50 protein-coding genes and 1 pseudogene (2 of these 51 only partly in view) are annotated in these 55914 nt (G+C 64.4%); 30 read left to right on the top strand and 21 right to left on the bottom strand.

Annotated elements, in window-relative coordinates; all coding sequences use genetic code 11:
• Together ACVWWJ_RS08580 and ACVWWJ_RS08585 are read left to right on the top strand one after the other, a co-directional pair.
• Positions 1 to 16, top strand: the end of a protein-coding gene (locus tag ACVWWJ_RS08580; protein WP_159891187.1) for a hypothetical protein. 164 nt of this gene lie to the left of the window's left edge; only the last 16 of its 180 coding nucleotides appear in the window; its start codon lies beyond the left edge, outside the window; it ends in the stop codon at positions 14 to 16.
• 115 nt (positions 17 to 131) lie between these two features.
• Positions 132 to 1337: pseudogene (locus tag ACVWWJ_RS08585) on the top strand (ISL3 family transposase); the annotation flags it as partial.
• A gap of 64 nt (positions 1338 to 1401) precedes the next feature.
• Here ACVWWJ_RS08585 and purB read toward each other — a convergent pair.
• Positions 1402 to 2769, bottom strand: a complete 1368-nt coding sequence (gene purB, locus ACVWWJ_RS08590; RefSeq protein WP_456967410.1) for an adenylosuccinate lyase — start codon at positions 2767 to 2769, stop codon at positions 1402 to 1404.
• Positions 2770 to 2908: 139 nt separating this feature from the next.
• On the opposite strand from purB, the gene ACVWWJ_RS08595 reads away from it, so the two are divergent.
• On the top strand, positions 2909 to 4309 hold the full coding sequence (locus ACVWWJ_RS08595; RefSeq protein WP_456967411.1) for a class II fumarate hydratase: 1401 nt from the start codon (positions 2909 to 2911) through the stop codon (positions 4307 to 4309).
• A gap of 12 nt (positions 4310 to 4321) precedes the next feature.
• On the opposite strand, the gene ACVWWJ_RS08600 is transcribed toward ACVWWJ_RS08595, so the two are convergent.
• From ACVWWJ_RS08600 to ACVWWJ_RS08630, 7 genes are all read right to left on the bottom strand, one after another.
• Positions 4322 to 7789 (bottom strand): patatin-like phospholipase family protein, encoded by a 3468-nt coding sequence (locus ACVWWJ_RS08600; protein WP_456967412.1) that lies wholly within the window; start codon positions 7787 to 7789, stop codon positions 4322 to 4324.
• Between the two features lie 171 nt (positions 7790 to 7960).
• A complete protein-coding gene (locus ACVWWJ_RS08605; protein ID WP_456967413.1) occupies positions 7961 to 8923 on the bottom strand; it encodes a hypothetical protein in 963 nt (320 codons plus the stop codon).
• Complete coding sequence (locus ACVWWJ_RS08610; RefSeq protein WP_159891177.1) at positions 8920 to 9777, bottom strand: ABC transporter ATP-binding protein; 858 nt, start codon at positions 9775 to 9777, stop codon at positions 8920 to 8922. Before ACVWWJ_RS08610 ends, ACVWWJ_RS08605 begins: the two co-directional genes overlap by 4 nt.
• The gene (locus ACVWWJ_RS08615) at positions 9774 to 10148 is read right to left on the bottom strand and encodes a GntR family transcriptional regulator (RefSeq protein WP_046969113.1); all 375 of its coding nucleotides are present in this window, start codon (positions 10146 to 10148) and stop codon (positions 9774 to 9776) included. Before ACVWWJ_RS08615 ends, ACVWWJ_RS08610 begins: the two co-directional genes overlap by 4 nt.
• Before the next feature lie 4 nt (positions 10149 to 10152).
• Positions 10153 to 10488: a hypothetical protein gene (locus ACVWWJ_RS08620; protein ID WP_159891175.1), complete on the bottom strand. Its 336-nt coding sequence runs from the start codon at positions 10486 to 10488 to the stop codon at positions 10153 to 10155.
• Between the two features lie 40 nt (positions 10489 to 10528).
• Positions 10529 to 10711, bottom strand: a complete 183-nt coding sequence (locus ACVWWJ_RS08625; protein ID WP_159891173.1) for a hypothetical protein — start codon at positions 10709 to 10711, stop codon at positions 10529 to 10531.
• Positions 10712 to 11018: 307 nt separating this feature from the next.
• Positions 11019 to 13277, bottom strand: a complete 2259-nt coding sequence (locus tag ACVWWJ_RS08630) for a TonB-dependent receptor domain-containing protein (RefSeq protein ID WP_159891171.1) — start codon at positions 13275 to 13277, stop codon at positions 11019 to 11021.
• A 305-nt stretch (positions 13278 to 13582) separates the two neighbouring features.
• On the opposite strand from ACVWWJ_RS08630, the gene ACVWWJ_RS08635 reads away from it, so the two are divergent.
• A complete protein-coding gene (locus ACVWWJ_RS08635) occupies positions 13583 to 14959 on the top strand; it encodes a porin (protein WP_456967414.1) in 1377 nt (458 codons plus the stop codon).
• Between the two features lie 180 nt (positions 14960 to 15139).
• Here ACVWWJ_RS08635 and ACVWWJ_RS08640 read toward each other — a convergent pair whose 3' ends face one another.
• On the bottom strand, positions 15140 to 16885 hold the full coding sequence (locus tag ACVWWJ_RS08640; RefSeq protein ID WP_456967415.1) for a M28 family metallopeptidase: 1746 nt from the start codon (positions 16883 to 16885) through the stop codon (positions 15140 to 15142).
• 121 nt (positions 16886 to 17006) lie between these two features.
• On the opposite strand from ACVWWJ_RS08640, the gene ACVWWJ_RS08645 reads away from it, so the two are divergent.
• The 3 genes from ACVWWJ_RS08645 to ACVWWJ_RS08655 all read left to right on the top strand — a co-directional run bounded on the left by ACVWWJ_RS08645 (position 17007) and on the right by ACVWWJ_RS08655 (position 20807).
• Complete coding sequence (locus tag ACVWWJ_RS08645; RefSeq protein WP_456967416.1) at positions 17007 to 18395, top strand: Hsp70 family protein; 1389 nt, start codon at positions 17007 to 17009, stop codon at positions 18393 to 18395.
• Between the two features lie 193 nt (positions 18396 to 18588).
• The gene (locus tag ACVWWJ_RS08650; RefSeq protein ID WP_159891163.1) at positions 18589 to 19569 is read left to right on the top strand and encodes a helix-turn-helix domain-containing protein; all 981 of its coding nucleotides are present in this window, start codon (positions 18589 to 18591) and stop codon (positions 19567 to 19569) included.
• A gap of 308 nt (positions 19570 to 19877) precedes the next feature.
• A complete protein-coding gene (locus tag ACVWWJ_RS08655) occupies positions 19878 to 20807 on the top strand; it encodes an LD-carboxypeptidase (RefSeq protein WP_456967417.1) in 930 nt (309 codons plus the stop codon).
• A 41-nt stretch (positions 20808 to 20848) separates the two neighbouring features.
• Here the strand turns inward: ACVWWJ_RS08655 and ACVWWJ_RS08660 are convergent, their stop codons facing one another.
• A complete protein-coding gene (locus ACVWWJ_RS08660) occupies positions 20849 to 21190 on the bottom strand; it encodes a hypothetical protein (protein WP_159891159.1) in 342 nt (113 codons plus the stop codon).
• Between the two features lie 203 nt (positions 21191 to 21393).
• Between ACVWWJ_RS08660 and ACVWWJ_RS08665 the strand changes: the two genes are divergently transcribed.
• Genes ACVWWJ_RS08665 through ACVWWJ_RS08675 form a run of 3 tightly spaced genes read left to right on the top strand, consistent with a single transcriptional unit; the run spans position 21394 to position 23736 of the window.
• Positions 21394 to 22632, top strand: coding sequence for a sensor histidine kinase (locus ACVWWJ_RS08665; RefSeq protein ID WP_456967418.1), 1239 nt, complete (start codon positions 21394 to 21396; stop codon positions 22630 to 22632).
• Positions 22625 to 23392 carry a LytR/AlgR family response regulator transcription factor gene (locus tag ACVWWJ_RS08670; protein ID WP_456967419.1) on the top strand — a complete coding sequence of 256 codons (768 nt, stop codon included), beginning with the start codon at positions 22625 to 22627 and terminating at the stop codon, positions 23390 to 23392. Before ACVWWJ_RS08665 ends, ACVWWJ_RS08670 begins: the two co-directional genes overlap by 8 nt.
• A gap of 14 nt (positions 23393 to 23406) precedes the next feature.
• A complete protein-coding gene (locus tag ACVWWJ_RS08675; protein ID WP_159891153.1) occupies positions 23407 to 23736 on the top strand; it encodes a hypothetical protein in 330 nt (109 codons plus the stop codon).
• Between the two features lie 100 nt (positions 23737 to 23836).
• On the opposite strand, the gene ACVWWJ_RS08680 is transcribed toward ACVWWJ_RS08675, so the two are convergent.
• Together ACVWWJ_RS08680 and ACVWWJ_RS08685 are read right to left on the bottom strand one after the other, a co-directional pair.
• Positions 23837 to 25828: a CocE/NonD family hydrolase gene (locus ACVWWJ_RS08680; protein ID WP_456967421.1), complete on the bottom strand. Its 1992-nt coding sequence runs from the start codon at positions 25826 to 25828 to the stop codon at positions 23837 to 23839.
• 124 nt (positions 25829 to 25952) lie between these two features.
• Positions 25953 to 26144 carry a hypothetical protein gene (locus ACVWWJ_RS08685; RefSeq protein ID WP_046969577.1) on the bottom strand — a complete coding sequence of 64 codons (192 nt, stop codon included), beginning with the start codon at positions 26142 to 26144 and terminating at the stop codon, positions 25953 to 25955.
• A gap of 134 nt (positions 26145 to 26278) precedes the next feature.
• On the opposite strand from ACVWWJ_RS08685, the gene ACVWWJ_RS08690 reads away from it, so the two are divergent.
• From ACVWWJ_RS08690 to ACVWWJ_RS08710, 5 genes are all read left to right on the top strand, one after another.
• Positions 26279 to 27001 (top strand): VOC family protein, encoded by a 723-nt coding sequence (locus ACVWWJ_RS08690; RefSeq protein WP_456967422.1) that lies wholly within the window; start codon positions 26279 to 26281, stop codon positions 26999 to 27001.
• Between the two features lie 40 nt (positions 27002 to 27041).
• The gene (locus ACVWWJ_RS08695) at positions 27042 to 27830 is read left to right on the top strand and encodes a helix-turn-helix domain-containing protein (RefSeq protein WP_456967423.1); all 789 of its coding nucleotides are present in this window, start codon (positions 27042 to 27044) and stop codon (positions 27828 to 27830) included.
• A 67-nt stretch (positions 27831 to 27897) separates the two neighbouring features.
• Positions 27898 to 28287 carry a VOC family protein gene (locus tag ACVWWJ_RS08700; protein ID WP_456967424.1) on the top strand — a complete coding sequence of 130 codons (390 nt, stop codon included), beginning with the start codon at positions 27898 to 27900 and terminating at the stop codon, positions 28285 to 28287.
• Between the two features lie 75 nt (positions 28288 to 28362).
• Positions 28363 to 29604, top strand: a complete 1242-nt coding sequence (locus ACVWWJ_RS08705; RefSeq protein WP_456967425.1) for a hypothetical protein — start codon at positions 28363 to 28365, stop codon at positions 29602 to 29604.
• A complete protein-coding gene (locus ACVWWJ_RS08710; protein ID WP_456967426.1) occupies positions 29588 to 31192 on the top strand; it encodes a GMC oxidoreductase in 1605 nt (534 codons plus the stop codon). Before ACVWWJ_RS08705 ends, ACVWWJ_RS08710 begins: the two co-directional genes overlap by 17 nt.
• Here ACVWWJ_RS08710 and ACVWWJ_RS08715 read toward each other — a convergent pair.
• On the bottom strand, positions 31134 to 31622 hold the full coding sequence (locus ACVWWJ_RS08715; protein WP_456967427.1) for a heme-degrading domain-containing protein: 489 nt from the start codon (positions 31620 to 31622) through the stop codon (positions 31134 to 31136). The two genes, ACVWWJ_RS08710 and ACVWWJ_RS08715, sit on opposite strands and share 59 nt — an antisense overlap.
• Before the next feature lie 108 nt (positions 31623 to 31730).
• Between ACVWWJ_RS08715 and ACVWWJ_RS08720 the strand changes: the two genes are divergently transcribed.
• From ACVWWJ_RS08720 to ACVWWJ_RS08730, 3 genes are all read left to right on the top strand, one after another.
• Positions 31731 to 32669 (top strand): enoyl-CoA hydratase/isomerase family protein, encoded by a 939-nt coding sequence (locus ACVWWJ_RS08720; protein ID WP_159891138.1) that lies wholly within the window; start codon positions 31731 to 31733, stop codon positions 32667 to 32669.
• 126 nt (positions 32670 to 32795) lie between these two features.
• Positions 32796 to 33506 (top strand): SDR family NAD(P)-dependent oxidoreductase, encoded by a 711-nt coding sequence (locus ACVWWJ_RS08725; RefSeq protein WP_456967428.1) that lies wholly within the window; start codon positions 32796 to 32798, stop codon positions 33504 to 33506.
• A 1-nt stretch (position 33507) separates the two neighbouring features.
• Positions 33508 to 34170, top strand: coding sequence for a DsbA family oxidoreductase (locus tag ACVWWJ_RS08730; protein WP_456967429.1), 663 nt, complete (start codon positions 33508 to 33510; stop codon positions 34168 to 34170).
• A 15-nt stretch (positions 34171 to 34185) separates the two neighbouring features.
• On the opposite strand, the gene ACVWWJ_RS08735 is transcribed toward ACVWWJ_RS08730, so the two are convergent.
• Positions 34186 to 35106, bottom strand: a complete 921-nt coding sequence (locus ACVWWJ_RS08735) for a LysR substrate-binding domain-containing protein (RefSeq protein ID WP_456967430.1) — start codon at positions 35104 to 35106, stop codon at positions 34186 to 34188.
• An 87-nt stretch (positions 35107 to 35193) separates the two neighbouring features.
• Here ACVWWJ_RS08735 and ACVWWJ_RS08740 point away from each other — a divergent pair, with 87 nt between their 5' ends.
• Positions 35194 to 36786, top strand: a complete 1593-nt coding sequence (locus ACVWWJ_RS08740; RefSeq protein WP_456967431.1) for a Na+/H+ antiporter — start codon at positions 35194 to 35196, stop codon at positions 36784 to 36786.
• Positions 36787 to 36795: 9 nt separating this feature from the next.
• Here the strand turns inward: ACVWWJ_RS08740 and ACVWWJ_RS08745 are convergent, their stop codons facing one another.
• Positions 36796 to 37875: an NAD(P)-dependent alcohol dehydrogenase gene (locus ACVWWJ_RS08745; protein ID WP_456967432.1), complete on the bottom strand. Its 1080-nt coding sequence runs from the start codon at positions 37873 to 37875 to the stop codon at positions 36796 to 36798.
• A 259-nt stretch (positions 37876 to 38134) separates the two neighbouring features.
• On the opposite strand from ACVWWJ_RS08745, the gene ACVWWJ_RS08750 reads away from it, so the two are divergent.
• From ACVWWJ_RS08750 to ACVWWJ_RS08775, 6 genes are all read left to right on the top strand, one after another.
• The gene (locus tag ACVWWJ_RS08750) at positions 38135 to 39247 is read left to right on the top strand and encodes an alkene reductase (protein ID WP_456967433.1); all 1113 of its coding nucleotides are present in this window, start codon (positions 38135 to 38137) and stop codon (positions 39245 to 39247) included.
• Between the two features lie 64 nt (positions 39248 to 39311).
• Positions 39312 to 40208: a LysR family transcriptional regulator gene (locus tag ACVWWJ_RS08755; RefSeq protein WP_456967434.1), complete on the top strand. Its 897-nt coding sequence runs from the start codon at positions 39312 to 39314 to the stop codon at positions 40206 to 40208.
• Between the two features lie 110 nt (positions 40209 to 40318).
• On the top strand, positions 40319 to 41176 hold the full coding sequence (locus ACVWWJ_RS08760; protein ID WP_456967435.1) for a helix-turn-helix domain-containing protein: 858 nt from the start codon (positions 40319 to 40321) through the stop codon (positions 41174 to 41176).
• Positions 41177 to 41255: 79 nt separating this feature from the next.
• A complete protein-coding gene (locus ACVWWJ_RS08765; protein WP_456967436.1) occupies positions 41256 to 42356 on the top strand; it encodes an alkene reductase in 1101 nt (366 codons plus the stop codon).
• 112 nt (positions 42357 to 42468) lie between these two features.
• The gene (locus ACVWWJ_RS08770; RefSeq protein WP_456967438.1) at positions 42469 to 43584 is read left to right on the top strand and encodes a Gfo/Idh/MocA family protein; all 1116 of its coding nucleotides are present in this window, start codon (positions 42469 to 42471) and stop codon (positions 43582 to 43584) included.
• Positions 43585 to 43658: 74 nt separating this feature from the next.
• Positions 43659 to 44417, top strand: coding sequence for an alpha/beta fold hydrolase (locus ACVWWJ_RS08775; protein WP_456967439.1), 759 nt, complete (start codon positions 43659 to 43661; stop codon positions 44415 to 44417).
• 129 nt (positions 44418 to 44546) lie between these two features.
• Here ACVWWJ_RS08775 and ACVWWJ_RS08780 read toward each other — a convergent pair whose 3' ends face one another.
• Both ACVWWJ_RS08780 and ACVWWJ_RS08785 read right to left on the bottom strand, forming a co-directional pair.
• Positions 44547 to 45473: a helix-turn-helix domain-containing protein gene (locus ACVWWJ_RS08780; protein WP_159891114.1), complete on the bottom strand. Its 927-nt coding sequence runs from the start codon at positions 45471 to 45473 to the stop codon at positions 44547 to 44549.
• 1 nt (position 45474) lies between these two features.
• Positions 45475 to 46347: a helix-turn-helix domain-containing protein gene (locus ACVWWJ_RS08785; protein WP_456967440.1), complete on the bottom strand. Its 873-nt coding sequence runs from the start codon at positions 46345 to 46347 to the stop codon at positions 45475 to 45477.
• 211 nt (positions 46348 to 46558) lie between these two features.
• On the opposite strand from ACVWWJ_RS08785, the gene ACVWWJ_RS08790 reads away from it, so the two are divergent.
• The 4 genes from ACVWWJ_RS08790 to ACVWWJ_RS08805 all read left to right on the top strand — a co-directional run bounded on the left by ACVWWJ_RS08790 (position 46559) and on the right by ACVWWJ_RS08805 (position 49727).
• Complete coding sequence (locus tag ACVWWJ_RS08790; protein WP_456967441.1) at positions 46559 to 47191, top strand: response regulator; 633 nt, start codon at positions 46559 to 46561, stop codon at positions 47189 to 47191.
• A gap of 121 nt (positions 47192 to 47312) precedes the next feature.
• Complete coding sequence (locus ACVWWJ_RS08795) at positions 47313 to 48425, top strand: NADH:flavin oxidoreductase/NADH oxidase (protein WP_456967442.1); 1113 nt, start codon at positions 47313 to 47315, stop codon at positions 48423 to 48425.
• Between the two features lie 121 nt (positions 48426 to 48546).
• Positions 48547 to 49164 (top strand): helix-turn-helix domain-containing protein, encoded by a 618-nt coding sequence (locus tag ACVWWJ_RS08800; RefSeq protein ID WP_456967443.1) that lies wholly within the window; start codon positions 48547 to 48549, stop codon positions 49162 to 49164.
• Positions 49161 to 49727: a helix-turn-helix domain-containing protein gene (locus ACVWWJ_RS08805; protein WP_456967444.1), complete on the top strand. Its 567-nt coding sequence runs from the start codon at positions 49161 to 49163 to the stop codon at positions 49725 to 49727. The genes ACVWWJ_RS08800 and ACVWWJ_RS08805 overlap by 4 nt, the downstream gene beginning before the upstream one ends.
• Here ACVWWJ_RS08805 and ACVWWJ_RS08810 read toward each other — a convergent pair.
• The 3 genes from ACVWWJ_RS08810 to ACVWWJ_RS08820 all read right to left on the bottom strand — a co-directional run bounded on the left by ACVWWJ_RS08810 (position 49717) and on the right by ACVWWJ_RS08820 (position 54339).
• Positions 49717 to 52755, bottom strand: a complete 3039-nt coding sequence (locus ACVWWJ_RS08810) for a sensor histidine kinase (protein ID WP_456967445.1) — start codon at positions 52753 to 52755, stop codon at positions 49717 to 49719. The two genes, ACVWWJ_RS08805 and ACVWWJ_RS08810, sit on opposite strands and share 11 nt — an antisense overlap.
• A gap of 32 nt (positions 52756 to 52787) precedes the next feature.
• Complete coding sequence (locus ACVWWJ_RS08815; RefSeq protein ID WP_456967446.1) at positions 52788 to 53042, bottom strand: hypothetical protein; 255 nt, start codon at positions 53040 to 53042, stop codon at positions 52788 to 52790.
• A gap of 178 nt (positions 53043 to 53220) precedes the next feature.
• On the bottom strand, positions 53221 to 54339 hold the full coding sequence (locus tag ACVWWJ_RS08820) for an FAD binding domain-containing protein (RefSeq protein ID WP_456967447.1): 1119 nt from the start codon (positions 54337 to 54339) through the stop codon (positions 53221 to 53223).
• Between the two features lie 273 nt (positions 54340 to 54612).
• Between ACVWWJ_RS08820 and ACVWWJ_RS08825 the strand changes: the two genes are divergently transcribed.
• Complete coding sequence (locus ACVWWJ_RS08825) at positions 54613 to 55419, top strand: alpha/beta fold hydrolase (protein WP_456969685.1); 807 nt, start codon at positions 54613 to 54615, stop codon at positions 55417 to 55419.
• 127 nt (positions 55420 to 55546) lie between these two features.
• Here ACVWWJ_RS08825 and ACVWWJ_RS08830 read toward each other — a convergent pair whose 3' ends face one another.
• Positions 55547 to 55914: the 3' portion of a TraR/DksA C4-type zinc finger protein gene (locus ACVWWJ_RS08830; protein WP_159891096.1), read on the bottom strand. It continues 19 nt past the right edge of the window; only the last 368 of its 387 coding nucleotides appear in the window; its start codon lies beyond the right edge, outside the window; its stop codon occupies positions 55547 to 55549.

Below are 55914 nucleotides of genomic sequence, written 5' to 3' on the forward strand. Positions count from 1 at the left end.
TCACGACCATCACTGATCGCTGAACACAAAAAAAAGGTTCTTCACGGAAGTCCGGGGAGCGGGCATAAAAAAGGAGCGGTAACTCCGGCAAGATGTTTGTGCGACCAAACAATCTTCAGAGAACCGCTCCCATGGACGATCTTACCGGCTTGCTCCCGTTTTGGGAGGGGTTTGTTGTTGACGAGTTGAAGCTGGTGGACGGTCAGATGAGGGTGCGACTGACCCCCGATGGCCGTGAGCCGGCGCGATGCGCGGGTTGTTCCGCGGCTGGCTTACCCGTTCACGAGTACGTCGAGCGTCGGATCCGCGACCTGCCGATGGTGGGACATCCGGTCACGCTTGAGGTCACCTTGCGGCGGCTGCTTTGCCCCGATTGTGGCCAGCGGCTGGAAGCGGTGAGCTGGCTGGATCGTCATGCCCGCATCACCCGGCGGCTGGCTCAACAGGCGGCATATTGGTGCGCAAAGCTGCCCACGGCGCATGTTGCAGCGATGTTTGATCTGCACTGGAGCACGGTGCGTCGACTCGATGAGCAACGCCTGGAAGAGACCTTGGCGGCCTTGCCGCCAGCGTCGCCGCGACGTCTGGTGATGGACGAGTTCGCCCTGCACAAGGGCCATCGCTACGCCAGCGTGGTGCTCGATGCCGATACTCGCCAGGTGTTATGGATCGGCGAAGGTCGCAGCAGAGCGGCCGTAAGACCCTTCTTCGAGGCCTTGGGCGCCAACGGCTGCGCCCGCATCGAAGCGGTGGCGATGGACATGAATACTGCCTTCGACCTGGAAGTGCGCAAGCATTGTCGCCACGCCCGCATCGTCTACGACCTGTTCCATGTCATCGCCAAATACGGCCGCGAAGTCATCAGTCGAGTGCGCGTGGATACGGCCAACAAACTCCGGCACGACAAGCCCGCACGGCGGGTCGTCAAGCGATCGCACTGGCTCTTGTTGCGCAATCCCGAGCACATCCGCGCCGCTAGCCAGCAACTCCAACTCAAGGAAGTGCTCGAGGCCAACACGGCCCTAATGACGGTCTACGTCATGAAAGCCCAGCTCAAAGATCTATGGAATGCGCCCTCGGCATGGGCGTGGCGCCGATCCTGGAAGCAGTGGCATCGCCACGCGGCGGAAAGCGGCATTCCAGCCATGATCCACTTTGCCAAAAGCCTTCGCGGCTACTGGCGCGGCATCCTCGCGCGGGTCCGCTGGCCGATGCATACCGGCCAGCTCGAAGGCATCAACAACCGCATCAAGGTTATGAAGCGGATGGCCTACGGCTACCGCGACAGCGCGTACTTCTTTATGAAGATCCGCGCCGCCTTCCCCGGTAATCCGCGAAGAACCAAAAAAAAGCCCGGCATGCGAATGCCGGGCTTTTTTTGTGCGCGATGGTTTCGCGCGATCAGATCGCTTTCGCGAGCTTGTCCGCAAGGCCGATGTACGACGCAGGCGTCAACTCAGCCAGTGCCTGCTTCGCATCGGCAGGCAGGTCGAGGCCAGCGATGAACGCACGCATCGAGTCCTTCGTGATGCCCTGGCCGCGCGTGAGTGCCTTGAGCTGTTCATACGGTTCCGGCAGGCCGAAGCGACGCATGACGGTCTGCACGGCTTCGGCGAGGACTTCCCAGCTGTTGTCGAGGTCGGCGGCGACGCGCTCGGCGTTGACGTTGAGCTTGCCGAGGCCCTTGAGCAGCGACTCGATGGCCACCAGTGAGTGGCCGTACGCCGTGCCCAGCGCGCGCAGCACGGTGGAATCGGTGAGGTCGCGCTGCCAGCGGCTGATCGGCAGCTTCTCGGCGAAGTGGCCGAGCAGGGCGTTGGCGAGACCGAAGTTACCTTCGGCGTTCTCGAAGTCGATCGGGTTGACCTTGTGCGGCATCGTGGACGAACCGACTTCGCCAGCCTTGAGTGCCTGGCGGAAATAACCCAGCGAGATGTAACCCCAGATGTCGCGCGCGAGGTCGATCAGGATGATGTTGATCCGGCGCAGCACGTCGGCGAACTCGGCGATACCGTCGTGCGGTTCGATCTGCGTCGTGTACGGATTGAACGTGAGGCCGAGGCCGTCGACGAAGTTCGACGCCAGCCCGGGCCAGTCGATCGCCGGATAGGCGATGACGTGCGCGTTGTAGTTACCGACGGCACCGTTGATCTTGCCCGGGATTTCGATGGCCACGAGCTGGCGACGCTGGCGCTCGAGGCGCGCGACGACGTTGGCGATCTCCTTGCCCATGGTGGTCGGCGAGGCGGTCTGGCCGTGCGTGCGCGCGAGCAGAGAGAGGCCGGCGTGCTCGTGCGCGAGACCGCGCAGTGTCGCGATGACCTGGTCCAGTGCCGGCAGCAGCACCGACTCGCGTGCGTCACGCAGCATCAGCGAGTAGGCAAGGTTGTTGATGTCTTCGCTGGTGCAGGCGAAGTGCACGAACTCCTTGGCCTGGACCAGGGCGGGATCGTTGCCGATCTTTTCCTTGATCAGGTACTCGACGGCTTTGACGTCGTGGTTGGTGGTCGCCTCGATCGCCTTGATCCGCTCGCCGTCTTCGATGGAGAAGTCGTCGGCGATGGCGAGCAGGCGGGTCACGGCGTCGGCCGGGAAGGCGGGTAGCTCGACGATGCCCGGGTGCGCGGCGAGGGCCAGCAGCCAGTGGATCTCCACGTGCACGCGGCGATGCATGAGGCCGAATTCGCTGAAGATCGGGCGCAGCGGCTCCACTTTGGAGGCGTAGCGGCCGTCCAGCGGCGAGAGGGCGGTCAGCGTGGCGTGGGACATGGGGCGTTCCTGGAGGCTAGGCGGGAGCAGCCGGCGATTATACCGCGAGACGGCCGGGAAGCCCTGTGCGGGAGCCGGCTCCTACAAAAGCGTCGCCATCGGCCTTACTGTATGGGAATCCCCCACCGAGGTTCCCCGCATGAGCAAGTTCCGCACCGAACGCGACAGCATGGGCGAGTTGAAGGTACCCGCCAAGGCCCTCTACGGCGCCCAGACCCAGCGGGCGGTGGACAACTTCCCGGTGTCGGGCCTGACCATGCCTCGCGAGTTCATCCGCGCGCTGGGGCTGATCAAATCGGCGGCGGCGGAGGCGAACGTCAAGCTCGGGCATCTCGACAAGGCGTCGGCCAGGGCGATTCGCACGGCGGCTGAACAGGTGGCCGCCGGTGGTGTGGACGAACACTTCCCGATCGACGTCTTCCAGACCGGGTCGGGCACGAGCTCGAACATGAATGCCAACGAGGTGATCGCCCATCTCGCCGGGGCTGCCGGCACGACCGTGCACCCGAACGACCATGTCAACGCCGGCCAGAGCTCCAACGATGTCATTCCCACGGCGATCCTGGTCAGCGCCACGCTTGCGACCACTGAGAAACTGCTGCCGGCGCTGAAGCACCTGCGCAAGACCATCGACACGCGCGGGAAGGAGCTGAAGAAGGTCGTCAAGACCGGTCGCACGCATCTGATGGATGCCATGCCGATCACCTTCGGCCAGGAGCTCTCGGGATGGTCGGCTCAGATCGCCGACGCGTCCGAACGCATCACTGACACGCTCAAGCGTATGCGTCGCCTGCCGCAGGGTGGCAGTGCCGTCGGTACCGGCATCAATGCGGATCCGAAATTCGGTCCCGCTGTCGCCGCGGAACTGTCAAAGCTTACCGGTGTGAAGTTCGAGTCCTCGGAGAACTACTTTGCCGGCATGGCGGCACAGGACGCCCCGGTCGAGCTTTCCGGGCAATTGCGTGCTTTGGCGGTCGCGGTGATGAAGATCGCCAACGACCTGCGCTGGATGAACTCCGGTCCGCTCGCCGGCCTCGGTGAAATCGAATTGCCGGCGCTGCAGCCGGGTTCATCGATCATGCCGGGCAAGGTCAATCCGGTGATCCCCGAAGCGGCCGCGATGGTCGCTGCCCAGGTGATAGGCAACGACGCGACGATAGCCATCGGCGGCTTGTCGGGCAATTTCCAGCTCAACGTCATGCTGCCGGTGATCGCGTACAACCTGCTGCAGTCGATCGAGATCCTCGCCAACGTGACCGTGTTGCTCGCCGACAAGGCTATTGCCGGCTTCAAAGTCAACGAAGAACACATCCGCGAAGCGCTCGACAAGAACCCGATCCTCGTGACGGCACTCAACCCGGTGATCGGTTACGAGAAGGGCGCTGCGACGGCGAAGCAGGCGTACAAGGAGAAGCGGCCGATCATGGATGTCGCCCTTGAAACGACCGGCCTGTCCAAGGCCGAGCTGGCCAAGCTGCTGGATCCTGCTGCGCTGACGAAAGGCGGCATCCATGGTGGCAGTGGTGGCGGTGGTGGGTGACAGCCGCCGGTTTTAAGGGCCAACCGATCGCCTCCTCGGAATCCATAGCTCCAGGACGTTGCTCGTTCCCGTTCCCGCGGGGAGGGCAACGGCCTTTGCCGGTGCGTTGGACAAGGCGGGAAGCGTGGCGTTACCCCATTTGACGAGGGCCGTGGCGCAGGTCTTGCCGTCGGGCGCATACAGCACCGTGGGCGACTTCCATTCAAAGGGACCGTGCCTGCCGTTGCGCTTGGCGGTGTCGGTGACGTTCTCGACACCGGGCACCACGATGCCCAGTTCTCGCACCGGTGCGAGGCTGCGGAGCACGTCGGCACGCTGGCTGTCGTCGTAGATCTGCGTGTAGAGCATGAACGTCTGGCCGTTCTGGCCGCAGGCGGCGATCACGTCGCTGCGCAGCTTCGCGGGGTCGACGGGCGCTGGCGGCGGTGGTGACGCCGGCGCCGGCGCCGGCGGTGGCGGTGGCGGTGGCGGAGCGGACGCCGTGGACGTCACCGAAGCCGGAGCGGGCTCAACCGCAGGTGGAATCGCCTTCGGCAGGCCGAAGCTCATATCCGACGTGCCGTTCTCGTTCGTCACGAAGGCCACGGCCGCCGGGTCGCGCCAACCTTTGTAGTTGGCCATCGCGTTGTCCCAGGCGCTCGTGGTCTCGTGTCCGGTATTGGTCAGCACGAAGAGGTCGTAGTCGCACTGCGTCAGCAGCGTGGCGTCCTGCGTGCGGGCGCAGATCGGTGACAGCAGGTTAGCGAGATCCTGCATGGTCTTGATCTGCTGATCGGATAGCGTGGTGTTGCCGATCTCGGAGGTAAGCAGGTTGACGGTGGCGTCGACCGACGGATCGAAGCTGGCATTCTGCCGTTCAGGCGCAGAGAGGTAGGTGAGCAAGGAGCGCACTTCGTCGTTGATCTCCTTCGCCTCGGCGTTCGCTGCCGATTGCACCTCCGCCATCTGTTGCTTGTGCGAGTCCCAGGCCTGCCAGCCGGCAAGCAGGGCAGTGAGCAAGGCACCCACGCCGATGGATGTGCCGACCGTGGTGGCCAGCCGCTGGGTGCGACTCATGGGACTCGTCGCAGGTGAAAGCAGCGCCGAGTTGGCACCGATGACAGGCGCATTCCAGGCCCATACCGGGAGGTGCTCCAGCAGGGAAGGATCAAGGGGCGTGCCCAGCAGGACGCCCAGTTCGCAGTAACTTTCCCACTGCGCTTCGCTGAAGAACTGGTTGCTCGTGCTTTCCTGCGGAAAGGTTTCTTCGCGGTCCGCGTAGCCAGCGATATCCAGCGGCATGTCGCAGGTGGTCCGCGGTTTCACGATCAGCAGCGTTCCGTGTTGGCCATCCGCGTAAGTAATCCTTGCAAGCAGCAGATGAGCGTCGCCGGGGCCGTTGGAGATCGTGTCGGGTGTGCCGAACTTTGGCGCGAGTGCGCCCGCCAGCGGCGCAATGCCGGCGGGGTCGACGAAGGCGATGGTGGCGTCGTAGTCGATACGCGCCTTCCGTACCAGGTTCTCGACGTCCGCAAAGCGGTACTCCGGATCGGCGCCGCAGTCGACGAGGACGATCAGCGAGAGTTGCCGCTTCAGTAACGAGTAAACACCTGTGTTGTCGAAGTGCCCACCATCGGACAGGTACCAGTCCGCGCTGCCCAGGCCGGGGAAGCGGGCGAACATCTCGCGAAGCACGGCGAAGTACTTGGCGACGAGGTTGCGTTTCTTTGTGAAGCCAACGGTGAGGTTGTCCTGCCAGTAGCCGAGCCGGAGACCGCTGAGGAAGGCCATGGCCGCGGTACCGGGGCGCGTCAGCGAGCCCATGCCGGAGCCCAGCGCGGCACCTGAAATCGCCACCCATTCGGCCACGGTGCTGTCGCGCAGGAGACCAGCCGAGTTCGCCTCGGGCAGGTGCGTTCCTGTCTCGACACCCAGCGCACTCACCGTGAGGCTGACACCTTTGCGGTCGGCATTGTAGGTGCCGGTGCGGTCGTCGACGGTCTGGTTGATGCAGCAGTTGATAAGGTGAATCGGACCGCCGAAACGGTGCGGTGCGTAGTCGGTCATGGCGATGTCATCGCCATCCATGAGCGAGGTGATTTTCGCCGTGGCCTCGGTCAGGTCGCGCGTATTCGCCGCCGTCGGGCTTGCAGGAAAACGCGGGTGCGCACTGCCGCCATCAGGCCCGTTACCTACCGACACATACGTCCGCGCGATGCGTGAGCGATAGAAGAAGTGCAGGGACGAACGGTTCAGCTGCTGCAGCGCCCGGCCGTTCAACAACACGTAGATCAGGCTGATGCCGGCCACGCTGGCCCAGCGCGCATAGGCGTTGCGCAGCAGGCTGCCGAGCACGTCGCCCTTGTCGGGGAAGATGATGGTCTGGAAGATCGTCATCCAGAACAGGGCGAGGGCCATGACCAGGATCAGGCCGAGCACGTTGGCCAGCATGCCCCAGGGCAGCCTGGCAATGCCGGTCTTGCTGCCCGTCTGCAACATCGGCAGCACGAGGCGCGCGATGCCGATCAGCACGGTCGTCACGCCGACACCGGTGGCCACGTTGCCGCCGGCGGCGTCGCCACCCAGTTGGGTCAGCCACAGCTTCATGTACCAGCTGAGCATGTCGAGGATGCCGAAGGCGAAGACGACCGCCAGTGCTTTCAGGCACCACGCGAGCCCCTTCGTGTAGCGCACGCGGTTGGTTTCTTCGGAGCGCCGCAGCCCGCTCAGTCGGGCGCAGATCCAGGCAACGGGCGAAGGGAGCATGCCGATGGTGCCAAGCCATAGCAGCGTCGCATCGAAGGAGGTCGGGGTAGCACTCGCCTGCGCCGCGAGATAAACGCCGACGATCGTGGCCAGTACCGCAGTGGCGAGGCCGGCTGCACTGGCCTTGCCCAGGAACCAGTACGCGTAGCACATGGTCAGCGCGCCGGCCGCTGGAAGCGGCAAGAGCCACCACCAGAGGCTCATTGCCACGGGCATGCCTTCGCTCACGGCAAATACCCATGAGTACGCCAGGTGGGGCAGGGTGATGGCACCCGCGAACAGCATGATCAGTACAGCGACTTCGACCTGCGTAGCCAGGAAGCCGCGAAGCTGGCTGGCGAGCGCCTGCACGAGGTCCGCCGCACCGGCTGGCGCCAGGAAGCGGCCGTTGTTCCGTAGCCACCACAGGAACAGCGAGCCATCGTCCGCGATGCCAGCTTCGACCGAGGCAGCGTCACCCTCCTTGCCGCGGTGGAAAAGCCTGCCGAAGGCCGAACCGACGTAGCCCCCGCCAGAAACGGTCGAGAGGTAGTCGAAACGATGCAGGACCTTGTTGCGGGCGAGGGCACGCAATACGCCGAGGCAGAACGTCGCGCTGCGGATGCCACCACCGGAGAACGCAAGACCGATGGGAGGCGCCCCGGGATCGATCCCCGCCGCTGATCGTCGTTGCGCCACCGCTTCGCGCTCGCTCTCTGGGGTCGGCTCCGCGATCGCGGCGTCTGGTGTGGTCATGGCGAGGATCCCCTGCGATGGACGCAAGCTCGTGATCCGGCTCCCATTGAGCCGGATCGAGGCGGCGGTCCCCTCACCGGGCGCTTCGTTGCCTTGTTTTTAGACCCTGCGGGCATCGTGCGCAACACGCTAAATGAAGACGGCCCCCGAAGGGGCCGCCGGTGTTTCGTTTTAGCTCTCGTCTCGCCAGCGGCGGAACCAGATGGCGCCGACGATCATGACCGCACCTGCAGCCGCACCAATCCAGATCGAGGGGCTGGCCAGGGCGCTGTAGTGGTAGGCCAGGTCGAGGCTGTCGAGCAGGGCGGCCGGATCTTTGTGATCGGGAACCACCAGCGGCGAGGCGTTGCCAACCCAGCTACCCGGAACCAGGCTGCCCAGCAGGCGGCTGACCACGTTCTTCCAGTACCAGTCGGTCGAGAGGTTGAACAGACCCATCAAGCCGAACCAGGAGACGATGACGCCAGAGCCGACCGGCAGGGCGATCGCCCAGAAGAACGGCTTGCTCTTCGCCCAGGCCGAGCAGAGCAACAACCAGCCCAGCGTCGGCAATGCCCAGATGGCGTACAGCGGGAGCAGGAGCACCAGGTTGATCGCCACGCGGAGCGGATGTGCCTCCATCAGCAGGGACCACAGGCTGAGGCCGTGAATCGTGGCGACGATGGCGAGGAACAGTGCCAGTACCAGTCCGACGATCACACCGACGACGATCGCGATGGCGGGAGCAAGTACGGCGGCGCTTGCCAGCTTCGACAGCACGGTCGAGGTATCCGACAGTGGCAGCGACTTCCAGAAAAGGATGCTGCGATCGCGACGGTCGTCGTAGAGCGCACCCAGGCAGTAGAAGAACACGACGATGGCGGTGACGCCGAGGATGATCGCGGCGACGGTGTAGAGCATGATGTCGATGCCGGCGCCGACGTTATGCAGGTCCGCGAGGCTCATGTCGCTCTGCATGTGGAAGTTGCCGCCGCCGAACTGCAGGCCGCCCCACTTCCGTCCGAACACTTCGCCCAGGGCGATACCCATGCCGTTGAGGACAAGGAAGACGATGCCGGTGACTACCGGCGCCCAGAAGAAGCCGCCCTTGTGTTCCCAGAACTCGCGCTTGACCAGCCAGTAGAAGGTTTTCATGCGTAGGTGCCCTTCATGGTGGCGACGAAGAGGTCGCCGATCGACGGGCGTCGTACCTCGCCCAGGCGTTCCAGCTCGGGCCGGCTGACGTTGTCGAAGAGGAAAATACTCTTGCCGAAGACCTGGCGCTCATCGAGCGGCTTCAGTTCCCGGGCTGCGTGTGCGAACTCGGCGCCGACCAGTACCTCGGCGAAACGCTCGCCCAGGCTGTCCATGTCGGTATCGAGCACGATCTTGCCGTCGCGGATGAACATCAGGTCGGTGAGGATGTGTTCGATCTCCTCGACCTGGTGGGTGGTGACCAGGATGGTCTTCTCTTCGTCGAAGTAGTCTTCCAGAAGGCTCTGGTAGAACTGCTTGCGATAAAGAATGTCCAGGCCCAGCGTGGGTTCGTCCAGCACCAGCAGGCGAGCGTCGATCGACATCACCAGCGCCAGGTGCAGTTGCACGATCATGCCCTTGGACAGCTGTTTCACCTTCTGCTGCGGCTGCAGCTTCGTGCGGGCCAGGAAGGCATCGCACTTGGCGCGGTCGAAGCGGGGATGCGTGTTGGCGACGAAGTCCACCGCGTCCTTCACCCGGATCCAGCGCGGCAGCACCGCCACGTCGGCGATGAAGCACACCTGTTCCATCAGCTTGTCGCGATCCTTGCGTGGGTCCAGGCCGAGGACGTTGAGCTGGCCTTCGAAGGTGGTCAGGCCGAGGATCGCCTTGAGCGCCGTCGTCTTGCCGGCACCGTTGGGGCCGATCAGGCCGACGATGCGACCCGACCCGATCTGGAAGGTGGCGCCGTCCAGCGCCATCGACGACTTGTAGCGCTTGCTCAGGCCAGTGGCGGTAACGACCGCGGTCATGACGGATCCTCCGTGGAGCCCTGGGCTTCACGCATCAAGGTCTTGAGGTCGAGGCCCATGCGCTGGAGGCGGGCAAACAGCGCCGGCCATTCTTCGCGCAGGAAGCGCTCCCTTTCACTTTTCAGCAGCGCGTCGCGCGCCCCATCGATAACGAACATGCCAAGACCTCTCCGTTTCTCAACCAGTTGTTCGTCGACCAGCTCCTGGTACGCCTTGGAAACGGTCAGCGGGTTGATTTGAAAATCCCCCGCGACCTGACGTACCGACGGCAGCGGGTCGCCCTCATTCAAGGCGCCGTCCAGGATCATCGCCACCACGCGTTCGCGGAGCTGGCGGTAGATCGGGACGCTGTCGTTCCAGGTGATGGACATGTATTTAATCCTTGGCCGTGCGGCGCAGTGCATTACCAAACGAATAGTAGGGCATGGCCAGCTGCGCGCCGATCAGCGCAGCGGCGCGATCTTCCGCGCTGCGCTTGAGGGCGGCAGCCGCCGAATCCAGGGTGGCCTCGCTGGCCAGTACCGCCTCGCGCACATCGGCGTCGGTAGGCCGCACATGGATGGCCGGGAGGTCGACGACGCGGACGCCGTTGACGAAATGGGGTGCTGCGACCAGTGCAGCGGCGCGGTCATCGAAGGAGCGCAGGGCGAACACGCTGGTTCCGGCGATCAGTACAGAGGCGGTGAGTGCGATGAGGTTCGGCGCTTTCATGGTTCGACTCCGATGACTTTGCTGCAGGTTGGTCAGTGGGTTAGAGGGCGGCGACGCTGTCGGGCGTGTTGGCGTAGACGACGATCGGGGCCAGGTCGGTGACGTGCGTGCCGTTGATCTCGGAAAGCGGCGCGGCGGCGGTGGAGGTGCTGTGGAAGCCAGCCAGGGAGGCCGTGGCGATGGCGAAGGCGGCGGCGAGGGCGGCGAGGTTGAGGTTTTTCATTTCAGTACTCCAGTGGTGGTGTGGGTGACCGGTGTTGTAGTGAACTATAACACCAGATTTTTAGTCGTCAACCAGAATTTCGTGAAATTCCATATGACTTATGGCCTATGCCGTGCCGCGCTGTGCTGGTGGGGTGCGTCGGTGGCACCAGGTCTGATGCGGGTTCTGGGGAAAAGGTTTAGGCCTGCCTGGCCCGCTGCCGCGGGATCGCCGCTGAAGCGGCTCCCACAGGGTTCCGCCCGTCCCAAATGAAAACGGCCGACCCCCGAGGGGGCCGGCCGTTAGCCGATCGAGGTCGCTCGGGGCTTTACAGCTCCGCGCGGAACTCCACGCCGATGATGCGCGGATCGTTCACGAAGGCCGTGCGGTTGTTGAAGTCGATGCCGCCGGTGATCACCCGCTTGTTGGTGATGTTACGACCGTACAGGGCGATCTCGCGCTTGCCGAAGTCCCAGTTGTAACCGACGCGGACGCCGCCTTCGAGGAAGGGCTTGCTCTTGAACTCTTCGGAGTCATACAGGAAGAAGTTCACGTCGCTGCGGTAGTTCCAGTCGGTGTAGACGAAGAACTCGCCGCTCTCGCCATAGGGGATGCCGTAGCGGGCGGTCCAGGTGCCGATCCACTTCGGCGCGTTGGGCAGCGAGTTGCCATTGATCAGCGCGTTGCCTTCGGCGTTCAGCGGGTCGAGCACGGTGCAGCCGCCGCCGCATGGCGCGATGGCTAGGTTCTTGTCCTTCAGCTCCGTGTGGTTATAGCTGCCGCCGGCCGTCATGTAGAACTGCGGCGTCAGGTAGGCCTCGAGGTCGAACTCGGCGCCGTAGCCTTCGGTCTTCTTCGCGTTGATCAGCTCGGTGACGTTGCTCTCGCCGCCCACGGCCGTGAGCTGCTGGTTGTGCATGTTGTACTTGTAGACGTCGGCGTTGAAACGGACCTTGTTGTCTTCCGTCGTCGACTTGAAGCCCACTTCATACGAGGTGACCGTCTCCGGCCGCGCCGTGGAGATGCTGTTGGCGAAGGTAATGCGGCCCTGCACGCTGGGGGCGCGGAAGCCGTTGGCAACGCGCGCGTAGACGTTCGCGTTCTTCGACAACTGCCACGTACCGGTAAGGTCGCCGCTCCAGCGCGAATCGGTCGGCTTGGAGGTCAGCGGACCGATCGGGCCGGTGAAGCCGATGAAGCGTTCGGCGCTGAAGTCACGCTTGTCGTGCGACCAGCGGGCACCGGCGCGCAGGTCGAACACGTCGGTGAACTGGTAATCGGTGGAGCCGAACAGCGCCCACGCCTTCGTGTGCTGGCTCTGGTCGACCAGGCCATTGAGGGCGTGGTTGTTGAGCGTGTCGTACGAATAGTTGGTGATCGCAACGTCTTCGTCGAAGTAGTACGTGCCCACCTGCCACTTCAGGCGATCGGCGTTGTCGTTGGACAGGCGGAACTCCTGGCTGATCTGGCGATCCTTCGGCAGCGCGTCCGCGGTCTCGGAGTAGAAGGGCGTGGTGCGATCCGTGGCGCTCGGGCGTGCCGGCGTCTCGGAAGCGTCGTAGCCGCCGTCGACATCGCCGAGGCTGTAGGTCTGCGCGCGCTCGAGGCCGGTGATCGAGGTGAAGTTGAGATCGCCGAAGTGCCAGTTCAGGTGCAGGTTGCTGCCCCAGGTGAACAGGTGCTGCTTGTTGTTGCCGTCCTGCGAAACCGAGTCGCGGTCGAAACCCTGCACGAACTGGTCGCTGCCCAAGGTGATCGCATTGGCGCGGTTGACCATGGCGCTGCCGTCGAGAAGGCGGCCGTGCACGTTGATCAGCGCATCGAAGTCGTCGGATGCCTTGTACAACGCCTGCAGGCGAACGGCGCGGTCGTTGTAGCCGCCGAGATCGTTCTTCTCACCCTTGTAGTCGTTGTCGATCCAGCCATCGCGATGCTGGGCGATGGCGGACACGCGCCCGGACCAGTCGGAGCTGATGGCGCCGCCAAGGGCGGCTTCGGCATTGGCGGTGCCGTACGAGCCGTAGGACACCCGGGCATAGCCCTCGGTTTCCTGGGTCGGCTTGCGCGACTCGAACTTGATCACGCCGGCGGGCGAGTTACGGCCGAACAGGGTGCCCTGCGGGCCGCGCAGCACTTCCACCTGCTCCAGATCGAACAGTGGGAAGCCCTTGAGGATCGGGTTTTCCTGGACGATGTCGTCGTAAACCATGGACACCGGCTGCGACGCATTGAGGTCGAAGTCGCTGTTGCCGAGGCCGCGGATGTAGAAGCGCGGGAACTCGCGGCCGTAAGACGTCTCGGCGTACACGCTGGGCGCGCGGGCGGCGAGCTGGAGCACACCGTCGCCGGCCTGGCCGAATGCCTCGAGCTTCTCGGCCGTGATCACGGTCATCGAGATGGGCACCTTCTGCAGGTCTTCCGTGCGCTTTTCAGCCGTGACGGTGACGGTCTCCAGTGTGGCCGTCTTGGCCTTCGGAGCGTTGGTCGTGGCGTCCTGAGCGAAGGCCGGGCCAGCGGTGAGTGCCGTGGCGATGGACAGGGCAATGACGAGACGTCGCGGCATACGGCGCGAGCTTACGAGAGACATGGTGTGTTCCGCCTGGGGTGGTCCTGGGGGTGAGAGTGCCTCGCCAACTGCGGTCGAGCCGGTCCCCTGGCGAGGGCGCGTCTTTGCGAATTATCCCTTGTTACGCGGGCATGACGAAAGTGTTGCAGCGCAGAAACCTGCGTGGATTGGCGTCGCTTGCCACTGTCACGGAAGTGCAACCGGAGGCCGATAACGTGCCCGCCCATCGAGCGACTTATCGATGTTTGGCGCACGTAGTCACCACTATCGCTGACGTTTGAGGATTTTCTCAGACGTTTAGATGAGAATTTTCGGAGCAAGTCGGCATGAAACGATTCCCCCTAGCCGCCGCCTTCTGGACGATGTGCGGCACCGCGGCCGCCGAGGGCGCGCCCCAGGAAGCGATCGAGCTCTACGTTGATACGAATACCCGGCAGCTATTTGCGGAGCCGGGCCCTGGTCGTCAGCGCCTGGGCAAGTTCGCGCAGGTATCGGATACGCCGGCCGCGGTCGCGGTCGCTGCGCCCACCGTTACCACCGCAGCCGCAGCCGCAGCCGCCCCGGCGACCAAGGCCTGGTACGAAAAGATAGGCATCCGTGGCTACGTGCAGTTGCGCTACAACCAGGAAGCCGGCGGCGACGCGAAGGACCTGAAGTCGCCGGGCGATCGCTATATCGGTCGTGAGCAGGGCTTCGGCATCCGCCGCGCACGGGTGGTCATCAGCGGCGACGTGACCGACAGGATGTCGATCTACATACAGCCGGATTTTGCCAGCACGCCCACGGGTTCGAGCACGGGCAATTTCGCCCAGCTGCGCGACGCGTACGCGGACTTGTGGCTGGACAAGGACAAGACGTTTCGCATCCGCGCGGGTCAGTCGAAAATTCCTTACGGTTGGGAAGACCTGCAGTCGAGTCAGAACCGCCTCGCCTTCGACCGCGCCGACGCGCTCAACTCAGCCGTGCGCGATGAACGCGATCTCGGTGTGTTCTTTTACTGGACGCCGAAGGAGATCAAAGAGCGCTACGCCTATCTGGTCAAGTCGGGGCTGAAAGGCTCCGGCGACTACGGTGTCTTCGGTGTCGGCGTGTACAACGGACAGGGCGCGAACCGACCGGATCGCAACGACCAGCTGCACTCGGTGATTCACTTCTCGTATCCGTTCAAGTTCGCCAATGGGCAATACCTGGAAGTCGGCGCCGACGCTTACTCGGGTCGCTACAAGGTGAGCACCGGTTCGGCGACCATCGGCGGCGCCACGTTCACGCCCGTGGTCGATGCGCCTGTGGCAGGCTCCATGGATCGTCGTGTTGCGGCGCACGTGGTGTATTACCCACAGCCGTTCGGTTTCCAGGCGGAGTGGACCGTGGGGCAGGGGCCGGAACTCGATGTCGCACGGCGGGTCATCCGCACGCAGTCGTTGCGTGGTGGCTACGCGCAGGTGATGTACAAGTTCGACGGCGACTACGGTTCGCTGATGCCGTATGCGAAGTGGCAGACCTACCGGGGGGCGGCGAAGTTCGATACGAACGCGCCGAAGATGCAGGTGGACGAGTTGGAGGCCGGTGTGGAATGGCAGCCGTCCAGCGCGGTCGAACTGGCGGTCGCCTGGGCGAACATGCGCCGCACGGATGTGAGCGCGGCGCCGTATCGTCGGATCGATGGGCAACTGGTTCGCGTGCAGTTGCAGGTTAATTACTGAGCTTTTTGTGGGAGCCGCGCTTTATGTGGGAGCCGCGCTTTATGTGGGAGCCGGCTATGCCGGCGATGGGGTTGAGGAAACCTTGGTATCGCCGCTGAAGCGGCTCCCACAGTAAAGCGGCTCCCACAATGAAGCTGCTCCCACAGTAAAGCGGCTTCCACGGTAAAAGCGGCGATGGGGTTACTTTTTCTTTTTGGCCGGGGTGGCTAAGGACTTTTCGCGGATGGCCTTGAACTCGCTGCCGTCTTTCCACACGGGCCAGGTGTCGCTGTCGGCGAGTTTTTCGCCGAGGGCATAGAAGGCCTTGACGTTCTGCGTGACGCCGTCGAAGTTCCAGCGCATGTCGTAGACGTCGGTGGGTTGGTGATAGCGGTTTTTCACATAGTCTTCGGAGGCTGCTTCGCCCGCGGCCTTGCCACCGACGACCATGTCGATCCCACCGTTTGCAGCGAGTGCGGGCACGCCGGCCTTGGCGAAGTTGAAGTGATCCGACCGGAAATAATGACCCTTCCCGGGTGAGGCGTCGCCGCTGACGACGCGTCCATCTGCCTTCAATACATCGGCGAAGATGTCTTCGAGGTCGCCCTGGCCGAGACCGACCACCTCCATGTCCTTCGTGGCGCCGGTGATCGGTAATGCATCCATGTTGATGTCGGCGACGGTCTTGTTGAGCGGGAAGGGTGGATGGGCGACGTAGTACGCGGAGCCCAGCAGGCCGGATTCCTCCATCGTCACGGCGGCGAAGATCACCGTGCGTTTCGGTTTGTCCTGGGCGAACTTGCCGGCAATCTCCAGCAGGGCGGCGATACCGGTGCCGTTGTCGACCGCGCCGTTGTAGATCGCGTGGCCCTTCAATGACGGGTCGTGCCCAAGATGATCCCAGTGAGCGGTGTACACGATCGCTTCGTCGGGCTTGTCGCTTCCCTTCACCATGCCGATGACGTTATTGCTGAGCGAGTGGCTGATCGTGCTCTGCAGGTGGATGGAAGCTTTCGCCTCGAGCGGCACGGCCTTGAAGCCACGCACGTCGGCCTGCTTCGCCAGGTCGTCGAAGTTCTTGCCCGCCTTGGCGAACAGGCGCTGCGCCGCTTCGTGCGTGAGCCAGCCGGCGACAGGAAGCCGCGGTGAGGGATCCTCACTCTGGGGCAGATCCAGCCGCGGCGTGGACCAGCCGCTCTGCACGACGTTCCAGCCATAGGCGGCCGGCTCGGTCTGGTGAACGATGAAGGCGGCCGCGGCACCCTGACGAGCGGCTTCCTCGAACTTGTACGTCCAGCGGCCGTAGTAAGTCATCTCTCGACCCTTGAAGAGCTTGGGGTCGTTCGCGTTCCAGCCCGGGTCGTTGACCAGCACGATGACGGTCTTGCCCTTCACGTCCACGCCGTCGAAGTCGTTCCACTGGGCCTCGGGGGCGTTCACGCCATAGCCCACGAAGACCACGTCGGAGTCCTTCAGATCCACGTCGGACTTCGCCTGGAGGGTGCCCGCGACCATGTCGCTGCCGAAGGCGAAGGCTTCCTGCCCGCCTCCTTCGGCCACATCGAGCTTGAGATTGGTCTGGTCGCTGAGGGCGGTCGAGACGGCGGGCACGGTCTGCACCCACTCGCCTTTGTTGCCGGGCTCCAGCCCCATCCGCTTGAACTGCTCGATGATGTAGTTGGTCGTCAGGCGCTCGCCCAGGGTGCCGGGCCTGCGGCCATCGTATTCGTCCGACGAGATGACCCGCAGGTGCGCGGCGAAGTCGTCCGGCGTGATCTCGGGGCTGAACGTGTGCTGCTCGTTGGCCACGGCCGGGAGTGGGGGAGGCGGCGAGGTGGCGGCCTTTGCCGGCGCAGGCGGTGGCGTGGCCGCCGTCTTGTCTTCGTCGTGGGAATGGCAGGCGGCGAGGGTCAGGGCGGTCAGGCAGGCGAGAGCGAGGCGACGCATCGGCGGGGAGTCCCCTTGGCATATAAGGTCAGCCCCGAGTGTAACGGCAAGGATGGCCCTGTCGCCGGGCAGGTCCCGGCCCCATAATGGTGGGTTATCCCGTCCCCGGAAGACCCTCCCCATGCGTATCGGCATCGATTTCGGAACCAGCTACTCGGCCGCTGCCGCCATCGTGGACGGCCAGCTCGAGCTGGTCCGTTTTGGCGACGCCAGCCAGTTCCGCACGGCGGTGTTCTTTCCCGAAGTCGTGCCCAACGTGGATGACTTCGTGCTCACCCCGGTGCTGGAGGCCCAGGTCGACGCCTTCGTGCGCGCTTCGCGGTTGGACGAACGCCAGGCGGGCAGGACACCGCGTAGTGACATGGATCTGCGCCGTGACGCCATCCGCGTGGTCCGCCGGCAGTGGATGGAAGAGCGCACGCGCGAAGCCTCGGCCTCCGTAGCCAGCTTCCAGGACGCCTTGTTCGGGGAGGAAGCCGTGGATGCCTACCTGGAGGAGGGCACCGGAAACCTGATCGAATCGCCCAAGTCCATGTTCGGCTACAAGCTCGATCCGCGCGTCCGCAAGACCATCGTGAGCATCGCGGCACACATCCTCGAGCATGTCCGGCTGGTGGCGACACGTCAGTTCGGCACGCCGGTGCGCGAGGCGGTGATCGGACGCCCGGTCGAGTTCCGCAGCTCGATGGGCCCCGCCGGCGGCGAACAGGCCCTGTCGATCCTGCGCGAAGCCGCTCGCATCGCGGGCTTCGACGAGGTCTCATTCCTGGAAGAACCCGCCGCCGCAGCCATGCACTACCACCAGTCCCTCGCTGAGCGGCAGCGCGCGATCATCGTGGACATCGGCGGCGGTACCACCGACGTCGCCTACGCCGAGCTGGGCGCCGGCGAGGTGCCGGTTATGCATCGGAGCTGGGGCTTGCCACGCGGCGGTACGGATCTGGATGTCGGCGTGAGCCTGCACAGCTTCATGCCCCGGTTCGGCAAGGACCTCAGCGGCGTTCCCGTGCACCATTTCGTCGAGGCCGCCAGCGTTCACAACCTGCCCAAGCAGCGTGAGTTCCGCAAACAGGACTATCGCCAGGTCGACGAGCCCTTCGGCTCGCGTCTCCGCGCCCTGCAGGGTAGCGGCGCGACGACCCGCCTGAATCAGTCGGCCGAGCGCATGAAAATCGATCTCTCGTCCAGCGAGGCGGCGACCGCTTCGCTCGATTTTATCGAGGCAGGTCTGAAGATCGACGCTGTTGGCGGGGACTTCCGTGCCGCCTCAGAGGACTTTCTCGACCGTATGGGCCGCCTTCTCGATCAGGCGCGTACGGACATCGGCGAGGCCCCGGCAAGTGTCTTCCTGACCGGGGGCACCTCCCGCTCCCCGCAGGTTCGTGAGCGGGTTGGCGCAAGTTTTCCCGGGATTCGCGTTGTACACGGCGACCCCTCGCTGGGTGTAGTCTCTGGGCTCGCACAAGCGGCACTTTTGTCAAATTCATCAATCGCTTCCGACAGTCGATAAGCGAATTCGGCATATTCACAAAGTGCTGGCCTTTGCTGCATTACATGGGTACTTATGGCGAAGGATTTGTCGCGTGCAGGGTTAGCCTGCGAGTGGATGCAGCGGGGGTGGATATGGGCAGGGTTAGCGTTCGGATCAGGATGGGCAACGAGTGGGGAGTTGCCGGGACAACCAACCGCAAGGAGGTAGGCGCATGACTCGCCCTTCCAATATGCAGGACCTGGAAGATTACGATCTGGTCACACTGGGTACGGCGCTAGGCATGTGCGAGGTCGATCTGCTGACCCTCAGCCCGGCCCGGCCGCGTGCATCGATCGCGTCGAAGACGCACGACGCCGTGACCTATCTCACCGGACACATTGATTTCGACGTACGCGGCTCGCTGACGGTGCCGGACGATGCATGCATGCTCGTCTACCTGCATGAGACCGGCGAGCGCAGCTGGTGCCAGGGCGTCGGCGTCGAGTCGGAAATGGGCGTGACGCTTTTGCGCGGCACGCCCACCGACTTCATGTTCGAGCGCGGCACGCGCTTCACCCTCGTGGTGGCGCCTTACGCACGTTTCCGCTCGCGATTCATGGCCTCCGATCACGCCGACGTGGACATGGCCGCACAGCGGCTGCGCCTGTTTTCGGTGACGTCGGAACACCTCAAGCGTGCCTACCGGCAGATACGCGAGCGCGTGCACGACACCGAGGACATGGCTTTTGGTCCGGTCGAGGACCTGCTGGACGAGCACATTCGTGTCGCCCTGGGATCATCGTCCGAAGAGCGCCCGGTCGCGTCGCGCGGAAGGCGTGCGCACTACCAGGTGATGCGTCGGGCCGAGCGCTTCATGCGGGCCAACCTCCGTCGCGATATCTACTCGCAGGAGCTCTGCCAGGCAGCTGGCGCGAGCGAGCGTGGCCTTCGGTACGCCTTCGACGACCTGCTAGGCATTCCACCGAACCGGTACCTGGCCATGCTTCGCCTGTGTACGGCACACCGCAGCCTCGTCACGGCGGAAGCCGGGCGGCGTTCGGTCAAGTCCGTCGCGCTCAGCTGCGGCATGTGGGACCTCTCGCGCTTTGCCGAGAAGTACCGCAGCGTTTTCGGCGAGCAGCCGCGCGAGACCCTTATCCGCAGTGCGCCTGCGGAGGATCTCGCCGCCGCCGAGGAGTTCGAAGGCTGGTAAGCGCAGCGGCACGCGGATCGTGCCGTTTGCGATTACGTTCGTGCCGCAATTGATCAGTGCGAAGGACACGGTCGTCCTCTAATCGATGCCACCACGCCATCGCGGCGTGGCAGTTGGATCGAGGGAGATAGCCTGATGCGTCGCACGCTGTTCCACCCGGCCGCCCAGGCCGCCGGGACCCGGGTCTTCGCCGGAGGGCCAGACCGTTGAACACCTGTATGGCCCCCTGTGAAGGCGGTCCGCACAACTTCGGGTTGCCTTTGCGCGGTCGTAGAGGTATTGGTAGTGCAAGTCACGCACTGCCAGTCATGCCAAAACGATTCGAGATTCGTCTTATTGCTCCCTCCGGTTACGCAGAAGACCGCGCCGCCTGCCAGCGAGGTATAGAGCGCCTGCAGGCCGCGGGCCACACCGTTCTCGGCACTCATGTCGTGGATCGCGTGGCCCTGCGCTTTGCCGGCAGCGATGCCGAACGCGCGGCGGACATCAACCAGCTTGCCAATCCTGATCTGCCCTTGCCGGACGTAGTCATGGCGATCCATGGGGGCTATGGCGCCATCGCGCTGCTGGAACACCTCGATTACGCCGGGCTGGCGGCGCGTTTCTCCGAAAATTCGTGCGTGTTGGTCGGCCACGGCGACTTCACGGTGATTCAGTGCGCGCTTTACGCGCGCAGCGGCATCGGGTCCCTGTTCGGCCCCATGCTTGTCCAGGACTTCGGTGCCGGCTACCTGCGTGAAAATACGTGGCGGCACTTCTGGCAGACCCTGCAGTCTCCGCGTACGGACATCACCTGGGCCTGCCCGGAAGGGCAGGACGACCTCCGTGTCGAAGGCACCCTTTGGGGCGGCAACCTGTCCGCGTTATGCAGCCTGATCGGTACGCCGTACCTGCCGGTGTTCGACGACGGCATCCTCTACCTGGAAGAAACCGGTGAGCAGGCCTATCGCATCGAACGGATGCTTTACGAGCTGCACCTGAGCGGCGTGCTGGCAGGGCAGCGGGCCATCATCCTGGGCGGTCTGGGCGGACAGCGGGTCAGCGAGTACGACAACGGCTACGACATCGAGCACGCGCTCGAGCGTTTTGCCGCCGTCTGCGGCGTGCCTTTCGTGCGCGGACTGGCATTCGGACACGGGCAGGACAAGTGGACGCTTCCGTTCGGTGCGCGCGCGGTCCTTGAAGTCTCGGACGGCACGGCAGAGGTACTCGCCACGGGCTATCCCTACAAGGCCTGATACGGCGGACGGAGCCGGCAGTGATGCTGGCTCCGTCGGTTTCAGCCGAGTGCGGTGACCTGCGTGGCGCCGATCACGCCGATGAAGACGATCGAAAGCATCCAGAAGCGTGCCGGGTCGCGCCACACGCACACGCCAAGGCAGACGATGCCGAGCACGCAGGAGACGATGCCGGCAGCCTGCAGGCCGAGCGCGATGAGCGACGGGTCGGAACCACCCGTGGCGATCAACATCGGTCTGAAAATCGCGTACCACGCGAGAACAAGGCAGGCGCCCCCGACGATGCCGAGCAGCCAGTTGGCGGGATGATGCTTCGGCAGCATATTGATGCCGAGATAGATCGCGAGAACAACGACAGCGAAAACGACGAGCAACAAGGCCATGCGTTAACCCCTTTGTCTTTGATGTGGCTCGCGGTCCCCACCGCTGGAGCCAACCTCCCGAGCATGGCCCATCGGGGCGCTGGGGTCATGCTGCGCCGCAGAAGGCTGTTTCGTCGGCGAATACCGCGTTTCGTCGGAAACGCATCGAGGAGGGAGTGCGGGCCATCGTATGCTCCCCGGCAATCCAGCATCGGAGCCACGCGATGGCCAGCCTCAAATTCCTCGGTCGTATCGTTGTCGCCTGGTTCGCCGCCTGGTGCATGCTGCTCGTGCTGTTCGGCATGTTCGACTGGCACCACGGCGATCTTCCATGGTTCGTCACGCTGGCCTGGTTCATCGGCCTGTTGATCGCGCTGGGGCGCGGCGTGACTCACCTGTACCGCGTGCGCACCATCGCTGGGCGTATCGACGCGGAGACGTTGTCGAACCGGCAGCGTCGCCGTGTCGAAGTGCCCTACAGCGCGGATGAGGCCTTCGGCATCGTCGATGCCGTGATCCGCGAACTACCGAATGTGCAGGACATCAACGGCTCGCGCGGCGGCCTGCAGATACGTGCGGTGGTCCGCCTGCTGCCGGGCGACACGCCGCGACGCCGCGGCGTGCCCCAGCAGGGCCTCGACCGCAACACCCGGGTGATCGCCACCATCACGCCCTCGGACGGCTCCAGCAGCGTGATGTTCGTCTGTGAGCCGGACAGCAGCGCCTGGATGGACTGGTTCAATCCGGATGGTGGTGCGTCGCTGGAGCATGTCGAGACCCTGGTTCGCGCGATGACTCAGCGCCTTGCCGAGCGGCGTAACCGTGAGCGTGCCGACGTACGGCAGACCACGATGGAGAAGGAGCTCACGGCGGCACAGCTCGGCCTCCTGCAGGCCCAGGTGGAACCGCACTTTCTCTACAACACGCTGGCCAGCGCGCAGGAACTGGTACGCACCGATCCCGTACGCGCCGACCGCATGCTGGGGCATCTGATCGATTACCTGCGCCGGTCGCTGCCGCGCACGGACGGATCCCTGTCCACGCTCGGTCAGGAGCTTGAACGCTCCACCGCCTGGCTCGAGATCATGAAGTTGCGCATGGGCGAGCGCCTGACCGTGCACACCGAGGTGGCCGATGCCATTGCCACGTTGCCGATACCCTCGATGATGCTGCAGACGCTGGTCGAGAACGCCATCAAGCACGGTCTCGAGCCGAAGCCGGGCGGTGGCGGCATATGGATTCGCGGTCGCGTCGAAGATGGCGTGCTTTCGATCACCGTCGCCGATGATGGCATGGGCTTTCGCAGTGAAGGTTCGGGCACGGGCATCGGCCTGAAGAACCTGCGCGAGCGACTTCGCCTGACTTACGGTGCGCTGGCGAGCTTCGTCATCGGTAACAACTTCCCGGCAGGTGTCGCTGCGACGATAACGCTGCCTGCTACCGGAGCCGGCGATCATGCCTAAGTGCATCGTGGCCGAGGATGAGAAGCTGCTCTCCGCAGCCCTCCAGCGCGAACTGGCGAAGGCGTGGCCGGACCTTGAAATTGTCGCGGTCTGCGAGGACGGTGGAGAGGCGCTCGACGCCATCGCGAACCATCAGCCGGACATCGCCTTTCTCGACATTCGCATGCCTGGCCTCACGGGCATGGAGGTCGCCGCGGCGGCGGCGGACGCCAGCCCGCACACCTTGGTGGTCTTCGTGACGGCCTACGACCAATACGCAGTCGATGCCTTCGAGCGGGGTGCCATCGACTACCTGCTCAAACCGGTCGTCGCGGAGCGTCTGGCGCAGACCGTCACGCGGCTGCGCAGCCGGCTCGCCGATGCCGCACGCCACGCACGCCGCACCGGCGATCTTGCGAAAGACATGATCGAGCGCTTCGACGAAGTACCGGATGAGCCCCTGACGTGGATCACCGCCGGTGCCGGCAAGGCGACACGTCTGATCCTTGTCGACGATGTCATCTACTTTCGCGCCGACAACAAGTACACGGTAGTCGCCACCGCCGAAGGCGATGCGCTGTTGAGCCGCCCGATCCGCGAGCTGCTGCGTCAGCTCGATCCTAAGACGTTCCGCCAGATTCATCGTTCCACCATCGTCAACCTGCGCCAGGTCGCCTCGGTCGAGCGCGACGACACCGGCAAAGGCTGCCTGCGCCTGCGAGGGCGCCCCGAAACCCTGAATGTGAGTCAGCCGTTCATGGCCATTTTCCGCGCCATGTGACGAAGGAGACTTCCATGCGCACTTTGCTAGCCATCATCTACTGCATCCTCAATGTTGCCGGCTGCACCGACGCCCAGAACCGCAGCATCGTGGCGACGGCGCAAGACAACGGGAAGGTGACCCTGGACAGCGTGACCGACGTGCGCATGGGGCGCGCGTGGTTCGAATGTAAGGCCAGCCAGAGCGGGCGGTGCTACTACACCGTCTTCGATGGCCGTGCTGAGGTTCGCTCGTTTTCCTTGCCGGTGGCCGAGGCGTTGCGCCTTGACAACCTGCCTGCCGGCTTCAATCAGTGTGTCGCGGTATCGGCGGGGAAGGTGTCTGCGGATTGCCGGGCTGGGTGAAGAGCATCGCCGCTGAAGCGGCTCCCACAGGAGCCAGGCCGGCCTGCAGGAGCCAGGCAGGTCTGTGGGAGCCGCTTCAGCGGCGATGCTTTTGCACCAATCAGGGCGTAGTACGCGGCACGATGGTGTACGTGATCTTCGACGGATGCGCCGCATCGTGGTGCACCGCGTTATGTGCGATCACGCCCTTGGCTTCGTCGTAGTTGTTCCCACCGGTATTCAGGTTGCGATCGAAGCGTGGGAAGTTGCTGCTGGAGATCGCCACGCGCAACTTGTGCCCCGGGTAGAAGAACATGCTGGTGTCGATCGGCTGGAAGGTGACCTTGTATACCTCGCCGTCCTTCATCCACACCGGCGGCTTGTCGTATCCCTCGCGGTAGCGCATGCGCTGGATATTCTCGGTGATGTTGAACGCCTTCCCGTCCGGGCGCACATCCATCACCTTGAAGGTGAAGTCGGTGTCCTTCGCATCGGACGAAACATAGAGCGTCACCGTGATCGGCCCGCTGACCTCGGTGCCTTCCTTGAAGGGCTCGGAGTCGTAAACCAAAATGTCGTTACGCGCTAGCTGCGGGTTCTGGTCGAACGAGCCGAACTTCACCGCGTTGCCCTGGCAGCAACCGCCGCCACCAAGCGTCGTGACCGGGTTGGCAGGATCGTAAACGAACGAGTCCGGCTGATCCGTGCCGCCTGCGGCATCGACGAGCTTGCCGTCGCCGTACAGCGTGTTGGCCTTGCCACCGCTGGTGAAGAAGAGGTCGCGCGTGACCGCGCCGGCCGGCGGCCAGGTGGGTGAGTTGCGCCACTTGTTCTCGCCCATCACGTAGTACATGACCTTGGGCTGCTTATCGACCACGGGGCTGTCCACGCCCTTGAGGAACTTGTCGAACCAGCCGAATACCAGGCTTTCGTAATCGAAACGGGCATCGCCCACATCGAGGTCGCCGATCATGGTGTGCTCGGTCGCACGCGTGTAAGCGCAATGCAGTGCCGGCGCGATGATCGCGTACTGCTCGTCGGCGACGTTCTTCGGCGCCGTGGCGCGTACCTGGTTGAAGGCGGCGAGGTTCGGCGAAACGGACACGTCGAACCAGCTCATGAACCACAGGCCTGGCTTGTTGATCTTCATGTCGTCGTGCCACAGGCCGCCCTTGCGCCAGGCGGGGCTGTTCGGCGTGCGCGCGATCATGTTGCCGCCCGTAGGGACATCCATGGCATCGGCAAAAATACCCTTGGGACCGTCGACGGCCTTGAGGATCTCGTTTTCGGGCAGGTGCCAGAAGGCCTGGTCCCAGTCGACCGGCGGCATCTGCGGGTCGAGATCGAAGGCCTTCGATACGCGGATCAGGTCGGCTTGCGAGGTGTTGGCGGGGAACATGGGGCGAACCTGGTTCTGCTCGCCGTAGATCCAAGCCTGGAACAGCATCTGCACGGCGCCGCCACGATACCAGTTGCCCTGCTCGTAATAGGGGCCGACCTTGCCGACACCGGCGCCGAAGCCCTGCACGTTGAACGTGGCAAGGGCCGGTTCGTTCTGCGCGACGACCGCCATCTGCCATTCGGCCGTGGACGAACAACCGGTCGTGCCGACCTTACCGTTGGACCAGGGCTGCGTGGACATCCAGCGCACGGCATCCACGCCATCACTTAGCGGCGCGCCGAGGATGTCGTAGTTGCCTTCGGAGAAATAGTGGCCACGCTCGTTCATTTCGACGAGCGCGTAGCCGTGTTTCACGGCCTCGAGCTCGTGCGTCATGTCGCGCGGTGCGCCGATTTTGACGTCCCAGAAATTGAAGTTGTACGGCGTGCGCGAGAAGATGGTCGGCACCTTGCCGGTGGCATTCTTCGGCCGGTACACATCAGCAGCCATGCGTTTGCCGTCGCGCATCTTCACCATGACCTTGCGATCGATGATGGCGACATCCTCGAGCTGTTTCTCGAGATCGATGCGTTTGGCGATAAGTGCTTTCTGTTCGGGCGTCTGGACGGCCTGGGCCGCGACGGGCTCCGCAAGCATGGCCAGGCAGAAGGAGGCGACGCCGACCGACAACGCGGTCCTGACGTGAGAGATGGCAGGGCGCGACGGTCGCATGCTGAAGCCTTATTGTCGGGACGATCGCCCGAGTCTGGCAAATTGTCCTAAACAGGTAAATCCATGACTTCTGGCAGGGCTGTACCGTGTGGGAGCCGCTTTATCGGCGATGGGTGCTTGCGGCTTATGCCTCCGGCACCGAAATCCCATGCTTCATCAGGATCGCCGACACCTCCGAACTCACCCAGTCGAAATGTTCTGGCCCCGCCGCCTCCAGGACCAGGTTCGACTGGGTCGCGAAAGTCGGCCAGAACGCGTCGGGGTCGGGATTTTCGTGCAGGCCAGCCTGAACCTCGGTGGCGAGGCGGTCGAGCATATTTTGCAGATCGTCACGATGTGTCATGGCCCAAGGCTACGCCCCGCATGTGTACGCAAGTCGTGTACGTCCGTGCTTGACCTGAACTTTGGTTGAGGTTGTTCAATGGCGATTCCCGAAAGGAGTCTGCCCCCATGCGTATTACCCGACTCACCCTGCCGTCCCCCGACATGGAGGCGTGCCTGGCGTTCTACCGCGATGTCCTCCAACTGCCGACCCGCGGCATGAGCGTCCATGTCGGCTGGACGCAGGTCGACATCGTGCCCGCGGCCGCGGACACCGGATGCGTGCACCTGGCCTTCAATATCCCGTGCCAGCGGTTCGACGCTGCGTGCACCTGGCTTCGCGAGCGGGCGTTGCTGTTGCGCGATCCGCTTGGCGAGGATCGATTCCATATCGGTGGCGCGTGGGACGCTCAGTCGGTGTATTTCGCCGGACCGCATGAGTCCGTCCTCGAACTGATCGCCCGCCGACCCATCGATACTGGCCTCGCGGCGACAGGCAGCTTTCGAAGCAGCGAGATAGCTTGCGTCAGCGAAGTCGGATTACCGACGGACGACGTGCCCGGGTTGGTTCGGGACATTGTCGTATCGACGGGCCTCACGCCGTTCGGCAGCCTTTCCGATGAATTCGCCCCGATCGGCGGACACGAAGGTCTGCTGATCGTCGTCGACCGCCGCCGGCCATGGGTTCCGGAACTGCGCCAGCTTCCTGGTGCGCGAGGCATCCGCGTGACCATGGAGGGTGTCCTGCCGGGTGCCTCCCTGTCTGACGAGGAAGGGTGGGACGTCGTTTCGGCGGGCACAGCGTCGGGAGCCCCTCGAAAGACAGGGCATGTATCGATACCTGTCTGGTAAGGCTGTCGTCCGGCCTCGGGATGGTTGAGAATCGCACCCCATGCCATGGCCCTCCGACTATCACGAGCACCCTGAGGCGGCGGCGCAACCAGCCGCCATCGAGGCGGAGTGGACCTTCATGGCGTCCTCGGATGGGGTACACGTGGTTCTGCCTGATGGCCGCATGGACCTGATCGTCGCCTTTCGCGGAAGTGACGATTCCCGGGTCGAGAACCTGAAACTCATGATCGTCGGTCCGGCACAACGTTGGACCGAGGTTCCGGTTACCCGTGGCGACCGCTTTTTCGGTATTCGCTTCCGGCCCGGCCACGGAGGTGTATGCCTGGGAGTCGAGGCCTCGACGATTCGTGATGGCGGCATGTTCGACGTCGAGGTCGACAGGATGCTCGGCAGTCACGCTGAGGCGCTGCGCGCCGCAACGACCCCGCGCGCACTCGCGGCCGCCATTCGGGACGTCGCACGGCAGCGCGCTGCGGCGGCGAACGCCGTGCCATCAGCGGTGAAGCGGGCAATTGAACTCATCCACGTCGGCGGCGGGCGGCTGAGTCTGGACGACGTCGCTGTCGCCGTGGATATGCCGGTGCGTACCCTGCGGCGTCACCTGTCACGTGCACTTGGCCTGTCGTTCAAGGCGTATTCGTCCGTACTGCGTTTCCAGCGGACGATGCGCCTGTTGACGCGAGAAGAGCGGCCGCTGAGCCTCGCTGATGCGGCGCTGGAAGGGGGATACAGTGACCAGGCACACATGACGCGCGACTTCCGGAGGCACGGCGGCTTTACGCCAGGAGCGCGGCCACCGCTCGTCCTGATAGGCATGGCATTCGACTGACTGGCCGATTTGTTCAAGGCGCTGTGTGTCACCGGGGTTAGCCTGCTTCCACCACATGGAGAACCTCATGCGCCTTGGTTACACGATCATCTACGTCGCCGACGTTGCCGCCACGATAGCCTTCTATGAAGAGGCATTCGGCTTGAAACGCCGCTTTATCCACGAGAGCGGCCTTTACGCCGAAATGGACACCGGCGAGACGACACTCAGTTTCGCCGGCGAGGCGATGGCCGAGATGAATGGACTGGCTATTCGTCCGAACAGCGCTCGTGATCTTCCTGCGGGCATTGAGATCTGCCTGGTCACGGAGTCACCGGAGGCAGCGTATGAACATGCGGTGGCCGCCGGTGCATTCGCCGCGAAGGCCGTCGAGGAGAAACCCTGGGGGCAGCGTGTGGGTTATGTCCGTGACCTCAACGGTTGCCTCGTTGAGATCTGCTCACCGGTTACTCCCTGACACCAGGTTGTCGTAATAGACTTCGCTCCATAAACAGGGAGGAGCGTCATGGGGCTTCGGCGTCGGTGTGTCGTCATGTTCGCTGCGGTGGGTGCTACGCTTTGCAGCATTGTTTCCGCAGCTGTGCCGGATGCGACTGTGGTTGCGAAACCGGCGGCAGCCCGGCCACATCTCCTGGAAACGCCCGAGCAGAAGGAACTCCTTCGGCAGATGGCAAAGGCGGATCTCGAGCCTGATCGCCTGAAGCGGTGTTTAGACTATCCAGATCCGCCAGGCGTTCGCTGGAAGCGAGCAACGGTCATTGGCATGTGCCACTTGCAGTTCGACCCACGCATGACCCTTCGGGACATAAGCGATGAGCTCGGCAGGCATGGTGCGAAGGAGTTGGACAAGCGTTTCGCGAAGCTGGCCCGGGAGCAAAAACGCGATGTCACGTCCACGGGCCTTGATGACGCCTTGAATGACGCGTTTTCGTGCGCGTGCAAGGAAGCCCGCGATGCAGCGAACGCTTGGCTCCTGCAGTCACCCCGGAGCCCGTGGGCGAGGTCGGCCAGCGGGATACAGTATGCGGCGGCCGCTTACGCCGCACGCGGGACCGAGTTCATCGACAAGACGCCTCCGGAAAGAATCGCCCGTATGCAAGCGCTTCATGACAAGGCTGTCGCCGATCTTGATCTCGCGCTGACACTGGATCCCGACCTTACCGCCGCGTCTACCCGCCGCGTCGCTATCGACAGAATCGAAGGAAGGACAGACGAAGCTCACAACCGAATGATCGAGGCACTTCGACGTTCGCCTTACAGCTATGGGCTGCATATGGGCGCTGTCGTCCTCGCCGAGCCAAAGTGGGGCGGAACGCCGGGCGAACTCCAGGCAGCACGACGGCGGACGTTGGAAGCGAGCGCAGGAAACCCGATGTTGCTGCAGGTCCTGACCTATCTCGACTGGCAATCGCAGGAATGCACCGACTGCCATTGGGACATGCACAACTACGATCCGATGATGGAGATCGCCCCGTCCCTCGCGGTATTACGCGCAGCGGGCATCTACGAGGTCGATCACAACGAGTTCGCGCTGGGGGCCATCTATCTTTCGCAAACACTTCGCTTCTCGCCTACTAACGAAGTACTTGCCCGAACCAAGCGCGGCATGGCGCGCGCCTATCTGGGTGACCTAGATGCCGCCCGGAACGACGCGGAAGCAGCCTTGGCGGTGAAGGCCGACTTCCAGCCGGCGATGCACCTGCTGAGCGTCGTTAGTGCCATGCGCGAAAGGGCGGCGGTAGCCGGCCATCAGGCCGATGCACAGCATCGCTGACCCCGACTACGACTACATCGTCATAGGCTCCGGCTTCGGCGGGAGCGTCGGCGCCTTACGCCTGGCCGAGAAAGGCTACCGCGTGGCGGTGATCGAGCAGGGCAGGCGCTGGACGCCCTCGACTCTGCCAAGGACAAACTGGAACCTGTCGCGCTGGTTGTGGGCGCCGTCCCTCGGCCTGCGCGGCTTTTTCGGCATGCGCTTCTTCCGCCACGTGGTTGTCCTGCACGGAAATGCCGTGGGCGGTGGGTCCATCACCTATGCGCAGACCCTGCTTGAGCCGCCGTCGAGTGTCTGGCACGAGGGCAACTGGGCGGGTCTGGAAGAGTGGGAGCGGATCATGCCCGCGCACTACGCAACCGCGCGACGCATGCTCGGTGTCACGACCAACAAGCGCCTTGCGGCAGCCGACTTGCGCTTACGCGATATGGCGCGTGTCACGGGCGTCGGACATACGTTCTACCCCACCGAGGTGGGTGTCTTCTTCGGCGAGGATGGCGACGCACCCGGCAAGGCCTATGCCGATCCATACTTCGGCGGCGAAGGTCCCGAGCGCCACACGTGCATTGGCTGCGGTGGCTGCATGGTCGGCTGCCGGCACGGCGCCAAGAACACGTTGGATCTCAATTACCTTTACCTGGCCGAGAAGCGCGGCGCGACGGTCGTCGAGCAGACGCGCGTCGTTGACGTCCGCCCACTCGGCGGAACGCTGGACGGTTCGGACGGCTACATCGTCACCACGCGAAGCGGTAACCGATCACTTAAGCTGCGCTGCAAGGGCGTCGTGGTGGCGGCATCATCACTCGGCACGCAGGATCTTCTGTTCCGCCTGCGCGAGAGCGGTGCGTTGCCCGCGATATCTTCGACGCTGGGACAGGGTGTTCGGACCAACGCCGAATCACTCATCGGCATACGCTTTCCGGGTTCAACGGAGGATCTTTCCCAAGGTGTCGCCATCGGGTCGGGCATCTACATCGACGCGCACACGCATATCGAGGCGACTCGCTACCCGGCAGGCTCGGACGTCATGGGGCTGCTCACCACCGTGATGGCGAAGGGCCGGCACAGGAGAACGAGCTGGCTGATCGCCGTTCTGGCGATGGTGCTGAGCAGACCGCGCGCTTTGTTCGGTCTGGTACGCACGAGGCACTGGGCACGCGAGTCGATGATCCTGCTGTGCATGCAGACGCTCGATGGCCAGCTCACCATGCGGCTAGGGCGCCGCTGGTTCTGGCCGTTCAAACGTCGCCTCGTCACCGAAGGGTCGAAGATTCCCACCTTCATACCCGCCGCGAATGCCTTTGCCATGAAGGCAGCGGAAGCGACGGGCGGTGTACCGATGACCTCGCTTTCCGAGATCTTTCTCGACATCCCGATGACGGCCCACTGCCTGGGCGGCGCCATCATGGGGCGTGACGCAACCGAAGGCGTGTGTGACAGCCGGGGGCGCGTGCATGGCTACCGCAATCTTTACGTATGCGATGGGTCCATGGTCTCGGCCAATCTTGGCGTCAATCCCAGCCTCACCATTACGGCGCTGGCCGAGCACGTGATGAGTCACGTAGGAACGAACGAAGCACGTCCGTGACCAGCTGGTGATCCGCAAGCGAAGGCATGCCAGAAACGGTGATCGCCCCGATCACCCCCAACGAGCGCAGGCGCAGCGGAAACCCGCCGCCATCCGAGGCGTGTTCGGCAGGTGCCAGTCCGTAGCGCTCTTCCAGCGTCTGGCCGGCCTTCGCGAGCTTCATGCCGACCACGAGGGTGCTCGTGCCCAGCGCGAGCACCGTATTGCGCTTGCGGCGTATCCAGTTGCCGTTGGAGGTGTCGGCGCCCGGGGTCGTGGTGTAGAACAACGGGCGGTCACGCAGGGCGATCTCGATGGCCACCGCGCCCGAGCGTGCCAGTGCGCCCTCGCGCAAGGCATTACCCACGGCCCAGGCGTCATCGAGGGTAAAACGGTCGAACTGCAGGGCGGCTTCTTCGCTGGCGAGTTCGTCGAGGGTCGGGTCGGTCATGCGCGTGGTGTCTCCAGCGGGAAGGTCTTCATTCTAGGGCACGGCAAATCGCGACAATCATGTTCGCTCTTCTGCAAGCATGATCTGCGTGTAGACCGAGGTGATCCCATGACTATCCGTCTCATCGTCGGCGTGCTGCTGCTTGCAGCCGCCACCGGCCCCGCTTTGATTGTCGACGCCTCCGCTGCCGATCGCAGTGCCGCGCCGGTCAGGCAGGAAATCAAGGTCAGGCAGGTCTCGCCTGCGTACTGGCGCGTGACCCTGCACAATCCGCCCTTCAACATCTTCGGGCCGGAAACGATCCCGCAGTTGAACGAAGTGATCACCGCGATCGAAACCGATCCGCAGCTTCGCGTCGTGGTGTTCGACAGCGACGTGCCGGGCTTCTTCCTGACCCACTACGATTTCGTGCCTGCGCTGGAAAAGACCACCAGCCTTCCGCCGGGACCCACCGGACTTCCACAGCTGCCCGACATGCTCGTCCGCCTGAGCAAGGCACCTGTCGTGTCGATCGTCGCGATTCGCGGACGGGCGACGGGGGTGGGTAGCGAGTTGTCGCTGGCGAGCGACATGCGCTTTGCCAGCCGCGAGAAAGCCATCCTTTCCCAGTGGGAAGTCGGCGCCGCCCTGGTTCCCGGTGGTGGTCCGATGGCGCGCTTGCCTCGGTTGATGGGGCGCGGGCGTGCCCTGGAAATCCTGCTCACCGGTGACGACATCAACGGCGATATCGCCGAGCGCTACGGCTATGTGAATCGCTCGCTGCCGGATGCCGAGCTGGACGGTTTCGTGGATGCCCTTGCGCGCCGCATCGCAAAATTCGACAAGCAGGCGATTGCCGATATCAAGCAGCTGGTCAATGGTCCCTCGCTGCCGCCGAACGATGAGATCGGCGCGGGATGGGCGGCTTTCATCACCTCCGTGCAGCGCCCCCAGGCGCAGGCGAAGGTCGGGCAGCTGATGAAAGAGGGACTGCAGAAGAACCCTGACGTCGAGACCCGGCTGGCGCACTACACCGGCGAGCTCGAGGCCATTGAGCCCGGAAAGTAAGGCCGCCGGCATTATTGCGTTTCGCGGCACGGTCACTGCCTCGGGCCGGCTATTCAGCATTCGGGGTGCGATCTCCAACATAGGTCCATCGGCTCAATCGTGAGCCGTATCCTTCAGGAGATCGACATGAGCAATGAACAGAAAGTCGCCATCATCACCGGTGGTTCGCAGGGTATTGGCGAAGGCCTGGTCAAGGCGTATCGCGCTAAGGGTTTTCGCGTCGTCGCGACGTCGCGCTCCATCGTCCAGGGCAGCGACCCGGACGTGCTGGCCGTGGCCGGTGACATCGGTGAGGCAGCGACCGCCGAGCGGGTGGTGCGCGAAGCGCTGGCAAAGTTCGGTCGTATCGACACCCTGGTCAACAACGCCGGCATCTTCATCGCAAAGCCGTTCACCGACTACACCCCGGAGGATTTCTCCGCGATGATCTCGACCAACCTCGCCGGCTTCTTCCACATCACCCAGCGTGCCATCGCGCAGATGGAAAAGCAGGGTAGTGGTCATGTGGTCAGCATCACCACGACCTTCGTCAACCAGGCGATTGCCGGTGTGCCGACCGCACTGGCCAACCTGACCAAGGGTGGCCTCACTTCGGTCACGAAGGAGCTTGCCGTGGAATACGGTGAAAAGGGCATCCGGGTGAACGCCGTCTCCCCCGGCTTCATCAAGACCCCGATCCACTCGCCGGAGACCTTCGCGACGCTGGCCGCCTTCAACCCGATGAAGCGCATCGGCGAGATCAGTGATATCACCGACGCCGTGCTGTACCTGGAAGGTGCGAGCTTCGCCACGGGTGAAGTGCTGTACGTCGACGGTGGCCAGAACGCAGGCCGCTGAGATGACCACGCAAACCACCAAGGTCCTCAAGCTTCAGGTCGTCGCGGACATGATCTGCCCCTGGTGTTTCATCGGCAAGCGAAGCCTCGACAAGGCCATTGCCACGCTGGCAGGGCAGGGCATCGACGTCGAGCTGGAATGGATTCCGTTCGAGTTGAATCCCAACCTGCCGCCGGAGGGGCTGGACCGACGCACGTTCCGAAGTGTCCGCTTCGGCAGTTGGCAGAACGCCCAGGCGATGGACGCGCGAGCCGTGGCGGCGGGTCGGCCGCTCGGCGCCGTGTTCAACTACGACCAACAGACGCGCACGTCGCATACGTTGGCTGCGCATGCGTTGCTCCGCCTGGCGTGGAACGAAGGTGGATCGGCCCTGCAGACGCGTCTGGCCGAAGCCGTGTTCTCGGCGTACTTCACCGAGGGCCAGGACATCAGCGATCACGGCGTTCTGGAGACGCTGGCAGCGAGCGTGGGTATGGCCCCGGGGGCGGTCACGCGTTCGACGCCGTTGCAAGGCGACGTGCGTCAGCGCGAGGCGAGCGTGCAGAAAGCGGGTATCACCAGCGTGCCCAGCTACTTCATGGACGATAAGCCGTTCTTTACGGGATCGCAGGATCCGCAAGGTTACGTGCGCCTGCTTACCGAAGCGGCCAACGCGCAACGCTGAAGGAGCCGGGCGGCGTCAGTCGCCGCCCAGTGCCTCTGCCTGGGCCATCAGGCGAGCGAACTCCGCGCGCAGCAGCGGGACGGCGAAGTCGACGAAGCTGCGCACTTTGGGCACCGCGAGACGCCCATTCGGTGTGACGAGGTGCACGGGCAACCCGGCCGACTCGGCGTGGCGCAGGACAAGGCGAAGCGAGCCGTCCTGGACGTGGTCGGCGACGTGATAGGTGTAGAGGCGCGTCACGCCGTGGTTTGCCACGGCGGAGGCCATCGCCGCGCGCACGCTGTTCACGACCAGTCGTGGCTTGAAACGGATCGAACGTGGCACGGAACTGCCCGGTGCCGGCGGAAATACCCAGGTATCGTGACCGAAGTGGGTCGTGGTGATGATCCGTTGCTGGAGCAGGTCGCCCGGCTCACGGATGGCCGGTCGCGCAGCGAGATAGGTTGGCGACGCCACCACTACGCGCTTGACGTCCCCACCCACGCGCGTGGCAATCATGGACGAATCCTGCAGATCACCCACGCGCAAGGCGACATCGATGCCTTCATCGACCAGGTTGGCATGGCGGTCGAGCAACCTGAAATCGATCGACACGTCCGGATACGCTTCGAGATACGCGTCGATCACGGGCCGGAGAATGTCTTCGCCGCTGACCGGCGGTGCCGTGATGGTGAGGGTGCCTCGCGGTGATGCCCGCTCGCCGGCCACGCTGAGGTCGGCTTCGTCCAGCTCGGCCAGCACGCGACGGCAGGCGGCCGCATAGCGCTCTCCCGCTTCGCTCAGGCGGATCGATCGCGTCGTCCGGTGCAGGAGCTCCGCACCCACGTGATTTTCGAGGAAGGCGATGGCGCGGCTCACCGCCGCGGGCGATCGCGAAAGTCGCCGGCCGGCAGCGGCGAGGCTACCTTCATCCAGCGCGGCGACGAACACTTTCATGGCTTCGATTCGGTCCATCCGCAAAGGATAGTCCTCCTCGTCTATGCTTGTGACGGTGCGGGTCGTCCCGCTTCCGGAGGGGCCACCATGTCGTCGACAGAAACGTTCAAGTTCGTACTCATCCTTCTTGTCGCGATCCTGGCGCTCGAGTTGATCGCCCGCCGATTCCGCCTGCCTTCCGCGGCGGCGCTGCTCGCGGGTGGCATCGGTATCGCCTTCCTGCCCGGCATACCCCCGGTGACCTTCGATCCGGAGCTCGTGTTGATCGTGTTCCTGCCGCCGCTGCTGCAGGACGGCGCGTACTACACGGTCTGGTCGGATTTCCGTAAATACCTCGGCGGTATCCTGTGGCTGGCCATCGGCGCCGTGGTCTTCACGACGCTGGTCGTCGGTGCCACGGTGCACTGGATCGTTCCTTCACTGCCCTGGGCCGCGTGTTTCGCCCTGGGTGCGGTGGTGTCCCCGCCGGATGCCGTCGCGGCGAAGGCCGTGCTGGGCAAGGTGCGTCTGCCACGGCGGCTGATGGTGCTGCTCGAGGGCGAAAGCCTGCTCAACGACGCCACAGGCCTGGTGCTGTTCCGTTTCGCGGTGGCCGCCGCGCTCACCGGCGTGTTCAGTGCCCATGAGGCCGCGCTCAGCTTCCTTGGCCTCGCGGCCGGTGGCATTGCCGTGGGTGCCGTGGTCGGTGTGATCGCGGTCCAGGTCGTGCGCCGCATCAGCCATGTGTACCTGGCGATCACCGCGGCGTGTCTCTCGCCCTGGGCGGCGTACATCGGCGGCGAGAGCCTGCATGTCTCGGGTGTCCTGTCGGTCGTGACCACGGGCATCCTCCTGGGCTGGTACCAGCACGACATCTTCTCGGCCAACGTGCGCATGCGTGCCACCGCCTTCTGGGCGGTCATGATCTTCCTGCTCGAAGCCCTGGTGTTCATCCTGATCGGGTTCTCGCTGCGCGGTGTCGTCGAGCGGCTGGGTGGTATCGGCAGCGCGCTGGATGCCCTCGGTGTGCCGATTCTCGCCGTGCTAGCTGCCGTGATCCTCTCGCGCTTCGTGTGGGTCTATGCCACCGACTACCTGCGCACGCCGCTCGCGCGAATCATTGGAAAAAAGGTCTCTCCGGCGTCGCCGTCGGCATCATTCCTGATCAGCTGGGCGGGAATGCGTGGCGTCGTGACGCTGGCCATTGCGCTGTCGCTGCCTGAGCAGATGCCCGGGCGCGACCTGACGCTGGCGGCAGCGTTCGCCGTGATCCTCGTGACGGTGGTGGTGCAGGGCGGGACGATCGCTCCGGTGATTCGCTGGCTGAAGCTGGACAGTGCCGTGCACGTCGACACCGGCCATCTCAACGAAGGCCAGGCCAACAGGCTCATCGATATCGCGCAGCTGGAGGCGGTCAAGGCGCGCGCATACGACAGCAACGGGAAGCTGCTCCATCCCCGGCTGCTCGAGCAGTACACCTATCGTGTGACCATCGCCGAGCGCTTCGCGCTCGCGCCGCAAGACTTCACCGGCGGCCGCGAGGCGCACTACGACACGATTCTCGCGGCGCTCGCGGCAGGCCGCGTGGAGCTGCTACGGTTGCACCGTTCCGGGCAGATCCACGACGAACTGCTGCACTACTTCGAGCGCGACCTGGACATGCAGGAGATCTCTGCCGAGAACGACCGGCAGAGCCCCTGAGCGAGCTGGTTACGCTGCGTTCCTGATCGACGCCATGTCGATGACGAAGCGGTACTTCACGTCCGCCTTTACCATCCGCGCGAAGGCCGTCTCGATGTCCTGCAGCCGGATCATCTCGATATCGGCGACGATGCCATGCTGTGCGCAGAAGTCGAGCATCTCCTGGGTCTCCTTCGTGCCGCCGACCAGCGAGCCAGTGAGCGAACGACGGCCACCGATCAGGTTGGCGACGGAAGGCGAGGGATGGGGCTCGGCGGGAATGCCGACCAGCACGTGGGCACCGTCCAGTGAAAGCAGGGATGTATAGGTGTCCAGGTCGTGCGCAACGGCCACCGAGTTGAGGACCAGGTCGAGGGTGCCGGCGTGCGCAGCCATGGCGGCCGCATCGCGTGAATTGACGACTTCGTGGGCACCAAGGGCGAGAGCGTCGGCGCGCTTGGATTCCGAGGTGGTGAACGCGACTACGTGCGCACCGAGCGCGCGTGCGAGCTTGATTCCCATGTGGCCGAGACCACCGATACCGACGACGCCGACCTTTCTGCCCGGGCCAGCGGCCCAATGGCGTAGTGGCGACCACATCGTGACGCCGGCGCAGAGCAGGGGAGCCACGGCAGCGAGCTGTTCCTCACTGTGGGTGATGCGGAACACGAAGTCCTGCTTCACGACGATCGCCTCGGAGTAGCCGCCCTGGGTGGTCATGCCGTCGATGCGGTCGGGACTGTTGTACGTCCATGTGGCACCGTTGAGGCAGTAAGACTCCTGACCCAGGCGGCAGTTCACGCACTGGCCGCAGCTGTCGACCATGGTGCCGACGCCGACCAGGTCACCGGGGGCGAAGCGGGAAACACCCGCGCCGACGGAGACGACGCGGCCGACGATCTCGTGACCGGGCACCAGCGGATAGTCCGTGCCGTTGGGGTAGATGAGGCCATCCCATTCGCCACGGGCGGTATGAAGGTCTGAGTGACACACGCCGCTGAAAAGTATCTCGATGTGTACGTCGTCGGCGCGCGGGTCACGGCGTTCGAACGTGTACGAGGCCATCGGTGCGGTCGGGGAGAAAGCGGCGTAGCCGCGTGCAGGAGTCATGCGGGTTTCCTTGGGATGAATACGGCGGGGTGCCGACTTCGGCAAAGAGTGGGGATGCCCGTCGCGCTGGGTAGCTGGCGCCTGGTCCGATCTCTGCGGCCACTCACGTCCGCTATGGCCGGGACGGCTCGGGATTGCGGAATCCACGGCCGCACTGTCTGGAGCCGCCCCGATCTACTGGCCACGAAGGAGAGGGCCCAACTTGTTGCCAAGCGCGGAGGCTTCCGCGATCTCTCCTTCCCACTACCGGCCGACTGCCATGACCCGCAAACTGCTTGAACCCATCTCCATTGGCCCCTTCCGCCTCGACCATCGCGTGGTCATGGCCCCGCTGACCCGCATGCGCTCCGAGCAGCCGGGCGACGTCCCGGGCGACCTGATGGTCGACTATTACCGCCAGCGCGCTTCAAAGGGCGGCTATATCGTGTCCGAAGCGACCGTGGTCGCGCCGAACGGTGGCGGCTACCTGGGTTCGCCGGGTATCTATGGCGATGAGCAGATCCCGGGTTGGAAGCGCGTCACGGACGCCGTGCATGCCAAGGGCGGCGTGATCTTCCTGCAGCTGTTCCATGCCGGACGCCAGTCGCACTTCGACATGCAGCCCGATGGCGGTGCACCGGTCGCGCCGTCCGAAGTGGCCTACGAAGGCGTGGCTTACACCGCCAACGGCTGGGTGCCGAGCTCGCCGCATCGCGCGCTGAGCGAAGCCGAGGTTCTCGACATGGTCGAGCAGTTCCGGCTGGCGGCGGTGCGCGGCAAGCAGGCTGGCTTCGATGGCGTCGAGATCCACGGTGCCAATGGCTACCTGGTCGACCAGTTCCTGCAGGATGGCTCGAACAAGCGCAACGACCGCTTCGGTGGCAGCATCGAGAATCGTGCCCGGTTCCTGCTCGACATCACCCAGGCCGCTATTTCGGTGTGGGGCAGTGACCGCGTAGCGGTTCGCCTTGGCCCGAGCGGCAGCTTCGGCGACATGAAGGACTCCAACCCGGAGGCGCTCTTCACCTACGTCGCGGCTGAGCTGGACAAGCTCAACCTCGCTTACCTGCACCTGATCGAACCGCGTGTGCTCGGCAATGCGGAAGATGAGTCCAAGGACCAGAACCCGGTCGCCTCGCGCCTGCTGCGCAAGTTCTTCCACGGCCCGTTGATCGCTGCGGGTGGCTTCACGCCGGCATCGGCCGAGGCGATCCTCGCCGAGGGCAGTGCCGACCTCGTCGCGTTCGGTCGCTACTTCATCTCCAATCCGGACCTGCCGGCACGCATCATCGAAGGCGCTCCGCTGGCCGACTATGACCGCGACACGTTCTATGGCGGTACCGCTGCCGGCTATACCGATTATCCGGCGCACGCCGAGGCAGCGATCGCCTGAGATTGCCTTGAACGGGCGGAAGGCCGCACGATGTGACCTTCCCACCCCGGATGAGGCGCCCGCCTTGGACAGCCTGAGTTCCCTAGCCACCTTCGTCCATGCTGCGGAAACCCGCAGCTTCACGCAGGCCGGCCGTATCCTCGGGCTGTCTTCGTCGGCTATCGGCAAGACGATTGCCCGCCTCGAGGCGCACCTGGGCGTGCGCCTGTTCCATCGCAGTACGCGAAGTATCTCGCTGACGCCGGAAGGCGACATGTTGCTGGAAAGTTGCCGGCGGATTCTCCAGGAAATCGGCGATGTTGAGCGCGAGCTGGCCGGTAACCGTGCCTCGCCGCGAGGCAGGTTACGCGTGAGCCTGCCGATCCTCGGTGGCCTGTTCGCGCCGATCCTGGCGGGGTTCATGGCGAAATACCCCGAGATCGAACTCGATCTCGACTACAGCGATCGCCTCGTCGATATCGTCAACGAAGGTTTCGACGTCGCCATCCGTACCGGTGAGGGCGTCGATTCACGCCTGATGTCGCGACGACTTGGCCTGTATCACCTGGTGCTTGTCGCATCGCCCGGCTATCTCAAGCGTGCCGGCACGCCGAAAGTCCCGGCCGACCTCGCCAGCCACGCTTGCCTCCACCATCGGTTCCCGACTACCGGCAAACTGGAGCGCTGGCCGTTCCGGCATGACGACAAGGGTCCCGACGTGTCGCTTCCCGTTGCAGCTGCCGCCAGTACGCTTGCTCCGTTGCTTGAAATGGCCGAGGCCGACTGTGGCATCACCTGCGTACCCGATTTCACGGTCGAACCCGGCGTGAAGGCGGGACGGCTCGTTCGCGTGCTCGACGACTTCCTCGACCATGAAAACGTATTCCGCGCCGTGTGGCCTTCGAGCCGCAATATCGCGCCGCGCCTGCGCGCCTTCCTCGACTATTTCGGCGCGAACCTGTTTCCCGAACAGAAAAGCTGAAGCCAGGCCATTGCATCCTGGCGGGCCGGACAGTCCGGAACGCCAACCGGCTGTCAGCATGACCGATCGTCACTAAGATCGATCCCTGACGCTTGCAGAGGGCCTGCGCGATGACGCATGGCACAGTTCGCGAGCGCGTGTCATCTGTCACACCTGCCGGACGCACGCTCGCAATCACCGAATGGCGTCGGGATACCGGCTTTCCTTTCACCACGAGTCCGTGTGCGCCGGAGCGCGCATGGCTGGTGAGCGTGTATCTGTCAGACGTGGACGACCACAGGTTGTGGCTCGATGACGACCTCGTCAGTTCGGCGCCGCTGCGCCGTGGCGAATGCAGTCTCATCGACCTTGCCCGAGCACCCGTGAGCGCGTTTGGATCGCCGTTTCACATTGCCCAGTTCCACGTACCGGACGACGCGGTGGGAGAGGCGCGCAACGGGAAGGGGTTTCCCCTGGCGGCACCGTGTACGACAACGGACGATCCGGTCCTGTTCCAGCTGGCGACGTTGCTGGTATCGGATATCGACGCCGCCAGGAAACAGCCCGCCTTCACGCAGTGTGTCCTGCTCGCCGTTACCGAACATCTGGCGCTTCGCTATGGGGGTGGGCGCGCAGAGCCGCGATTCGTAGGCGGTCTTGCGCCGTGGCAGCTGAAGAAAGCGCGGGCCCTGTTGGCAGATGCGGTCGCCGAAGGTATCTCCGTGGAGGATCTCGCCGATGCATGTTGTCTGTCCAAGGGTGCGTTTCTACGGGGTTTCAGGCGCAGCACCGGCACAACACCCCGCCAGTGGCTGCTCGACCGGCGCGTGGATCGTGCACGCACGTTGCTGCGTAATACCCGCTTGTCGCTGGTAGAGATTGCCAGCGTCGCCGGCTTTTGCGACCAGGCGCACTTCTCGAGGGTGTTCTCTTCGCGCGTGGGGGTCAGTCCGGGTGCCTGGCGGCGTGTGGTTGGCACGAAACGATAAAGGCCTGACAGCATCCACAAGCAAGTTGCCGGGCGACGCAACACAGTGCGCGGGTCGAATCCCTCTGCACGGAGCACCCATGAACGACCCTCTCTTCAGGCCGATCGTTCTGGGTGCGCTTTCGCTGCCGCACCGGATCATCATGCCGGCGCTGACGCGCATGCGTGCGATGGGCGATGGCGTGCCCGGGCCGTTAGCCGCCGAGTACTACGGCCAGCGCGCCGGCGCGGCGATGATCATCACCGAGGCGACGGCGATCAGCGTGCAAGGTCACGGTTACCCGGCGATGCCCGGTATGTACTCGCAGGATCAGGTGAGCGGCTGGCGCGCGGTCACCCAGGCGGTCCACGAACGCGGCGGGCGTATTGCCCTGCAGATCGTGCATCATGGTCGGTGGTCGCATTCCCGCTACAACCCGGATGGCTCCCTGCCGGTTGCACCCTCGGCTGTCACGCCGCCGGGCATGGCCTTCGGCCCTGACTTCAGCACGCTTCCGTATGAAACGCCGCGCGCGCTGGCCGTTGAAGAGATCGCGCACATCGTCGGGAGCTTCCGCAAGGCCGCGCGTTTGGCCATGGACGCCGGCTTCGACGCTGTGGAAGTGCACGGCGCGAACGGCTTCCTCATCGACCAGTTCCTGCAGGATGGCTCGAATCTTCGCACCGATGACTACGGTGGGTCGGTCGAGCGGCGATCGCGTTTTCTCTTCGAGGTACTCGATGGTGTCGCAGGCGACATCGGCGCGGACCGTGTCGGTCTTCGCCTGTCACCGCACGGCAGCCTGGGCGGGCTGAGCGACAGTGACACCGAGCTTCATTTCCGTCATGTGATTCGTGCCCTCAACGGCCGCGGGCTGGCGTGGCTGCATCTGGTCGAACCTCGCGCCTCGGCCATCGGTCTGGGTGACGATGCGAGTATCGACCGTGCAAACAACGCGGCGATGTTCCGTGAAGACTTCGCCGGCCCGTTGATAACGGCGGGCGGCTACGGTATCGACACCGGAGCCTGGGCGGTGTCGTCGGGACTCGCGGACGTCGTCGCGTTCGGGCGCATGTTCATTGCCAATCCCGATCTTGTCGAGCGGATCCGCCGCGGTACGCCGCTCAACGCTTTCGATCGGGCGACGGCGTACGGTGGCGGGGCGGCGGGCTATACGGATTACCCCTTCCTCAAAGAGTGACCGTTATCCGCCGATGCACGCCGTGGCGGACGAAGTGTGCGGAACCGTCAGCCCCTTATGCGAGTGGTTCCCGGCCGCATTAAGGCGCCATCCCCTTCACGAGGTTCTTTTCATGAACACGCCCCCCATTCGCGTCGGCCTGGTCGGCTTCGGCAACTGGGCCAAGCATGGCCACGTCAGGGTGCTCGACCTGTTGCCCGGGTATGAGTTGTCCGCTCTTTACAGCCAGCGCGCCTCGGCCGCCGCTGAAGGCGCCCAGCAGTACGGGTTTCGTCACGTCGTGGACTCGCTCGACGCGTTGGTGAACCACTCCGAGGTCGATCTCGTCGTGGTGTTGACGACAGCACCGCAGCACGAAGAGGCGGTGCGTGCCGCCATCGCCGCGGGCAAGGACGTGTACTGCGAGTGGCCGCTGACGCTCAACGCATCCCTGGCGCGCGAGCTCGAAGCCGCGGCTCGCGAGAAGGGCGTGCGTCATATCGTGGGCTTGCAACGTCGCACGGCGCCGCATACACGCTATCTGCGCGACCTCGTCGGCCAGGGATTCGTCGGCAAGCTGCGCTCGGTGCGGATGCACGTAAGCATGAATTACTTCCAGGCACTACGTGGACAGTCGCTGCGCTGGACGGTCCCGCCGGAGAATTTCTCCAGCGTCGTGGCCATCTATGCGGGTCATTTCGTCGACATGCTGCTCGCCGCCGTCGGTTGGCCGACCACGATTTCGGCGCTGCTGGTCAATCAGTTCGACAAGGTGACGATCCGCGAGACGGGCGAGGTCATCCCCACCACGACACCGGACCAGCTGGTGCTCAATGGCGTGCTTCCTGGTGGCGCTGTGCTCTCGGTGCATGTGGAGGGTGGAAAGCGAAACGGCTCGGGTGTTCAGATCGACATCACGGGTGATGCGGGCGACCTGCGCATCATCAACAGCTCGGCCTTCGGTGGTGTGGGCGACGATTACGAGATCACCGGGGTCCATGGCGACAACCAGCCGCTTGCTGCCATGCCGGTTCCGGCAGCCTACGACTCGCTGCCCTCGTCGGGTCTTCCGTCTGCCGTACTCGAACTGGCACACCTGTACGCAGCTTATGCGCACGATGTCGCTACCGGCGAACACACAGCGCCTGATTTCAACGACGCCATTCGCATGCACGACCTCGTCGAGGCCGCCGAGCGCTCGATGCGTGACGGCGTGCACGTGGCGCTATCGGCGGCGCGCGCCTTTTAGCCAATCCGGCGCACGTGACGCAAGTCCGTGCGCCGGACGGCTGGGAGGATGCTCTTTTCAGGAGAAGTGACACGATGAAGAGCAAAATCGCGCTAGCCCTGGCCCTGGCCATGATCCTCGGCTCCGCTTCCGCCAACGCGGCGCCGGCAGGACACATCAAGGACATCGTGCTCGTGCACGGTGCGTTCGCTGATGGTTCCGGCTGGCAGCCCGTGGCAAAGATTCTTCTTGCGAAGGGCTATAACGTGTCGATCGTGCAGGAGCCGGAAACCTCGTTCGCGGACGACGTCAAGGCGACCACGCGCGTAATCGATATGCAGGAAGGCCCAGTGGTGCTGGTCGGCCACAGCTACGGCGGCGCGATCATCACCGAAGCTGGTAATGACGCGAAGGTCGCCGCGCTGGTGTATGTAGCCGCCCTGCAGCCGGATACCGGCGAAGTGCCGGGTGCGTTGCTGCAGAAGACGCCCGCGGCGGGCAAGGGCATCAAGCCGACCGCTGATGGTTTCCTTTATATCGATCCGACGGTGTTCGCTGCCGATTTCGCTGGCGACCTGCCCAAGGCGCAGGCCGACTTCATGGCGCGCTCGCAGGTGTTCGTCTCCGCGGCTGCCCTGGGTCAGCCGATCACGCAGGCCGCCTGGAAGACCAAGCCGAGCTTCGCCATCGTCGCCACCGAAGATCGCTCGATCAATCCGGACCTCGAACGCTTCATGACCAAGCGCGCGAACAGCAAGACGTCGGAGATCAAGGCATCGCATGCGGTGTACATCTCGCACCCGATGGAAGTGGCCGCATTGATCGAAGCAGCGGCGAAGACACCCGCGAAGTAAGGAGTGTAGGAGCCGACAAGTAAGTATGTGGGAGCCGATTCATCGGCGATGGATCCGCGGCAGCCTGGCTATCGCCGATGAATCGGCTCCCACACACAGCTATCGCCGATGAATCGGCTCCTGCATTTTCTAGCCTTCAAACCCGAAGGGCGTGCGGCGGCCCATGTCGCTGCGCCATGCGCCGGGCGCGCGGCCCGTACTTGCCGCGAAAATGCGGTTGAAGTGGCTTTGTCCGGCGAAGCCGCAACGAAGGGCCACCTCTGCCAGACTCAGCTGGTTGAGCAGCAGGAGTTTCTTCGCGCGCTCCACGCGGCGAAGCAGCAGGTAGCGATAAGGCGGCATGCCGAAGGTGTGCCGAAACGCCCGTGTGAAATGTTTGGGTGACAGACGCGATTCGCTCGCGAGGTCCGTTACCGAAAGCTTGCCGTCCAGGCGTGCTTCAACTAGCTCGCTGGAACGATGAACCTGCCACGGCGCGAGACCGCCCCCGGCTGTCCATGCTTCCGACGGCGAGCGGTTTCCGTAGGCGGAAACGAGACGTGAGTGCACCGCCATCACGACCTGGTCCAAAAAGAGGCTGTTCACCTCGTCGCAGTGATCGAGTGCCGTGGAGAGGGCGCCGGCCAGGTGTAGCAGCACCTTGTCTTGCGTGCCCAGTTCCACGCGCCTGAGTCGCGCGGGGGGAGCCTGTCCGTTGATCAGGCATAGATGTTCCAGGGTGGATTGTTCGAGACCGAAGCGGATGAAGTTGAACGGGCGGTGGAACGTGCCCGCCGGATTGCCGTCGAGATTGAGCAGGAGCATGCCGCCGCGCGGGATGCGGTCGTGGTGCACCTTCCTCCCGTTAAGCGACAGGGAGATGTCGTGGACATCTTCCATGATCATGTGAATGGCGTACCCATCCGTCGCCGGCACGGGCGCCGTCGTGCCATGGTCGTCATGCTCACAGCGGAGCCGCGTGATCGGCAGGGTTGCGACACCCGACACCGACGAAACGAGGGTAGGAGCGTCGTCCAGCCGGAACCGTTTCGTAAGCAGGCTGGCGGCGCCGGCCATGTCAGGCCCCCTCGGGCTGCGCGCTGCGGCGCCATTGTGCGGGCGGAGCCCCATAGGCGGCACAGAACTGGCGGGTGAGGTGGCTCTGGTCGGCGAAGCCGCAGACGAGGGCGATCTCGGTAACCGACTTGTCGGTGGTGAGCAGCTCTTCGCGGGCACGTTCCAGGCGGTATTGCAGCAGCCAGCGATGGGGCGTCGTACCTGTGCTGTGCTTGAATGCACGGCGGAACTGCGCCGGTGTGAGGCCACACGCATTGGCCAGCGAGTCGATGCGTATCGTTCCGTCCATCGCCTTGCAGACCGACGACTCGGTCGCACGCAGCTGCCAGCCTGCCAACGGCGAACCGTTCTTCGGTATGCGGCCCTGGCCCTGCAGGTAGCTGCCGATGTAGTGCTGCACGATGGCACCGACGACGAATCGCGGCACCATGGGATTGAAGCCCTCGGTGCTCTCGTCAGCAAGGGCGGCGGCGACCAGCTCGTAAAGCGTGCGATCCACCCGACCGGGAAAATGCCTGTCCGTGGCGACGTGGTCCCACAAAGGGGACATCGGCAGGCCGAGCGCGGCGGGCGGGAGATTGGCGATCACGCAATCCACCTCACCGCGGATCCACAGGATCGAGGGAGCTTCGAGCGCAACGACCCGCGTGGCCATGGCGGGTTTCCCCTCATCCACACCGTGTCGCTCACCCGGGAAGGTGAGGTGCCTTGCACCGCTCATCACGGCGATCAGGACGAGGCCGGGCGCCAGCGCAACATGCGCCTGGTAACCCGGCGTGCGCGTGCTGTCGATGGCCGTAAGCGATGCACCGCAGCCGGTGCTCACCGAGCGAAGAGCGGGGTCGTGAGGTTGGCGGCGTTGAGGCGAAGTCATGGGATCTTCCGTATTTCAACGCCACTGTAGCCACCTGCCTTGTCGGCCTCACGTCGGAATACGCGACGAAAATGCATAATTTGTGCGCGACAACCATTGCGCGCGCAGATGTCGGCAATGAGGTTACTTTTCAGAAAAACCATCAGGTTCGGTCAAGCCATGGCCAGGCGCCTCGCGTACGTTCCGCTGCGGGAAGCCTATACTCGCGCCCATGCCGGAAAACGATCCGATTATTCGTGTTCTTGTCGTCGACGATCACCCGCTGATGCGCAGCGGCATCGTCGCCGTGGTCGACCGCGAGTCCGATATGACCGTTGTCGGCGAGGTGGGCGACGGCGAGAGCGCCCTGGCGCGTTATGACGCGCTGCGCCCGGACGTTACCCTGATGGACCTGCAGATGCCCGGCATGGGTGGGGTGGAAACCATTGCGCGGCTGCGGAAGCGGCATGCCGATGCAGCTATCGTCGTGCTCACTACCTACAAGGGCGACGTGCAGGCCCTGAAGGCCATCCGCGCCGGCGCGGGTGGTTATCTTCTGAAGAGCGCCGTGCGCACGGAACTGGTCGACACCATTCGCAGCGTGCGCGGCGGTCGTCCCTACATCCTGCCGGAAGTCGCGGCGGACATCGCGGCACACCTCATCGATGAAACCCTGACCGAACGGGAAACCGCGGTACTCGCTTGCGTGGCCGGCGGCAATTCCAATCGCGCAGTGGCCCAGGAACTCGGTGTCACCGAGGACACGATCAAGGCGCACATGAGCAACGTCCTGGCGAAGCTGAAGGCCCAGGACCGGACCCATGCGGTCACGATCGCTGTGCGTCGCGGCATCATCGAGCCCTGACGCACGTCGATTTGTAGCAGCGTGACCCCATTTTTCTACAAGGCGCGCGAAGTCAGACAAGTGCGTCTCCCCGGCCCATGAAACGATGACGCAGGCATCGGACAGCCCCAGGGATCCCGCGATGAGTGCGCTTTTTAACCCGCTATCCCTGCGTGGCCTGACTCTGGCCAATCGCATCGTGGTCTCACCGATGTGCCAGTACGTGGCACGTGACGGGCGCGCCGACGCATGGCATCTCGTGCACCTCGGAGGTCTGGCGCAGTCGGGCGCCGGCTTGCTGATCATCGAAAGCACGGCGGTGGAAGCCATCGGGCGAATCACGCCGGGTGATCTTGGCCTGTGGGACGACGCGACGGAATCTGCCCTGCATGCCGTACTCGCCGCCGTGCGCAATGTGTCGTCGATGCCCATCGCCTTGCAACTGGCGCATGCCGGCCGTAAGGCATCCAGCGACGTACCGTGGCAAGGCGGCGGGCAGCTGCAAGCCGGCCACGGTGGTTGGGCGGCATGCGCACCTTCGGCGGTGCCCCAGCGGCCCGACGAAGTACCGCCCGTCGCGCTGGACCGCGAAGGTTTGCGACGCGTGCGTGACGCCTTCGCCATGGCAGCGAGGCGTGCTGCCCGGCTTGGCCTGGACGCGCTCGAAATCCATGGTGGTCACGGCTACCTGTTCCATCAGTTTCTTTCTCCGCTGGCCAATTATCGCGAGGACGAATACGGCGGCAGCCTCGAGAACCGCATGCGCTTTCCGTTGGAGATCGTCGACGCCGTACGCGCCGCGTTCCCGGATAACCGTCCGGTAGGCGTGAAGTTATCGGTGACGGATTGGGTGCCCGGAGGCTGGGACACTGCGCAGAGCGTCGCGCTGACCACCGCGCTGGTCGAGCACGGCATGGACTGGGTTACCGCATCGTCCGGCGGCGTGTCACCCAGGCAAGCCATTCCCGTCGCACCCGGTTACCAGGTGCCCATGGCGGCCACGCTGCGCCAGGTACCCGGTGCACGGATCATGGCAGTGGGCTTGATCACCGAACCGTCGCAAGCCGAGGACATCGTCGCGGCGGGCAGCGCGGACATGGTCGCGCTGGCGCGCGCCATGCTGTACGACCCGCGATGGGGCTGGCACGCCGCCGCCGCACTCGGTGGCACCGTGAGCGCCGCGCCCTCGTACTGGCGAGCGCTGCCACACGGGGTGGCAGGCGTGTTCGGTCAAACCTTGCAAGGCGCGAGATAGATCGCGCATCCCCCGTCCGTGGGGGGCGGAAGGACCTCGGGCAGGGCATGCGGCAGGCAGAGGGGCAGCCTAGGATGACGTAGGGGCGCGAATCACGTGCCGTTACGACGGAGCCAAGGTCATGACCATTCACGACCCTTCGCCGAACACCGCGACACCACCGACATTGCTCACGATTTGCCATACGCGGATCATCCTCAGCGGACGACTGGCGGCCGGCACGTCGCGTACCGATCAGGGCACGGCCTATACGCCCGGTATGGACGCCGCGGACGCGCTGGCGCGTCTCGCTGGATGGCTCGAACGCGAGGGCTCGACGGATTCATCGATCGCCGTCCATGTGTCCGCCATCCTTGCAGCGACGACGACGCATCGGCGCAAAACGCCCAAGGGCATCCTCGCCGCGTGGCAGAAGCGCAAGGCACTCGACCTCCTTGGAGCGGATCTCGCCGAGCCGGTAAGCATCGAAGCGGTCGCCGCCGCGTGCCGGCTGTCGCGTGCGCATTTCACACGTGCTTTCGGGGCATCGGTCGGCATGGCACCGTATCGGTGGCGCATGCAACGTCGCATGGCGATGGCGCGGCAGCTGCTGGCCGACACCGATCGAAGTTATGCGGATATTGCCGCCGCCTGCGGCTTCGCCAAGATGTCGCATTTCTCCCACGCGTTCGCCCGGACCGTGGGCATGTGCCCGCGCCGCTGGCGTCAGGGCTTCGGTATCGGCGGGCTGCCGGCATGAAAACCCGTTGCTCTCTCACCTCGACGCAGGCTGCCGCTGCAGCCCTGCATGTGGAGTGGACCCTGCCCGAGCCGATGTCCGAGGTTGCCTCAGCCGTGATGTCGCTGATCTCGCTCGCTGCGCGCGATGGCGCCTGCGAAAGCCCGTGGATGCACCTGCTTCTCGCCGCACTGGCCGCCTGTGGCGCAACACGGCGCCACGGTCCCGCAGCTTCTGCAATCAACGTCGGCCAGGGCTTATCGCTGGCGCAGATGTTGCGCGCACGGGAGCTACTGGCCGATCCCGACCGGGCGGTCACCGTACGCGATGTCGCAGTAGCCTGCGGCATGAGCCAGACGTCTTTTTCGCAGGCGTTTCGTGTAGCCACGGGGATGTCGCCGCGTGCATGGCGCCTCGAAGCACGCGTCAGCCACGCCAAGCGCCTGCTCGAAGGCAGCGACATGAGCATGACCCGGATCGCGGGCGAATGCGGTTTCGGCGAGCAGGCGTACTTCAATCACATCTTCTCGCGACTGACGACATGCAGTCCTGGTGAGTGGCGACGCCTGCACACTAAGGATTGAGTGATCGCCGATCGAACGCGAGACGGGCAGGGAGGTAGATCGTTATCATCGTTCCCTGGCCCGGTGATGTCGTGAGGTTGAACGTGGCGCCCACGCGCGCCGCACGTTCACGCATGCCGCCCAGCCCGAAGTGGCCCTCTCGCCCGGCGACAGCGAGTGTGGGTTCCATGCCCTCGCCGTCGTCGGTGACGGAAAGATAGAGCTGCGCTCGTCCGAACTCGACGGCGACGACGACGTGCGTCGCATCGGCATGTCGAGCGGCATTGATCAATGCCTCGCGCATGATGGCGAAGCATTCCTCGGCCACCAGCGGCTGTAGCGGTACCGGCGTGCCACGTTGCTGTAGTTCGAACACGAAGCCATGCATCGCACCGAGCTGGCGGCCGGTTTTCTCGATCGCTGGTGCGAGGTCACGTAATCCCTCGCCCGGGCCGCGCAATTCGGCGACACGGTTGCGGCCTTCGATGATCACCTCGTCGGCGCGCTCGATGGCGTCTTCAAGGTCGCTTCGCGCCGGCTCGTCGCGAGGCAGGCGATCGGCGGCAAGCTGGAAGCGCAAGACCAGTGCGTGAATGGATTGCAGCAGCGTATCGTGGAGGTCCCGCGCAATGCGCTCCCTTTCCCGGTGGCGTTCCTCCAGTCGTGCATGCAGCTGTGCCGCGTAATGTCGGAACCGGATGATGACGACGATGACCGCCACCAACAGTGCAAGCAGCACGCAGGCAATGCGAAACCACCATGTCTGGTAGAACGCCGGCTCGATACGGAAAGTGAAGCTGGTGCCGGTGGTATTCCACATGCCGTCTTCGTTGGCGGCCGTGACCCGGAATCGATAGGTACCGGGCTTCATATTGGTGTAGAACGCCTCGCGACGATCGCCCGCCTCCTGCCATTCGGTGTCCACGCCATCGAGGCGGTAACGAAAGCGCACCCGGTCGGGAATCGACAGGCTCGTCGCGGTATAGGCAATCTGCAGTTGCCGCGTCAGTGGCTTGAGCGTGATCGCGGCCGTGTCCGTGATGCGTTCGCCATTTGCTTCGAGGTACCGGATAAGCACCGGCGGCGGCCGCGGGTTGTCGCGGATGCTGGCGGGATCGATATAGGCAAGCCCCTTGTTGGTTGCCACCCAGACGCGTCCCGCGTTGTCGATGCTGATGGTCGAGGTTTCGACCGATTGCAGCGCAATGCCTGGAAGGCCGTCGCGCGAGTCGAACAGCCGGAAAGTCGGTACGTAGGCGAGCTCGTCCATGGCACGGCGTAGTTCGGCTGGCGCGATGCGGACAACGCCCTTGCTGGTGTTCAGCCAGATCCAGCGCTTGTCCCGAGCGACACCGGAGATGCCGGCAAGGGGAAGGTCGGCCAGCGTGTGGAGACTCTTGAAGCGGCCCGACACGTTCCACGCCAGACCGGTCTCGCCACCGGCGATAACATCGCCCTTGCTGGTCTCCAGTGATAGCGTCGCCCCGAGGTGGAGGCCATCCGCCGCGGTGAAGCTGTGACGAGTGTGGCCGTCGAAGCTGACGATGCGATCGCCGGAGAACCCGATCCACAAGGTTCCGTCCGGGGCACGGTCCATCGCCGCTACGTTGCCCGGATGCGGAATGCCGGGGTCCCAGGGCTGCCACACACCTTCGTTGAAGTGATAGATGCCGGCCAGGTCGAAGGCGATCCACAAGCCGCCATGACCATCGCTGGTCTTGGCGCGCGGCGACAGGGGCAGGGGCGACGCCGGCATCGGCCATGCCGTGACTTTGCCGTTCGCGAGGCGATACTGATGATCAGTCGTTGCGAACCACAGGGCACCTTGCGGATCGGTGCTCAGTTCGTAGACGCGCGAAGGGAAGGCGGAATACGGCTCGAGCTTCCCGTCACGCCAGCGGTAAAGGGTGCTGCCGTTGACGATCCACGGCTGACCCGTCGAATCGACGCTCATGCTGTAGATGCGTTCGGGATTCGCCGTGACATCCGGAATGACCGTGACATTGGCCCGGCGAAAGCTGTCCAGGCCAAAATTCGTGCCGACCCAGAGGTTGTGTTCCGCATCGCTCAGGAAGGCGCCCGATTGGTCCGAGGTCATTCCGGTGGCCATGCCGAAGCGCTGCGTGATCTGCGAGGGATGCAACCATGTGCCGGCGGCTGCAGTCGCAGGGTGTTCGACCATGAAGATGCCGCCTTGCGCCGGATCGGCGCCCCACAAGCGACCATCGCTGTCGAACTGCAGGCGCGATGCATGGATCACGGGCTCGTTGCCGGTATCGGCTGCGGTCACGGTGTCGGGATGCTCCGCCGTGAGCCCGGGTAAGGCGTGCACCTTGCGGTCGCCGTCGGAGAGCCACAGCGTGCCATCGGGCGAGCGGGAGATGCGCGTATTCAACTCGAGCGTCGCGCCCGTTTGCACGAAACGGTGCTCACCACGGCGCATAAGGAAGAGATGATCGCGCCCGGTGACCCACAGGTTGCCGGCCGGATCGAACAGTACCCAGCCGGCATGGCCGCCGTGGAATCCCTGCGCATCGCCGATCAGCTCCCATCGGTGTCCATCGAAACGGAGCAGGCCGGCCTGCATGGACGCCCAGACCGTGCCGTCATGATCGACCGCGAACGACGAGACCCAGCCTTCGGCGAGGCCATCGGTCTGGTGGTAACTGGTGACCTTGCCGTCCTTGACGTGCGCCATGCCGCCTTCGTAATAGCCCAGCCACATCTCGTTTCCGGGTAACCAGAGAAGGGCGGTCAGGTTGCTGGCGGGCAGGGGATGGCCGTCGCGATCGAGGAAACTTTCGAAGCGCACGCCATCGAAGCGGTACAGATTGTCACCGGTGCCGAGCCAGAGGTAGCCGTCGTTGGCTTGCGCCATGGCCCAGATGTCCGGCGGCGCACCGTCGGCCGTGCTCCAGGCGATGTGCTGGAACTGCGACGGCGGCGGAGCGGTAGCCCCCGTGGCGCCCGCGGTCGATGAGCACAGCCCTAAAAGCCACGCCAGGGCGCGCACCAGCATCGAATGGGTTGCGCCACGACTGCCCGTCATGGGTTCATTGTGTGCACAACCGACGGGTTTGGCTATCGCGCGGACAGCGTGGCGACGAAGCGCATGGCGCGGGCGATGCTCGTGCTGATAATGGGCAGGCGTCCCACGGGGATGGAGATCACCGCGACTTCTTCCCGATGCAGGTGGATGTTCGCTTCCGCGTGGCCCCAGGCCAGCTCCACCTCATTGGGTGCCAGCGAACGGGCGGGCACGTCGTCATTGGTGATGCGCTGCACTTCGCGAAAGAAATGCAGGTGCAGAAAACCGTCGTCGGTCGGGCCGGTCACGGCCATGCCTGTGGCAACCCCCGACACGAAATGCGACGGGCGCGTGTGAAGGATGCTCTTAGTCGTCACTTCGGACACGATCTACCCCAAATCCCCTTCGGCCAAGCATATGGGGCCGCGTTGCCGGCGTCCATCGCGGGCAGGCACCGGATGCGACAAATGTGCTGAGGTCGGCAATTCAGGGTGCGAGCGGGCGGCCCAGCTCCCTTCCAAGGACGGCAAGGCGGTGGCCCTCGGCGAGGCGTTCGGCCTCGTAGACGACCAGGGCCTTCTCCAGCGGCAGGCGACCGAGCGCGGCCACGAGGGCCATGGCATCTCCCGCCGCCTTGGCGACACCCATCGCCGTATGCGGCCTGATTACGAAGGCCGCATCGCCCAACAGAGCTACGTGATCGCGCACCATGCGCGTGCTCTCGTAATCGAAGATGCCCTGGATGGACGGGGTTGGCTCGGCCGCCACCGCGAGGGCGAACGGAGCGGGCAGTGCATCGCGCGCGGCTGTCAGGAGTTCGTTGCGAAGGACAGCCGGCACCTCCCCGCGCGCCACGGAAAACTCGCGTAGCCGTCCGTCGCTGCCGGTAAGCCATCGGTCAAGGGCTGCGCCTTCGGTGGCTTGTCGGTACCAGACCCAGTTATAGCGACGTTGACCCGGGGCTGTCTCGCCGCCGGGGCCGGGGACGAGATAGCCGAGAATCTGCGAGCCGTGCATGTGGTAGAACGCGAACCGTTCGGACAGGACCGTGGCGGCGTCGGCGGGAAGGTCCGTTTCAGGGAGCAGTCCACGCCAGGCGACGTAGCCGGCATAGGTGCTGGCGGTGGGCCCGTGACTCACGGCAGGGCGCGCGATGGAGCCGACGCCGTCCGCGCCGATGACCAGGTCGAAGCGGAGCAGCTCGCCGTCTTCGAGCACGATGGCCGCCGACGCTGCCGTGTTCTCGATGCGGATCACGCGAGCGCCGACGCGGTACGCCACGGGAGGCAGCAGGTATCGCACCGTGCGGTAGAGGTGGTCCCAGGAAATCTGTGTCTGCGGCATCACCTGGCGCTGGGCGATGCTGCCGTTGCGCGCGAACGTGATTCGCTCATGCGCGGGCACACCGACACGGGCCGCCTGTTCACAGCCGAGCATGCGCAGGATGGCGTAAAGCTCACGCTGGCCGACAAGACCCGCGCCCCGGCCCTCGAGGCCGCGTGCCGAGCGCTCGAAAACGTGCACGTGGTGGCCTGCCGCGCGCAACGCGCTCGCGGCGAACAAGCCGCCCATCGAACCACCCACGATGCCGATTCGTAATGCCATGACTGCAACGTAGCAGCAGGTGGGTCCGTGCTCCTTGCAGTTTCGTTCCGTGGCGAAACGATGCGCGGCTCGCGTCGTTCGGGGTGTTCTTGCCCCGAATGTGCAATATCAACCGTGCGCATGCACTTAGGCTGGCTGCGCTGTTCTGTTCTTCCTACCTCAAGCCCATGGAGCAAAAAAATGAGCAACGATTCAACCGCAGCCGCTGCTCGCCCGGCTGGCGCGGCCGCCGCGTCGGGCCAGGGTGCTGCTTCGGCGGGCTCCTTCGTGAAGATGAAAGACGGCACCGAGATTTTCTACAAGGACTGGGGTACCGGTACGCCGGTGGTGTTCTCCCATGGCTGGCCGCTCGACGCGGACGCCTGGGATCCGCAGATGCTGTTCCTCGTGCAGAACGGTTACCGCGTGATTGCGCATGACCGCCGCAGCCATGGTCGTTCCACCCAGACGGCCCTCGGTAACGACATGGACACGTATGCGGACGATCTCGCCGCCGTGCTGGACCATCTCGACGTCAAGGGTGCCTTCATGGTCGGTCACTCCACCGGTGGTGGCGAAGTGGCACGCTACATCGGCCGTCATGGCACGAAGCGCGTGGCCAAGGCCGTGCTCATCGGTGCTGTCCCGCCGATCATGGTCAAGACGGACGCCAACCCGGGCGGTTTGCCGCTCTCAGTCTTCGACGGTATCCGCGCTGGTGTCGCCAAGGATCGCTCGCAGTTCTACAAGGATCTGTCGGGTCCCTTCTTCGGCGCGAACAAGCCGGACTCGAAAGCCTCGCAGGGCATGCGTGATGCGTTCTGGGCACAGGGCATGGCCGGCGGCGTCCTCGGTCAATACCTCTGCGTGAAGCAGTTCTCGGAGACCGACTTCACGGACGACCTGAAGAAGTTCGATGTGCCGACCCTCGTGATCCATGGCGATGCCGACCAGATCGTGCCGTACCAGGATGCGGGCGTGCTCACGGCGAAGATCGTCAAGGGTGCGACGCTCAAAATCTACAAGGGCGCGCCGCACGGTCTCTCGGCCACGCATGCCGACGAGCTCAATGCCGACCTGCTGGCATTCTTCAAGAGCTGATCCGGAGACAAGAGCTGATCCGGAGACCAAAGCTCATTTGAAGGACGGTTCAATGTAGGAGCCGCTTCAGCGGCGATAGGGGTGGGGCAACCTGGCTATCGCCGCTGAAGCGGCTCCTACATTTCCTTCAGCGCGCGTTGCGCTCGGCGCGCTCGCGCGCTTCCATTTCTTCCATCGTGTAGATCGTCTCGGGGATAGCCTCCAGGCGGGCCTTCGAGATCGTTTCGCCATTGCCGTCGGAGATGCCGTAGGTGCCTTCGTCGAGCTTTTCCAGCGCGCGGTCGACTATCGTCAGGCGACCCTCGTTGTGGCTGAGGATCGACTCGTCGCGGTCCTGCTGCGCGAAGCGCTCCGCATCGTCGCCCGAATCCTGCGGCTCGCCGCCAGCGGTCTGCTGGAGCAGGCTTTCTTCATTGCCTGCCGCGTCCGCGGTGCCGACCAGTTGCTTGCGCAGGGTAAGAAGGCGCTCGCGCTGCGCGTCGAGAAAGCTCTTGC

The sequence above is a fragment of the Luteibacter sp. HA06 genome (assembly GCF_054061215.1).

Excerpts from the sequence above, each read along its gene's own strand:
- purB (WP_456967410.1), bottom strand. The coding sequence starts at position 2,769 with ATGTCCCACGCCACGCTGACCGCCCTCTCGCCGCTGGACGGCCGCTAC.
- ACVWWJ_RS08595 (WP_456967411.1), top strand. The coding sequence starts at position 2,909 with ATGAGCAAGTTCCGCACCGAACGCGACAGCATGGGCGAGTTGAAGGTA.
- ACVWWJ_RS08600 (WP_456967412.1), bottom strand. The coding sequence starts at position 7,789 with ATGACCACACCAGACGCCGCGATCGCGGAGCCGACCCCAGAGAGCGAG.
- ACVWWJ_RS08605 (WP_456967413.1), bottom strand. The coding sequence starts at position 8,923 with ATGAAAACCTTCTACTGGCTGGTCAAGCGCGAGTTCTGGGAACACAAG.
- ACVWWJ_RS08610 (WP_159891177.1), bottom strand. The coding sequence starts at position 9,777 with ATGACCGCGGTCGTTACCGCCACTGGCCTGAGCAAGCGCTACAAGTCG.
- ACVWWJ_RS08615 (WP_046969113.1), bottom strand. The coding sequence starts at position 10,148 with ATGTCCATCACCTGGAACGACAGCGTCCCGATCTACCGCCAGCTCCGC.
- ACVWWJ_RS08620 (WP_159891175.1), bottom strand. The coding sequence starts at position 10,488 with ATGAAAGCGCCGAACCTCATCGCACTCACCGCCTCTGTACTGATCGCC.
- ACVWWJ_RS08625 (WP_159891173.1), bottom strand. The coding sequence starts at position 10,711 with ATGAAAAACCTCAACCTCGCCGCCCTCGCCGCCGCCTTCGCCATCGCC.
- ACVWWJ_RS08630 (WP_159891171.1), bottom strand. The coding sequence starts at position 13,277 with ATGTCTCTCGTAAGCTCGCGCCGTATGCCGCGACGTCTCGTCATTGCC.
- ACVWWJ_RS08635 (WP_456967414.1), top strand. The coding sequence starts at position 13,583 with ATGAAACGATTCCCCCTAGCCGCCGCCTTCTGGACGATGTGCGGCACC.
- ACVWWJ_RS08640 (WP_456967415.1), bottom strand. The coding sequence starts at position 16,885 with ATGCGTCGCCTCGCTCTCGCCTGCCTGACCGCCCTGACCCTCGCCGCC.
- ACVWWJ_RS08645 (WP_456967416.1), top strand. The coding sequence starts at position 17,007 with ATGCGTATCGGCATCGATTTCGGAACCAGCTACTCGGCCGCTGCCGCC.
- ACVWWJ_RS08650 (WP_159891163.1), top strand. The coding sequence starts at position 18,589 with ATGACTCGCCCTTCCAATATGCAGGACCTGGAAGATTACGATCTGGTC.
- ACVWWJ_RS08655 (WP_456967417.1), top strand. The coding sequence starts at position 19,878 with ATGCCAAAACGATTCGAGATTCGTCTTATTGCTCCCTCCGGTTACGCA.
- ACVWWJ_RS08660 (WP_159891159.1), bottom strand. The coding sequence starts at position 21,190 with ATGGCCTTGTTGCTCGTCGTTTTCGCTGTCGTTGTTCTCGCGATCTAT.
- ACVWWJ_RS08665 (WP_456967418.1), top strand. The coding sequence starts at position 21,394 with ATGGCCAGCCTCAAATTCCTCGGTCGTATCGTTGTCGCCTGGTTCGCC.
- ACVWWJ_RS08670 (WP_456967419.1), top strand. The coding sequence starts at position 22,625 with ATGCCTAAGTGCATCGTGGCCGAGGATGAGAAGCTGCTCTCCGCAGCC.
- ACVWWJ_RS08675 (WP_159891153.1), top strand. The coding sequence starts at position 23,407 with ATGCGCACTTTGCTAGCCATCATCTACTGCATCCTCAATGTTGCCGGC.
- ACVWWJ_RS08680 (WP_456967421.1), bottom strand. The coding sequence starts at position 25,828 with ATGCGACCGTCGCGCCCTGCCATCTCTCACGTCAGGACCGCGTTGTCG.
- ACVWWJ_RS08685 (WP_046969577.1), bottom strand. The coding sequence starts at position 26,144 with ATGCTCGACCGCCTCGCCACCGAGGTTCAGGCTGGCCTGCACGAAAAT.
- ACVWWJ_RS08690 (WP_456967422.1), top strand. The coding sequence starts at position 26,279 with ATGCGTATTACCCGACTCACCCTGCCGTCCCCCGACATGGAGGCGTGC.
- ACVWWJ_RS08695 (WP_456967423.1), top strand. The coding sequence starts at position 27,042 with ATGCCATGGCCCTCCGACTATCACGAGCACCCTGAGGCGGCGGCGCAA.
- ACVWWJ_RS08700 (WP_456967424.1), top strand. The coding sequence starts at position 27,898 with ATGCGCCTTGGTTACACGATCATCTACGTCGCCGACGTTGCCGCCACG.
- ACVWWJ_RS08705 (WP_456967425.1), top strand. The coding sequence starts at position 28,363 with ATGTTCGCTGCGGTGGGTGCTACGCTTTGCAGCATTGTTTCCGCAGCT.
- ACVWWJ_RS08710 (WP_456967426.1), top strand. The coding sequence starts at position 29,588 with ATGCACAGCATCGCTGACCCCGACTACGACTACATCGTCATAGGCTCC.
- ACVWWJ_RS08715 (WP_456967427.1), bottom strand. The coding sequence starts at position 31,622 with ATGACCGACCCGACCCTCGACGAACTCGCCAGCGAAGAAGCCGCCCTG.
- ACVWWJ_RS08720 (WP_159891138.1), top strand. The coding sequence starts at position 31,731 with ATGACTATCCGTCTCATCGTCGGCGTGCTGCTGCTTGCAGCCGCCACC.
- ACVWWJ_RS08725 (WP_456967428.1), top strand. The coding sequence starts at position 32,796 with ATGAGCAATGAACAGAAAGTCGCCATCATCACCGGTGGTTCGCAGGGT.
- ACVWWJ_RS08730 (WP_456967429.1), top strand. The coding sequence starts at position 33,508 with ATGACCACGCAAACCACCAAGGTCCTCAAGCTTCAGGTCGTCGCGGAC.
- ACVWWJ_RS08735 (WP_456967430.1), bottom strand. The coding sequence starts at position 35,106 with ATGAAAGTGTTCGTCGCCGCGCTGGATGAAGGTAGCCTCGCCGCTGCC.
- ACVWWJ_RS08740 (WP_456967431.1), top strand. The coding sequence starts at position 35,194 with ATGTCGTCGACAGAAACGTTCAAGTTCGTACTCATCCTTCTTGTCGCG.
- ACVWWJ_RS08745 (WP_456967432.1), bottom strand. The coding sequence starts at position 37,875 with ATGACTCCTGCACGCGGCTACGCCGCTTTCTCCCCGACCGCACCGATG.
- ACVWWJ_RS08750 (WP_456967433.1), top strand. The coding sequence starts at position 38,135 with ATGACCCGCAAACTGCTTGAACCCATCTCCATTGGCCCCTTCCGCCTC.
- ACVWWJ_RS08760 (WP_456967435.1), top strand. The coding sequence starts at position 40,319 with ATGACGCATGGCACAGTTCGCGAGCGCGTGTCATCTGTCACACCTGCC.
- ACVWWJ_RS08765 (WP_456967436.1), top strand. The coding sequence starts at position 41,256 with ATGAACGACCCTCTCTTCAGGCCGATCGTTCTGGGTGCGCTTTCGCTG.
- ACVWWJ_RS08770 (WP_456967438.1), top strand. The coding sequence starts at position 42,469 with ATGAACACGCCCCCCATTCGCGTCGGCCTGGTCGGCTTCGGCAACTGG.
- ACVWWJ_RS08775 (WP_456967439.1), top strand. The coding sequence starts at position 43,659 with ATGAAGAGCAAAATCGCGCTAGCCCTGGCCCTGGCCATGATCCTCGGC.
- ACVWWJ_RS08780 (WP_159891114.1), bottom strand. The coding sequence starts at position 45,473 with ATGGCCGGCGCCGCCAGCCTGCTTACGAAACGGTTCCGGCTGGACGAC.
- ACVWWJ_RS08785 (WP_456967440.1), bottom strand. The coding sequence starts at position 46,347 with ATGACTTCGCCTCAACGCCGCCAACCTCACGACCCCGCTCTTCGCTCG.
- ACVWWJ_RS08790 (WP_456967441.1), top strand. The coding sequence starts at position 46,559 with ATGCCGGAAAACGATCCGATTATTCGTGTTCTTGTCGTCGACGATCAC.
- ACVWWJ_RS08795 (WP_456967442.1), top strand. The coding sequence starts at position 47,313 with ATGAGTGCGCTTTTTAACCCGCTATCCCTGCGTGGCCTGACTCTGGCC.
- ACVWWJ_RS08800 (WP_456967443.1), top strand. The coding sequence starts at position 48,547 with ATGACCATTCACGACCCTTCGCCGAACACCGCGACACCACCGACATTG.
- ACVWWJ_RS08805 (WP_456967444.1), top strand. The coding sequence starts at position 49,161 with ATGAAAACCCGTTGCTCTCTCACCTCGACGCAGGCTGCCGCTGCAGCC.
- ACVWWJ_RS08810 (WP_456967445.1), bottom strand. The coding sequence starts at position 52,755 with ATGACGGGCAGTCGTGGCGCAACCCATTCGATGCTGGTGCGCGCCCTG.
- ACVWWJ_RS08820 (WP_456967447.1), bottom strand. The coding sequence starts at position 54,339 with ATGGCATTACGAATCGGCATCGTGGGTGGTTCGATGGGCGGCTTGTTC.
- ACVWWJ_RS08825 (WP_456969685.1), top strand. The coding sequence starts at position 54,613 with ATGAAAGACGGCACCGAGATTTTCTACAAGGACTGGGGTACCGGTACG.